The following is a 53,616-nucleotide window of genomic DNA, read 5'->3' on the forward strand; positions in this document are numbered from 1 at the left end:
CGGCCGTACGTCTCCAGCAGCCGTAGCCACACCTCGCTGACCGTGGGGTACGGCGGGACCGCGTGCCACAGCCGGTCCAGCGGGACCTCGCCGACGATCGCGATCGTCGCGGCGTGCAGCAGCTCCGCGACGTCCGGGCCGGCGAGGGTGAAGCCGACGATCACTTTCCGGTCCTCGTCGACGACCATGCGGGCGTGGCCCTGGTAGCCGTCGGCGTGCAGGGCGGCTCCGGCGACGGCGGCCAGGTCGTAGTCGATCACGCGGGTGCGTATCCCGGCGGCTTCGGCGGCGGCCGCGGTCAGGCCCACCGAGGCGATCTCCGGGTCGGTGAAGATCACCTGAGGGACCGCGCGTTCGTCGGCCGTCGCCACGTGGCGGCCCCAGCGGCCGTCCTCGACCGGTTCGTCCTTCGCTCGTGCCACGATGACGTCGCCGACCGCGCGGGCCTGGTATTTGCCCTGGTGGGTGAGCAGCACGCGCCGGTTGACGTCGCCCGCGGCGTACAGCCGTCCGTCGCCGATCGGCGTCCCGTCCTCCCCCACTACGCGCAGCGTGTCGTCCACCGTGAGCCAGGTGCCCGGCGTCAGGCCGAGGGCGTCGAGGCCGAGGTCGTGGGTGTTCGGTGTCCGGCCGATCGCGACCAGCACCTCGTCGGCCTCGATCCGGTCGCCGTCGGTCGTCGTGATGTGCACCGTTCCGGACTGGTCGCGGTGGGCCGATGCGGCGGTCGCGCCGGAGCGTACCGAGACTCCGGACTCCCGCAGCGACTCGGTGACCCGCTCGCCGGCGAACGGTTCGGCCTGCGGCAGGACACCGTCGCGGGCCAGCAGCGTCACCGAGGAGCCGAGGGCGGCGAAGGCGGTGGCCATCTCCGACGCCACCACGCCGCCGCCGATGATCGCGAGGCGGCGGGGGGCCGCGCTCGCGGCGGCCGCCTCCCGGCTCGTCCACGGGGCGGCGTCGCGCAAGCCGGGAATGTCGGGCAGCAGCGCGCTGCTGCCGGTCGCGACGACCACCGCGTGCCGGGCCGTCAACGTCACCCGAGCGCCGTCGTCGCCGGTCACCTCGACCTCGTTCGCGGACACGATCCGGCCCTGGCCACGATGCAGGGCGATCCCGGCCGAGTCGAGCCAGGCGACCTGGCCGTCGTCCTTCCAGTGCGAGGCGAACGAATCGCGGCGGCCCAGCACCGCGGCCACGTCGAGATCACCCGTCACCGCCTCCCGTGCGCCGGGCACCTGGCGCACCGCCCGCAACGCCGCCGCGCTGCGCAGCAACGCCTTGGTCGGCATGCACGCCCAGTAGGAGCACTCCCCGCCGACGAGCTCACGCTCGACGATCGCGGCACTCAATCCGCCTCGCACCACCCGGTCGGCGACGTTCTCCCCGACCGGGCCGGCGCCGATGACCACGACGTCGTAGATGGTGCCGTCCATGTCAGTTGCCCTTCGCGGCGCGGCCGAGGCGGATGGCCGAGATGAGGAAGAAGATGCCGCCGGGGATGGCGTAGCCGGCCGCGTTCATCAGGGTCGGGTTCGGGGCGGCGGCGCCGAGGATGAAGGACGCCCCGGCGAGCACGGAGATGGCGCCGCTGATGATCATCGGCCACTGGCCGCCCATCTTGCGTCGGGTGACGGCCACGATCAGCTGGACCGCCCCGGCCACGATCGCCCACGCACCCCACACGCGCAGCACCGCCGGGATCCCGGACGTGCAGGCGATGGCCACGCCGATGGCCGTGATCAGGCTGACCGCGACGTTCACGTACAGGAGGGCAGGTGAGCCGGTGGTGCGCGAGGCGCGGGCGTCGATGACGGCGGCGGCCACGTCGAACAGCGGGTAGAGCACGAGCAGGGTGATCGCGAGCGGGCCCAGGTTCGCGGCCGTCGTGAACATCACGAGGGCCCAGACGATGGCGAACGCGAACCGGACGAAGTACAGCCGCCGCAGCGTGAGTGCGGTTCCGGAGATGCCGGAGGAAGCAGCGATGGAGCTCATGACGATCCTTTCAGAGGGTGGGTGGCGCGCGCCGGTCACGTCCCACGTCGGCGCTTTTAGACGGTTCTGGTCGCCGGCGGTTTCCGGACGAGACCGAACGTTCTACCTCTCGAAGCTTGTTGCCTGAGGCGCGGATTGTCAAGACCGAACGTTCTACCTACTAGGGTGGTCGCATGCGCAACGCATCCGCAGGGCGGCCGTCGGAAGCGCGGTCCCGGCTGCTCGACACGGCCACCCGGCTCTTCTACGGGGAGGGCATCCGTGCCGTCGGCATCGATCGCATCGTCGCCGAGGCGCAGGTGACGCGCGCCACCCTGTACCGGCACTTCGCCGGCAAGGAAGACCTCGTCCTCGCCTACCTGAGCGGCGTCGACCGCGCCATGCGGAGCCCAGCCGAGGAGGCCATCGCCGCCGGGCTACCGGCCGCCGACACCGTCCTCGCCCTCAGCAAGGGCATCGCCCAGGCCATCCAGTCCCCCGGCTTCCGGGGGTGCGCCTTCCTCAACGCCGCCGCAGAATATCCCGATCCTGAATCGCCGGCACGTAAGGCCGTGCTCGCCCACCGGGAATGGTTCCTGGAAACCATCACGGGGCTGCTGGCCGAAATCCGGGAGAGCGGCGCCGAGCCCGCCGCTCGTCACTTCGTGATGCTGCGCGACGGGGCCATGGCCGCCGGGTGCCTGTTCGATCCGGCGCTGATCAGCGAGACCTTCCTGCACGGAGTCGAGAGACTCTTGCAGCTTCATGCCACTAGCGACCACTCAGGGCGACCAGGCCCGAGGGCCGACGTATAGCACGCACGCATACGAGGTGTACGCCATAGGAGGGCTTAGGTAGTGTCCGGGGCGTGCGCCAGGGTGCCCGCAAGTTGTCGACCTCCGCGATGCTCGTCTCACTCATGGTGCTGACGGGCTGCTCAGGGGACGCCGACATACCCTCGCTGGACGAGGTGTCCAAGCAGCTGATCACGGACGGCGACAAACTGATCGCTTCAAGGGAGCTGGCCGCGACCGGATCCGCCACCGCGACCGAAAGAGCGGACCGGGAAAGCGACGCGGGGTGCTTGAAGGGCCAGGTCCAGCGCTTCTTCCGGGCGCAGGGCGATCTCAACGGGCCGCCGTACAAGCACTCACCAGGGAACGCGGCCGGATTGATGGCCAGTTGGCTGCAAGTGCGCGGCTACAGCAGGGTGGTGGATGATCTCGATCTGCACGACGAGAATCTCGGCGTGGCCGTCCTGCGGAACCCGCAGACCGGCATCACTTTCATGATTGCCGTACGTAACGGGCAGAAGCCGCACATCAGGATCGTCGGCAAGACCAGCTGCTACGAACGCGCCGGCTGACCGCTGGTCTAGGCAGGCATCTGAGCCGCTTCGGCACTTGCGGCCTGGGCCTGCTTGCGGAGATGGTCAGCGGTCGAGATGCAGTTCTCTCGCAGGAGGTCGATCTCCCGTGCCAGTTGCACGGTTTGCGAGCTGAAACGGCCCGCGGCCGGTCCTTTCCAGAACGCGTCGACTCCTTGCGGCCTGGTGAGCGCGCCGGCATACACCTCTGCCAACTGCCCGGCGTACCGGATGAGGGTGGTGGCGAGCTGCTCCTTCTCAGCAGCCTGCCGGAGCAGTTGGCCTTGACTGGGAATGGTCATGCTCAGCCTCCTCTCCTCTCCAGGGCATTTTTCATGGCGTCGTAGAGTCGGCCACGGATCGCCTTCTCCACCTCGTCGCGCTGGTCTTCGGTCAGCGGTTTCTGTCCGTGTTCGTCCAGGGAGCTGTTCACCCACTCGGCCAGTTGCCTCACGAGTGTGTCCGCGATGTCTGCGGCCATGGCGGGGGTCTTCTTGTCGAAATAGTCCGTGATCATTTCTTTGAGGCCGTCCTTGGCCTCATCCAGCGCGACGTCCCGTCCGGTGGCCGCCGTCGCGTCTTCGATGGGCCAGTACTTGTTGGACAGCCAGGAGACGGGGATCAGCGCGACTCCAGCGAGCCAGTCCGCGTATTCGTCATCGGTCCATTCCGCATAGGTCGAGCCCGCCAGCAGCAAATTGGCCGCACCTGCGGCGAGTGCCATACGGGAGGTGTACTCGTGCTGTGTGGCGTCGTCCCCGAACGGCCTGAACCGGCCGATGTCCATGCCCAGCCGGTAATCCTGCGCCGCCTTCATCAAGGTCTGCGCCGCATCTTTGTCCTGCATGAGCCCGCCGATGAAACGGGACGCGGCCTCAGGCTCGAGGCCGTCCCAGGGCGACCAGGGGTACAACCCTTTCAGACTCGGCGAGTCACGCTTCGACTGTCCACGGGCGAGTTGGTCGAGGTAGGGCGTGACGTTCTTGGCGAGGATCTCGCTGATCGGCGAGTCCTTGAGTGTGCCCCACGAGCCTCCGATCCACGGGCTGTCCTCGGCCCCCATGCCGCGAATGATGTTGAACCACGCCCGCTCGCGCACGCTGTCCACTCCCGCGCCGGGCCGCAATGCCTTGTCCAGAACGCCGGCCATCTTCTTCTCGAAGTTGGGAATGCCGCTCTGCCGGGCACGCTGGGGATGCAACAGCCAGCCCGCGGCGTCCTTGTTCTCGGCCAGCAGTGTCTGCAACGCCTGCGGATCAGCGTCGTACGCGTCCATCAGCGCGTTCAGATTCCAGTTCTGGCTCGTCGGAAGATCCGCGGCCAGTGGCCGGCCGAGTACGCGAAGCGCCACCTGATTGAGGAGCCTGGCCGATGGCTTGGACATCGCGACCAGCGCCGTCAGCACGCCGGGCTGAGTCGTCCTGATGAACTCCTCGCCCCACTCCTTACCGAGTCTGCCCGCGCGTTCAGCGTTGGCGTACACCTCGGCCAGCGGACCAAGAGCCTCTTTCCCCTCCTTCAGGGCGCCGGGTGGCACTCCCTTGTCCATCGCCGGGCCTTTATTCTTCATCCACTGCATGAACAACGCGCGGAACCTGTCCGGCCCGAGAGCCGACAGCAATGCGGCAGCGTAGGCAGGGTCGGTCAATTTCTGTTTGGTCGCCGCCACGGCGGCGGCCACCTTGCGCCAGTTTTCCGGCGAGTCCTCGATCTCGTACTGCTTGAGTGCCTCAGTGATCGGCGCCGCGTCGGCTTTCCCCTGGCGGGCGGCCGCCGCTTCGTTGTCGAACGTGAACACCCCGCTGAGCAAGCCGTCTCCAGCAGCGGGAACCATTTGTTTGAGGGTGTCGATTCGCCATTTGAGGTCCCGCTGGGTGTCGTTGAAGAACGCCCAGGACCGGTGCATGGCACTGACCCCCTGCGTGCCGGTCCACGAGACGCCGGCCTCCGCGATGGCCGTTTCGAGGCCGTGCCGGGTACGCCCAAGGATGTCCTTGCCCATTTCCATCTGGCGGATCAGCTGATCCGCCCCACGGGGATCGATGCCGACGAACTCCCCCATGCCCCCTCCCCGGAGGATGCGGCCACAACGCAGGCGTCAAGCACACCGATCGGTCGCCGACCCATCCCTATAAAGAATCGGACTGCAACAAGCAGGGGAAATGCCCCGAAGCCAGATGCCGGGGTGGTTCAGGGCGGTGTCGGTGGCCTGCCCCTTGCGGCCCTCCCAAGCTTCGGTCGCTCACGGTTCGTAGTCATGGACCAGCGTGGGGATCTTCATGCGTCCAACCCCTTGCGCAATGGTCAAGAATCGTTGACCATTGCAGGCATGTCTTCCGACGATCTCCCCGAGACGTTTCACGTCACCACCGACGAGCAGCTGCGCGCCGTCTCCAACCTCACCCGTCACCGGATCATGGCCATGCTGCGCTTCGAGCCGGCGACGATCACGCAGATCGCGCAGCGGATGGGCCTGGCGAAGGGGAGCTCCAGCTATCACGTGCGGCTGCTCGAGCGGGCCGGTCTGGTGAAGGTGGTGGCGACGCGGAAGGTGAGAGGGGTCACCGAGCGGTACTACGCGATGGCCGCGCGGTCGATCGAGCTGCCGGATCCGGGGCCGGGGCAGCCGGACATACTCCTGCGCAATGCGGTGGCGGACCTGGAGGCGGCGCCGGCGGACGGCGAACGGCACGTGCGGATGGCGCATCTGCGACTCACCGAGGAGCAGTTCGCGGAGCTGGGGGCGCGGCTGCACGCGCTCGTGGACGAGTACCGGGCGTTGTCGGATTCGTCGCTTCCGGACGTGTCGCTGGTCTTCGCGTTGTTCCGGCCGGATTCGAGCCCCCAAAGCGAGGATCCCGGCCCCCAAAGCGAGGATCCCGGCCCCCGCGGCGAGGATCCCGGCCCGCGAAGCGAGGAGTCGGGCGCGCAGGTCGAGGAGCCGGGTGCGCAGGTCGAGGAGCCGGGTGCGCAGGTCGAGGAGGGCGGCGAATGACCTCGGTGAAGTTGCCGGTCGGGTTCGGGCGGCTTTGGACGGCGCAGACGGTGTCCTCGCTCGGTGACGGCGTGACGCATGCCGCGCTGCCGCTCCTGGCGGTGGCGTTGACCAGGGATCCGATGGCGCTGGCCGTCGTCACGGCCGCCGGCACGCTGCCCTGGCTGTTGTTCGGGGTGCTCGGCGGTGCGCTGGTGGACCGCTGGGATCGTCGGCGCACGATGTGGGTCACGGATGCCGCGCGGGCGGTGCTGCTCATCGTCCCGGCCGCGGCGGCGGCGTTCGACGTGCTGAGCATCCCGCTGCTGGCGGGCACCGCGTTCCTGCTCGCCCTCGGCGGGCTGTTCTTCGACACGGCGGCCACGGCGTACCTGCCGGATCTGCTCCGGCGCGACCCCGCGCTGCTCGAACGCGCCAACGCGCGCCTGCGCGGCGCCCAGACCGCGACGTCCGGGTTCGCCGGGCCGCCCGCGGGCAGTGCGTTGCTCGCGCTCGGACGGTCGGTGCCGCTGCTGGCCGACGCGGTGTCGTTCGCGTTGTCCGCGCTGCTCGTACGGTCGCTGCCCGCCGTGCCGCGCCCGGCCGCCCAAGCCCGCGAGTCGCTGCTGCGGCAGGCGCGGGCCGGGGCCTCCTACGTCTTCAAGGACCGGCTGCTGCTCGGGCTCGCACTCCGTCCGGCCGTCGGGAACATCGCCTTTCTCGCCGTGGAGACCGTTCTGGCCCTGTTCGCCCACGAACGTCTCGGCGTCGGCGCCCTGGGCTTCGGCCTGCTCCTCACCGCCGAGGCCACCGGCGGCCTGCTCGGCGCGGGCATCGCGTCCTTCCTCGGCCGGCGTCTGGGCACGGGCACGGCGCTGACCTGCACCGCGACCATCGAGGGCCTGGCCATCCTCGGGCTCGCCGCCGCCCCGAACGCGTACGTGGCCGGGCTCGCGCTCGCCGTCTGCGGGGCGGGCATGGGCGCCACGATGGTGCTCGGGCCCTCGCTCCGGCAGGCCATCGTCCCTGCTCACCTGATGGGCCGGGTCGCGTCCACGTCCCGCATGCTCGCGATGTGCGCGGCCCCGTTCGGCGCGTTCCTCGGCGGCTGGCTGGCCACCGCCTACGACCTGCGCACTCCGCTGTACGCCGCCGCCGGCCTCCTGCTCGCCATGACGGCCGTCACCGCGACCATGACCAGCAACCGCCGCGTCGAGGCCGCGCTGCTCGACGCGCGCCCGCAAGCCGTGCAGACCGCTGCCACGTGACGGCCGTCTCCCCCAACGCGGCCTCCACGTGACGACCGTCTCCCCAACGCGGCCTCCACGTGACGACCGTCTCCCCAACGCGGCCTCCACGTGACGACCGTCTCCCCAACATGGTTTCCGCGTGACGACCGTCTCCCCTACGCGTCGCCGACCTGGCCGGACGGGGGCGGGACGTCGAGGCCGGCGAGCAGGTCGCGCAGCAGGTCGGCGAGCTGGTCGCGGCGCTCGGGGGTGAGGTGGCCGATGAGCCGGTCCTCGGCGGTGAGCAGGCCGGCGACGACGCGGTCGAGCAGCGCGTGGCCCGCGCCGGTGAGGGTGACGGCGCGGGCGTGGTAGCCCGTTCCGGAGGTGGCGCGCTCGACGAGGCCGGCGTTGGCCGCGCGTTCCACGCGCTGGGTGATGGCGCCGCGCGTGACCATGCACGCCTCGGCCAGCTCGCCCGGGCTCATCCGGTACGGCGGGCCGCTCCGCCGCAGCGTGGACAGCAGGTCGAGGGTCGCGACGTCCACACCGAGGCGGTTCAGCAGGCGGCGGCGTTCGTCGCCGAAGGCCTTGGCGGCCCACCAGATGCGGGTGATGACGCCGATCGACTCGACGGGGACGCCCGGCAGTTCGCGCCGCCAGGCGTCCTGGATGGCGTCGGCGCCGTCGCGGGGAAGGTCGTCAGCGGCCACGTTCTGCGCCGCCGTTGACCTGGATGATCTGGGCGGTGACGTGGGCGCCGCCGGGTGAGGCGAGCCAGTGGACGGTTTCGGCGATGTCCTGCGGCGTGCCCGCGCGGCCGGTGTGCGTCTGGGCGAGGAGCGCGGCGCGGCGCTCGCCGGTCAGGGTGTCGCCGAAGAACTCGGTGTCCTCGATGTAGCCGGGGGCGACGACGTTCACGGTGATGCCGCGAGGGCCGAGGGCGGCCGCCAGGTCGAACGCGTAAGGGTGCAAAGCGGCTTTCATCGGCCCGTACGAGCTGCCGCCGGAGCCGCGCAGGGCCGCGATCGAGCTGATGAACACGACTCGGCCTTGGGGGTTGAGCAGGTCGCGCAGCGCCTCGGTCGGCAGGACCGAGGTCAGGACGTTCGCGCGGAAGTTGGCCGTCCACTGCTCGGCGACGTCGCCCTGGCCCGCGACGTTGCCGCCGGCGTTGTTGACCAGGACGTCGATGGTGCCGAACCGCTCGGCCAGCTCCGCGCGTACCCGCTCGACCTGGCCCGGATCGCTCAGGTCGGCGGCGAGCGCGGCGGCGCCGATCTCCTTGGCCGCCTGGTCGAGGACGTCGGCGCGGCGGCCGATGATGACGGTGCGGTCGCCGTCGGCGGCGAAGCGGGCGGCGACGGCCTTGCCGATGCCGGTGCCGCCGCCGGTGACCACGATGGTGCGCGTCATGCGGATCCTCCTCCTTTGAGTTTAGGTCTAAAGTCAGCTTACCCGGTCTTCGCAGCGGGCCGCGTGTCAGCGGCGGTGTCAGGACGGCGACGGCCCGGTATCAGGGCGACCGGCGATCGTGAGGCACATGAACGGTCCAGCCACCGCGCTGGACCAGCCCACATCACGAAAAAGGACCTCATCATGCCCACCTTCACCACCCCCGCCCCGATCACCGCCGTCCTGCACATCCCCGCCGGGCGCGTCGAGTTCGTCGCCACCGACCGGACCGGCACCACCGTCCAGATCCAGCCCGCCAACCCCGCGAAGGCCCGCGACGTCAAGGCCGCCGAGCAGACCTCGGTCGAGTACGCCGACGGCGTCCTGCGCGTCGAGACCGCGATCAGGAACCAGTACCTCGGCTCCACCGGATCCGTCGCGGTGACGGTCGAGCTGCCCGCCGGCTCCCACGTCGAGGCCAGGACGGCCGGCTCCGAGCTGCGCACCGTGGGTCGCCTCGGCAACGTCGCCTTCGAGGGCGCCTACCGCCGGATCGAGCTCGACGAGCTCGCCGGCCTGCGCCTCACCGCGACTGACGGTGACGTCGAGGTCGGCCGCCTGACCGGCCCCGCCCACATCACCACCGCACGGGGCGACATCCAGATCGCCGAGGCCGTACGCGGCACGCTCGTGCTCGCCACGCAGTCCGGCGACATCTCCGTCACCGCCGCCGCGGGCGTCTCGGCCTCCCTCGACGCCGGCACCACCCACGGCCGCGTCACCAACGCGCTGAAGAACAGCGGCACCGTCGAGCTGGACATCCACGCCACCACGTCCAACGGCGACATCACCGCCCGCAGCCTCTGACCTCTCAGTGGCTCCTGTCCGACGAGGTGCCGGGCGCCCCGCGCGCCGGCCTCGAAGGTGTATGCACTTGCATGTGGTCTCCTCATCGGGCATAGTTGGTTTTGTCCAACCAACCTTTTCGGGAACGGTGTGAGGATGGAGCACGTGTCGGCCGGCAGGGACGGCCCGGCTCAGGAGGCCGTCGACGGAGTGGCGGCGGCGCTGGCCACGGTGGGGAACTGGATGTTCTCCCCGGCCACGCGGCGCAAGATCATGGCGTCCTCCGGGCTGGAGCTGTCCTTGGGCGACTACACGTTGCTGGCCCCGGTGTCGCTGCACGCGCCGGTGCGGCTGTCGGTCCTGGCGGAGCTGATGGAGGTGGACAAATCCACCCTGTCACCCTCCGCCAAACGCCTGGAGGCACGCGGCTTCATCGCACGCCGGCCCGATCCCGACGATGCCCGGGCACAGCTGGTGAGCGTCACCCGGGCCGGCAAGCTCGCCATCAGCAAGCTCTGGAAGGCGCGCGCGGCCGCCGTCGCCGCTCTGCTGTCCGGCTGGGAGGCGGCCGACGTCGAGCAACTGGCCGTGAGCCTGGCCGCACTCAGCGACGCGATCAAAAAGGCGCGCTGACAGAGGTTCTGGAGCTGGCCCGCACCGGCGATCGACCGGCGTTTCCCGCCGGAGCGGGCGCCTGACGCGCATGCCGCTGTCGAGGAGCGCCGCACCGTCGGCATACACGTGACACGCACACCGCACCGTCGGCATGCGCCTGACGCGCACGCCGCACCGTCGGCAAGACCATGCTCGCCGGCATCTCGACGTGCCCCTCACGGGCGCTTCAGTGCACATACCTATTGATTTCTGGCAAGGAGTCCACTTCGCCATGTCCGCTTTCCCCAAGATCTTTGTAGCCGGTGCCACCGGACTGCTCGGCGGCCAGATCGTGCAGGCCCTTCTCGACCGGGGCGCCCCCGTTCGGGCCCTGGTGCGCCCTGGAGCCGGCGAGGAGAAGAGGCGTTCCCTGACCGCTCTGGGATCCGACCGCTTGGAGCTGGTCGAGGGTGACATCACCGACCCGGCCGAACGGCTGGCGGAGGCCATCGGTGACGCCACGACCGTGATCTCGGCCGTCCAGGGCGGCCCCGACGTCATCGTGGACGGCCAGGCCAACCTCCTGCGCGCCGCGGAGAAGGCCGGCGCCCAGCGGTTCATCCCCTCCGACTTCGCCTTCGACCTGACCAAACTGGACGACGGCGACAACTTCATGATCGACTGGCGCCGCCAGGCCGCCGCCGCCCGCGCCGGCAGCCCTCTTGACGTGATCTCCGTGCTCAACGGGGCCTTCTACGAGGTGATGACCGGCTTCATGGGGCTCATCGACTGGGAGCGGGGCACCCTGTCCCACTGGGGAGACCCCGACCAGCCGCTCGACCTCACCTCGGTGGCCGACACCGCCGCCTACACCGCCTCCGTCGCCCTCGACCCGGCCGCCACCGGCACGCTGCGGTTCGCCGGCGAGGTCATGTCGATGCGCCAGTTCCACGACGCGGTCCAGCGCGGCTCCGGCCGTACCCTGGAGCTGCGGCACCTCGGCACCGCCGACGACCTGCGCGCGGAGATCAGCCGTCAGGCGGCGGTGGCGCAGAACCCGTTCGACTATGTGGCGCTGCAGTACCAGTGGTGCATGGTGACTGGCAAGGCCAAGTTCGATCGCCTGGACAACGACAGGTACCCGGACGTCACGCCCGTGTCGATGACCGACTTCGTCCGCGCCACCGCACCCGCGCACTAGTCCGCCCTCTGGGGCCTGATCCTTGATCAGCCGGTCCGGCGGCGACCCGAGCTCCGTGACGGGGAGGCTGCCCGGATGGCCAGGCTTCGCTGGGGCGAGGCCGTGGCCTCCCTCAGGATCGGCGCGCACGCGGCGGCCTCGGGCCCGATCGCCGCGAACGCCGCCAGCAAACCCTCGGTGACCGGCTGGCCGAGCAGGTCGGGCAGTGCCTCGGCCGCCGCCGGCCCGATCCCGGACAGCGCCCAGGAGATGCTCTCGTGACGGTGATCGTGGGGCTCATCGGCCGGCAAGTCGTGCAGGCGGCGGCGCAGCAGAGGCAGCAGGGGCGCGGCCCGTGGCCCGAAACTGGCCACGGGCTGGGCAACGTTCCTGGGCATGCGCTCGCGTTCCAGCGCCCAGGCCAGCATCGGCAGCGCTCGGTCGTCCCCCGTGCCGCTCAGCGCCTGCAACGCAGGGCTCACCGTCGGCTGGTCGCCAGGCCATTCGATCACCCACGGCAGCTCCGCGTCCTCCAGCCGCTTCTGGTCGGCCACGCGCCGGTCCGTGGCGGCCAGAGCCTCCGCCAGGGCGTCCGCGGCGGGCGCCGCCAGCTCACCCAGATCCTCCAGGACGCCGACCGCTCCCGACATCACGACGGCGCCCGGCCGCCCTCTTCCTCGCCTGTCGAGTCCAGCAGCAGGATCCCGCCGAGGCCGGCAACTTCCGCCGCACCATCACCGTCGCCCTCGACGCCGCCACCCGCAACCAGCCCAGCCCCACCATGACCGACATGGCCGGCAAGATCATCGAAGCCCTCGACGCCGCTCGCTGACATGCCACCGCAGCCCCTCACGGGGTCCTGTCCTCTCCAGGGACCCCGTAACACCGGCTCATCAGTGATGCTGACGCTTCGCCGCCGATCCTGGACCCGGTTGCCGTTTCGGCGTGGAACCGCGCCCATACGGCGATGTCCGCCGTGCTCGCCCAGGTGAGCCTGCTGGATAAGGAAACGGCAGGTGCGAACCACTGCGGCCGGACTCCGTGAGCACGGTGATCGCCTCATCGATGCGCCCCGCCTTCTCCCTCAGCCGGTCTCGGCGTACGGCGCCAAGATCTCCCAGTCCCGTCTGGCGGCCGGTTCCTTCACCGCGCCTGCGGCGCAGAACCACTCACCCGAGCGGGCGGTCGCCACACCCGTGTCGAGGTGCCCGTGCTCGGTCAAGAGGTCCACGATGCTCGGCGTCACCCCTTCGTACAGGCTCCGCCGCCGATCGAGATCATCAGCGTTCATGACCCTGAACTCGTACGGGCTGCTCGCGGCCTGGCCCGCCCGCAGGCGTCAGAGCAGCTTGTCCTGGGTGAAGGGGACGTCCCGGAGGCGGCGGCCGATGGCGTGGTGGATCGCGTTGCCGATGGCCGCGGGCACGCCGGTGCCCGGTGTCTCGCCGAAGCCCCGCGCTCCGAGCGCCTGGCTGTCCGGGTCCGGCTCGTCCACGAACAAGGCCGTCACCGACGGCGTGTCGGCGCACACCGGCACCAGGTAGGTGGACAGGTTGGGGTTGACGACGCGCGCCGTGACCGGGTCCACCATCGTGTGCTCCATCAGCGCGAAGCCGACGCCCCAGGTCACGCCGCCGATGACCTGCCCGCGCGCGGTGCGGCGGTTGAGCACGCGGCCCAGGTCGTGCGCGGTCACCACGCGGGTCACGCGGAGCCTGCCCAGCCTCGGCTGGATGCGTACCTCCACGAACACCGCGCCGAACGAGTGACCTCGCGTGTTGGGCTTGCGTCCGGTGACCGTGACCTCCTGGCCGTGGCGGGCCATGACGTCGCGATAGGTGTCGCCGCGGTCGCCGGAGGCGAGCAGGCGGCCGTCCTCGGCCGCGACCTCCGCGGCGGGCACGCCGTGCAGCGGGGAGCGCGGGTCGGCGACGGCCAGCGCGATCACGGCGGCCCGCGCGCTCTTCGCCGCCTCCGACACCGGGCCCACCACGCTGGGCATCGTGGACGACCCCGCCGAGATGGACGCGGCGGGGTAGGTGGTGTCGCCGAGCAGCGTCGTGACGTGGCCGAGCGGCATGCCCAGCGCGTCGGCCGCGACCTGGCTGAGCACGGTGTAGGTGCCGGTGCCGATCTCCTGGCTGGCCGTCCGTACGGTCGCCCGCCCGTCGGGGCCGATCGTGAGGCGGACCTCGGAGTCGATGTGGCCGTAGGTGTGGGTCTCGGTGGCCATGCCCCAGCCGACGTACTCGTCGCCGTCCCTGGTCGTGCCCGGCCTGGGGTTGCGCCGCGCCCAGCCGAACTCCTCGGCGGCGGCCCGGTAGCACTCCAGCAGGTGCTTGCCGCCGTAGGGCCGCTCGGGCTCCCCGCCGGCCCAGGTCTGCTGGACGACGTCGGTGTGGTTGCGGATCCGCAGCTCCACCGGGTCGATGCCGAGCTCGTGGCTCAGCTCGTCCATGGCGGTCTCGAGGCCGAAGTGCGCGGTCGTCTCCGGCGAGCGCATGTAGCTCGACGTGGGCAGGTCCAGCCGCACGCCGAGCTGCCGCACGTGCACGTTCGGGCAGGCGTACAGCTGGAGCGTGGAGTCGCTGCTGTTGTAGATGCGGCCGTCCAGGCGGGTCACCTGCGCCGTGGAGGTGTCGGCGATCGCGGTCAGGCGACCCTCGCGGGTGGCGCCGAGCCGGAGGTGGTGGCGGTACTCGGCGCGGTGGCCGTTGGAGGTGAACATCTGCGCGCGCGACAGCACCAGCTTCACCGGACGGCCGGCCAGGCGGGCCACCGCCGCGGTGAGCAGCGTGTGCGGGTAGGTGGGGCCCTTGGCGCCGAAACCGCCGCCCAGGTAGGGCGAGATGACGCGGACGTCCTTGGGAGGATCGTCGGCGAACGCCTGCGTCACCATGTTGCGGGTGAAGACCACGCCCTGGGTGCTCTCGTACAGGGTCAGCGTGCCGTCGCCCGCCCACACGGCGGTGGTGGTGTGCGGCTCGATCGGGTTGTGGTGCTGCATCGGGCTGCTGTACGTCGCCTCGACGCGCACCTCGGCCTGTGCGAGCGCGGCGGCGGCGTCGCCGCGGCCGTCCTCGTTGGCCCTGCCGCGGAACCTGTCCGGCAGGAACGCCTCGTCGAGCACGTCCGCCATCCGCGCGACCGGAGCCTGCGCCCGGTAGCGCACCTTCACCAGGTTCGCCGCCTCCTGCGCCTGCTCCAGGGTCTGGGCCACGACGTAGGCGACCGGCTGCCCGCTGTGGTGCACCCGCGCGTCCTGCATGGGGATGTACGGCCGGTTGTACGGAAAGTCCGGCACCCTCAGCCGCGGCATGTCGGCGTGGGTGTAGACCGCGACCACGCCGGGATGCGCCAGCGCCGCCCTGGTGTCGATCTCCACGACCTCGCCACGCGCGATCGTGCTCATCACCAGGAACCCGTGCAGCGCGCCGGGCACCTCCTGGTCCGCGGCGTACCGGGCGGCGCCGGTGACCTTCGCCCGGCCGTCCACCCGTGCCACGCCCTGCCCCACCAGCCCGCTCATCGAAGCCCTCCCAGCTCGCTGAGGATGCTCGTCAGCGCCCGCTGAACGAGTTCGACCTTGAACGTGTTGCCTTCGCGCGGTTCGGCGTCCCGGACGAGGAGCCGGCCCGCCTCGGCGATCGCCTGTACGGTCAGCGGCCGGCCCCGCAGCGCGGCCTCGACGCGGGTGTCCCGCCACGGGAGGGTGCCGACGCCGCCGAACGCCAGCCGTACGTCCCGCACCACGCGCCCGCTGGTGCGCAGCGCCGCCGCCACCGACACCACCGCGAACTCGAAGGTGGCCCGGTCGCGCAGCTTCAGGTAGCGCGACTGCCCGGCCAGGGCGGTACGCGGCACGTCCACCCGCGTGATCAGCTCGCCCGGGCGCAGCACGGTCTCCTTGTCCGGGGTGGCCCCGGGAAGCAGGTAGAAGCCGGCGATGGGGACGGCGCGCTCGCCGCCGGGGCCGAGCAGGTGCACGGTGGCGTCCAGCGCGGTCAGCGCCACCGCCAGGTCCGAGGGGTGCGTGGCGATGCAGTGGTCGCCGCCGCCCAGGATCGCGTGTGCACGGTTGTGCCCGGCGATCGCGGGGCAGCCGCTGCCCGGCGTGCGCTTGTTGCACGGTGCGGCCGGGTCGCGGAAGTACCCGCACCTCGTACGCTGCAACAGGTTGCCGCCGATCGAGGCCATGTTGCGGACCTGCGGGGACGCCGAGGCCAGCAGGGCCTCCGACAGCATGGGGAACTCCCGCCGCACCCTGGGGTGCTCGGCGACCTGCCGCATCCTGGCCCCCGCGCCGACGCGCAGCCTCCTGGAATCGAAGGCGACCTCGTCGAGGCCGAGGTGGTTGACGTCCACGAGATGGTCGTGGGCCTGCGCGCCGTCGCGCATCAGGTTGAGCAGGTCGGTGCCGCCCGCCACGTAGGCCGGCGCGGACGTGCTCGCGGCGATCCGTACCGCCTCGGCCGGGCTGCCCGCGACCGTGTAGCCGAAGGTTCTCATCGCCGTACCTCCTTCGCGGCGTCGGCGACGGCGGCGACGATGTTCTGGTACGCCGCGCACCGGCACAGGTTCCCGCTCATCCACTCGCGGATCTCCGCCTCGGAGCCCGTGTGCCCCTCGTTGATGCAGGCCACGGCGGACATGATCTGCCCGGGAGTGCACGCTCCGCACTGGAAGGCGTCGTGCCGGATGAACGCCTCCTGCACCGGGTGCAACTCTTCGCCCCGCGCCAGCCCCTCCACCGTGGTGACCTCGGCCCCCTGCCGCATCACCGCCAGCGTCAGGCACGACTTGACCCGCTCGCCGTCGACCAGCACCGTGCACGCCCCGCACTCACCCCGGTCGCAGCCCTTCTTGGTGCCGGTCAGGCCCAGCCGCTCGCGTAACGCGTCCAGCAGCGTCACCCTCGGCTCCAGGACGACCTTGCGCGCCTGCCCGTTGACGGTCAGGGCGACCTCCACCGACGCCCCCGGGGCGACGGCGTACGCCTGGGCGGCGCCGGCGGGCCGGGAGGCCGCGGCCGCGGGAGCGGCGACGCCCGTGCCGGCGGCGGCGGCCGTTCCCGCCGCTGTCACCGCGATGGCCTTGAGCACCGTACGCCGGGTGTGCACCGGCCTGTCAGCCGGCGGATCGTGCTCCACCGGGGCCTGCGCGAGTCGTCGCCGCAGTTCGGTGATCCTCGCGCCCGTCTCCGGGTCGGGGTCGTCGGTCAGGTCGAACGAGACGATGTCCTCGACCAGCGGCAGTGCGGTCTCGTCGGCGAGGCGGTGCGCGGGGTGTGTCAGGAACTCGCGGTAGCCGTCCAGGTCTTCGACCACGAAGATGGCGCCCCACTCGTACTCGCCGCCGTGGTCACGGGCGACGGCGAAGGATCTCACCGACGGGATGGCCTCGCCCTGCTCACGCAGGCTCTCGAGAGCCTCCCTCCGCTGTCGCGGTGTCGTGTCCGGTTGGAAGGCGAACCGGATGCCGTGATAGATCATCGCGCCCTCTCCCTTCGTCAGGGGAACTTCAGGTGTCAGCTCTCGTTCACCTCGGCCCGGAGGATCCGGTCGTCCCCTCGGTGTCCGGCCAGCCGTAGCCGGCGCCCGCACGCAGGACGTTGATCTCGTCCCACGCGCTCGCGGGCACCGTCCGTGACGTCGCCGCAGGCGGCTCCCCTGCGGGACCGGGCGCCACGGCGTTGTTCGCCATGTCAGAGCCGCCGATAGGATATGAACAACTCGTCCACATATGACGGTATCATTGAAATGAACAAATCGTCCATAAAAAGAGGTGCGGATGTCCGAGGAGACTGCGGTCCGGCGCGGCCGGGGCCGCCGGCCGGCCGCGGAGGTGCGCGCCGCGGTGCTCGCCGCGGCCGGGCGCATCCTGCTGCAGGACGGCATGCAGGCGGTCACGTTCGACCGGGTCGCGATGGAGGCGGGATCGAGCAAGACCACCCTCTACAAGTGGTGGCCCTCGCCCGGCGTGCTCGCGGCGGAGGCGTACTTCGCCCACAGCCTGCGGGTGCTGGAGTTCCCCGACACCGGTGACGTGCGTGCCGACCTGATCACCCAGCTCACGGCGTTCGTGCGCTGGCTGAAGGAGGAGGGCGCGGAAAGGCCCGTCAGCGAACTCCTCGGCGCCGCGCAGATGGACGCGGACCTCGCCCGGGCCTGGTCGGAGAGTTACGCCCTCCCCCGGCGCGAACTCGCCCGGCAACGCCTGCGCCTCGCCGTCCAGCAGGGGCAGCTGCGGAAGGACGCCGACCTCGACATCATCGTGGATCAGCTGTGGGGAGCCTGCTACCACCGGCTGCTCGTGCTGAGAGTCCCCTTCGACGAATCGCTCGCCGAGCGCCTGGTCGACCAGGCGCTCCACGGCTCGGCGCCCCAGAGGGCGGCGGACCGCCCCTGAAGCGGATGGATCCCCATGAGATCCGAGCCGCGCTGGCGATCATGAAGAACGGCAAGATCGTGCTGGCCCGCGGCTACACCTACGACGACCGTTCCAGGCTGCCAGTAGTCCCGACGTCGACGTCCCTGTTCCGGGTAGCGAGCCTGAGCAAGAGCATCACCACGGCCGCCGTCATGCGCCTCGCGTAGGACGGCGAGCTGAGCCTGTCGGCCAAGGTCACGCAGTTGCTCGGCCTCACCCCGGCCGACGCGCGGATGGAGCAGGTGACGGTGCTCCGTCTCATGCAGCATCTCGGGCGGCTGGTGGTGCCGGTAGGCCACCGGGCACCTCAACACCTGGCACAGCGGCTCGATGTCCGGCACGTTCACCTACCTCGCGCGGCTGCGGAACGGGTTCGGCTACGCCCTGCTGTTCAACCAGCGCAAGGAGAGCGGTGCGCTCGACTTCGACGGGATCGACGCCGACATGAACAAGGTGACCGTGTCGTCTTGGCCGACCACCGACCTGACCTCGCAGTACTTCTGATTAGGTCGCGGCGCGGTCGCCGAGGGGGCGGCGGCGCAGGGCCGGGTCGGTCAGCGGGGCGGGGCTCCACAGGCCGACGGGGTGGTAGACGTTGGTGCCGGGCGGGACGAGCTCGTCGATCCGGTCGAGCACGGCGTCGTCGAGCACCAGCGACGCCCCCTTCAGCAGGCCCTCCAGCTGCTCCATCGTGCGCGGGCCGAGGATGACCGAGGTGACCGCCGGGTGTGACGCGGCGAAGGCGATGGCCAGCTCCGGCAGGGTGCGGCCGAGCTCGTCCGCCAGTTTCACCAGCTCCTCGACGACGTCGAGCTTGGCGGCGTTGACGGGGATGGACGGGTCGAAGCGCTCGGGGGCCCGCGCGGCGCGGGCGTGGGACAGGTCGATCTGCTGTCCCTTGCGGTAGCGTCCGGTCAGGAAGCCCCAGCCCAGCGGGCTGTAGGTGAGCACGCCCATGCCGAGCCGCTGCGCGGTGGGGAGCACGTCGCCCTCGATGCCGCGGGCCAGGATGTTGTACGGCGGCTGCTCGGTGCGGAAGCGGTACAGGCCGCGCTGCCGCGCCACGTGGTACGCCTCGACCGTCTCGTGCGCGGGGAAGGCCGAGCTGCCGAACGCGCGGATCTTGCCCTGCCGCACCAGATCGGTCAGCGTGGCGAGGGTCTCCTCGATGTCGGTCCGGTGGTCGGGGCGGTGGATCTGGTAGAGGTCGATCCAGTCGGTGCCCAGCCGCTTCAGGCTCGACTCCACCTCCCGGACGATCCAGCGCCGCGAGTTGCCGCCCCGGTTGGGCCCCTCCCCCATCGGGAAGTGCACCTTGGTCGCGAGCACCACGTCGTCCCGCCGGCCGCGCAGCGCCTTGCCGACGATCTCCTCGGACTCGCCCGCCGAGTACATGTCGGCGGTGTCGACGAAGTTGATGCCCTGGTCGAGGGCGGCGTGGATGATCCGGATGCTGTCGTCGTGGTCGGGGTTGCCGGCCGCGCCGAACATCATCGTGCCGAGGCAGTACGCGCTGACCTCGATACCGGTGCCACCCAGGATGCGATATCTCATACTTCGGAACCGTAGATTCTAGAGTCGGCTCTAAGTCAAACTGGGCGGCATGTCGGGGATGAGCATCGGCCAGGTCGCCGAGCGCACCGGGCTCAGCGTCCACACGCTCCGCTTCTACGAGCGGGAGGGGCTGCTGGCCCAGCCGGTACGGCGGGGAAGCGCAGGTCATCGGGTCTACACCGAGGACGACGTCGACTGGCTGGGTGTGTGCATGCGGCTGCGGGCCTCCGGCATGCCGCTGACCGACATCCGGCGCTACACCGAGCTGGTGCGGGCCGGGCAGGGCAATGAGGCGGAGCGGCTGGCGGTGTTGCGCGAGCATCGGGAACGGGTGCTCGCCCAGATGCACGAGCTCGACGAATGCCTCAAGCTGATCACCCACAAGGTGGCCCTTTACGAGGGGCGGCTGGGCCTGCGGGACGACGTCACGGAGTGCGCGCGGCCTGCGTTCACCGGGGCATCGCCCGGGCGTGCCGCGCCGTGAGCTCCCCCCCATCGCCCGTCCTTTGGAGTCTGCACATCCCGCACCTCCTCGCCGCGCTGGACGAGCACCAGCGCCGTGGCGATGAAGCCCTCCATGAGGGCGTGCAGGATCGGATGGTTCGCACGTTCGTAGCGATCGACCAGCGCGCCCACGAACGCGGTGAAAGCCGGCAGGTCGATCTGGCATTCGTCGCTCTCCATCGGCCCGAGCCCCGTCGGCAGGCCCGTCTCCGGCGCGAGTGCCTGGGCGGTGCGCAGGAACAGCGCGGAGACCCCGTTCGAAGGGTTCCACAGGACGTGCTCACCTACCTGGTAGTACTGGCTCACCGTGTCATCCTTCCGCGACGGCATCCCGGCCTTCCACCGCGGCCGGGTCCGTGACGTGCGGCGTGGAGGCCACGATGCGCACACGGTGGCGGCAACGCCGCGCGAACCCATCCGAGTGCGCCGGCTCCCTTCCGACCATGGCGTCGATGGGGAGAGTAGGGTGAGGTGGTGGACCGACGCATCTTCGGCCTGGAGAACGAGTACGGCGTCACATGCACCTTCCGGGGTCAACGCAGGCTGTCCCCTGACGAGGTCGCGCGCTACCTGTTCCGGCGGGTCGTGTCGTGGGGTCGATCGAGCAACGTGTTCCTACCTAACGGCGCCCGCCTCTATCTGGACGTGGGCAGCCATCCCGAGTACGCCACCCCCGAGTGTGACAACGTCGTGGAGCTGGTCACCCACGACAAGGCCGGCGAGCGGATCGTGGAGGGGCTGCTCGTCGACGCCGAGAAGCGGCTGCGCGAAGAGGGCATCGCGGGTGACATCTACCTGTTCAAGAACAACACCGACTCGGCCGGCAACTCCTACGGCTGCCACGAGAACTACTGCGTCGGGCGACATGGGGAGTTCGGGCAGCTGGCCGATGTGCTGATCCCGTTCCTGGTCACCCGGCAGATCATCTGCGGCGCCGGGAAGGTGCTGCAGACCCCGCGCGGAGCGGTCTACTGCGTGTCGCAGCGGGCCGAGCACATCTGGGAGGGCGTCTCCAGCGCGACCACGCGGTCGCGTCCGATCATCAACACCCGTGACGAGCCGCACGGTGACGCCGAGCGGTTCCGGCGCCTGCACGTCATCGTCGGCGACTCGAACATGAGCGAGACCACCATGTTGCTCAAGGTCGGCGCCACCGACCTGGTGCTGCGCATGGTGGAGGCCGGGATCGTGCTGCGCGACCTGAGCCTGGAGAACCCGATCCGGGCGATCCGCGAGGTCTCGCACGACATGACCGGGCGGCGGCGGGTGCGGCTGGCGAACGGGCGGGAGGCGTCCGCGCTCGACATCCAGCAGGAGTACCTGGGCAAGGCGAAGGACTTCGTGGACCGGCGGGGTGGCGACGCCGTCGCGCACAGGGTGCTGGAGCTGTGGGAGCGCACGCTGCGGGCCGTGGAGACCGGCAATCTGGACCTGGTGTCCCGGGAGATTGACTGGGTCACGAAATATCAGCTCATCGAGCGGTATCGGAAGAAGTACGACCTGCCGCTGTCCTCGCCCCGGGTGGCGCAGCTCGACCTCGCCTACCACGACGTGCACCGCAAGCGCGGGCTGTACTACCTGCTGCAGAAGCGCGGCTCGGTGGAGCGGGTGGCGTCCGACGTGAAGATCTTCGAGGCGAAGTCGGTGCCGCCGCAGACCACGCGGGCGCGGCTGCGCGGCGAGTTCATCCGCAAGGCGCAGGAGAAGCGGCGCGACTTCACCGTCGACTGGGTGCACCTCAAGCTCAACGACCAGGCGCAGCGGACCGTGCTGTGCAAGGACCCGTTCCGCAGCGTGGACGAGCGGGTGGACAAACTCATCGCGAGCATGTGACCGGGCAGAGGCGGTCCTCCAGCGCCCGGGGCAGCGGGTAAGGGCGCTCCGTGGGGATCAGCCGCTGGGCCCGTGCGGCCTGGCCGGTCTGGATCAGGGTGGCGGCCTTGCGGACCTGCGGGGTGAGGTCCGTGAGGCCGACGATCCAGTCGTCGGCGAACGTGCGGATCAGCCGGCGGCCGATGCCGACCTGGATGCTGTAGTGGTTGAGCGCCGCCCCGCGCGGCGAGCGTTCGGGATCCCACTGGACGTGCACGGCCGCTCCCGCCACCGCCGCCGGGTCCGCCGTCGTGAGGACGGCCTGCGACAGCGCCTCCTCCCAGCCCTCGCGCGTCATCCGCACCGCGAGAACGCGTTCCTGGCCCGGCTTGCGGGCCCAGTTGCTGCGGTGCATCAGCCACAGGAACGACGGCTTGATCCACGTCATCCGGTGGAACGAGAACGGCGCGACGAAGCGGCCCGCTCGCAGCGCCGCGTCGGCGATGGCCGGCGAGTACGCCTGGTAGACCACGATCGTGCCGACGTCGTGGTCGGCGCGGATCTGGTAGCGGGGTGCCATGGGTCGCACCCTGCCATCCGTCCCCTCGGCCGCGCGAGCCGTTTTCCCGCGCGGTCAGCCCGCACTGGCGGCGGGCTGGGGCGGCGGAGCAGGCGGGCGGCGCCGTCCAGCAGGGCCGCGATGGGCGCGACGACGGCCCGCGGGATGCCGCGGGCGGCGCTGACGTCGGCGCCCTGGGTGGCCAGCAGGGCGGTGAAGAAGGCGCGGACCGGCATGGGGGTGCCGTCGGTGACGTAGTACGGCACGCCGTGGCGGCCGTGCGTGAGGGACAGCGCGACGGCGTCGGCGAGGTTGCCGACGTGCACGAAGTCCATGATGTGCCGGCCGCCGTCGATCCACACCCACCGCCCCTTGCCGGCGGTCTCGGCCGTCTCGGCGAGGGTGGTCATCCCGGCGCCCCAGATGAACGGCGGGCGCAGGATCACCAGCGTCATCCCCGGCGACGGGGCGGCGCGCAACGCGTTCTCGGTGGCCAGCTTGACCCGGCAGTAGGCGATGAGCGGGGTGCCGTCGTCGGTGCTCTCGTCGACCACGGCGGCGCGCTGGGTGCCGGTGGACACGCCGGCGGCGCTGATGAGCACGAACCTGGACACTCCGGCCTTCAGCGCGGCCTCGTGCAGGGCGACGGTGGGGACGTGGTTGTCGGCCACGAAGCCCGCGTCGTCGCCCCAGAACTCCATGCGGGCCGCGGCGTGCACGACGGCGTCGACGTCGTTCAGGCGGTCCAGCCAGATCGGGGTGCCGGGCCCGGCCAGCTCGGCCAGGTCGCCGCGCAGCGGCTGCGCTCCGGCGTCGGTCACCTTTCGCGCGCTGGCGACGGAGCGGGCCAGGGCGAGCACGGTGTGCCCCTCGGCTCGCAGTTTGCGGATCAGGTGCTGACCGACGAAACCGCTTCCGCCAGTGAGGAAGACACGCATGAGAAGACTCCTAGTGACGCATCCGTGGGGTGATCCCCCGCTTCGGCCCACTCTGCTGCGATTCCGGACCGGGCGGTGGAAGAGCGCTCATCCTCGGAGCGCCACTCCCTGGTTGGCAGACAGGAATGGATCACGACAGAATGCGAAGCCGTCATGCATTTACCGCGACTGGAGGAATTTCCCTTGCGTCGTCCCCTTGGGTTATTAGCCGCGGCCACTCTCCTCGCCACGGTCGGCGCGCCCATGAGCGCTGCGCAGGCCGTCACGTCGGCCGCGGCCAAGGTCGGGACGGCGCAGGAGAACATGGTGGTGCGGCTCGTCAACGCACGGCGGGCGACGAAGAAGGGATGCCGGCCGGTCAAGCACCACCCGCAGCTCCACAAGGCCGCCCGCGGGCACTCGGCCGACATGGCGGAGCACAACTACTTCTCCAGCACCTCCCCCGACGGCCGATCGTTCAGGGACCGCATCGAGGAGGCCGGATTCACCGGCGGCACCGGCTTCGCGGAGAACATCGCCAGGGGCCACCCCACCCCGGCCAAGGTCGTGCGGTCGTGGATGGACACCCCCGGGACCAAGGTCAACATCATGAACTGCAGGCTGACCTTCATCGGGGTGGGCGCGGTCGAGGACGCCAATGGCGTGATCCACTGGACTCAGTACTTCGCGGGCAAGTGAGCTGAAGAAGGCCCATGTGGTGGCGCTCAAGGCGCCCGTTGAGTGATCCGGCCGAAGAAGTGCTCGCAGGCAATGTTCTCGTTATTCTGAAGCGTCCTGGTTTCGACGGAAAGGTCTGTCTGGAAATTCGGAAGATCTTTTAGGCTTTTCCTGACCGGTCGTTTGGCGACGCTCCACACTGAGGGCCGTGACAAACGATCTCCTCGACGCTTGGAACCGCCTGGTCCCTCCCTGTCGGCTCCATCAGGTGGCGGCGCTGCTCAACATGCCGCCGATGGACGAGACCGCAGCCCACGACGACAACGCTCCCCGGGCCCGGCAGTTGCTGTCGCTCTACACCGAGCTCGCCGAGTGGGCGAAGCTGTCGGCGCGGGCGGTCGAGCAGCTCGATGTGCCGGACGCTCACGCAAGCACGGAGCGGTTCGCTTATCTCATCGAGTACACCGATCAGTACGCCAAAGGCTGGCACCGGGCGCCGAGTGACCAGTGCGAGGGTGTCACCGTGGCGGACTCGGCCGAGGCGGTCGCTCAGACCGTGCTGCCTCGCTACATCACCCATCTGGCCGGGGATCTTGACAACTATGAGTTGTGGCTGACCGAGTCGTTCTCGCTGCGGGTGAGCGTGTGGCACATGGACAGCGCGGCGGCGCACCGTTATGGCCGGCGCTCTGCCTGGCCGCCTTCCGCGCAGGTGTTGCAGGACCTGCGGATTCCGCCACAGGCTGTTGAGATCCGTACGCCCAGCCAGATCAACCGGATCGTGGATCTGCACAACGCTCCGGGATGAGGGCGGCCGGGCGATGGGCTACAGTCGTCCGCCATGGCTGACTCCTCCTCCACCTACCTGACCGCGACGGCGGACGCCTACGACGCCGTCGCCGACCTCTACGCCGACCTTGCCCGCGACTCCCTCGGCCGCCTGCCGCTGGACCGGGCGATGGTCGCCGCGTTCGCGGAGCTCGTGCGGGAGAGCGGGCGCCGGCGGGTCGTCGAGGCCGGGTGCGGGCCGGGGTACATGACGGCGCACCTGCGTGACCTCGGGCTGGACGCGTACGGCGTCGACCTGTCTCCCGCGCTGCTCGACATCGCCCGCAGGGACTACCCTGACCTGCGGTTCGAGCTCGGCTCGATGGGGGCTCTCGACGTGGCGGACGGGGAGCTGGGCGGGCTGATCTCCTGGTACTCGATCATTCACCTTCCGCCGGCGGAGCTGCCCGCGTACTTCGCCGAGTTCCGCCGGGTGCTGGCTCCGGGGGGTCACCTGCTGCTGGGGTTCTTCGAGGCCGAGGGCGGGCCGGTGGTGGCGTTCGACCACAAGGTGACGACGGCGTACCGGTGGCCGATCGACGAGCTGGCGGAGCTGGCGGGCAAGGAGGAGTTCGTCGAGGTGGGGCGGATGTTGCGGGAGCCGCTGGAGGATGAGCGGTTCCGCCGTGGGCATTTGCTGATGCGCCGGCTCTAGGTACGAGGTGGTGATCAGCGGGTGGTCCGCTGATCACCGCTACGTCAGGCGCGTTTCCACAGGGCGGGGACGTTCGGGGGCTCCCAGCCGGCGAGTGCCGTGTGGGCCTGGGTGCACTCGTAGGTGAGGCCGTTGTACGTCACCCTGTCCCCCGCCCGGTAGGCCGTGCCGGCGCTCCACGTGCCGCCGGGCTGGGTGGCGGTCGGGTTCGGGGTGGGAGTGGGGGTGGTGGTCGGGGTCGGCGTCGGGGTGGGGGTCGAGGGGGTGCCGCCGCCGAAGTCCACGTCCGAGCAGGTGTAGAACGCCTCGTTGCTGCCGACCACCCGCTGCCAGATCGAGTAGAGGATGTGGCGGCCGGTGCGCTGCGGCAGGTTGATGGTCCAGTTGGTGAACGTCGTCGGGTTCTGGCCGTTGAAGGTCTTGATGGGCACCAGGTCGGACCACTTGAGGGGCATGGTGGGGTTCCAGCCCTCGCGGGTGATGTAGAACTCGAAGTTGCTGTTGGCGTGCGGCGCGGTGGCGTGGTAGGTGAGCGTGAACGCGCCGGGGCTCACCTTGGTCGCGGGCCAGTCGGCGCGTTGCAGGTCGAGGCCGCGGTACTTCTCGCGTCCCGCACTGCAGAGCTTGCCGTCAGGGATGAGCTCGCGGTGCCGGCCGCCCGCTTCGAGGAGGGAGACCTCGTTCCAGTCGTAGAACGCCTGGGTGCCGCCGGCGGCGACGGCGGCCTTGCAGGCGGCGGACTGCGGCGTCTCCGGGCCCTCGTTCTTGCAGACGTAGACGCGGCTGGGCGGGTTGGACATGGTGCCGTGGGCGTTGGCCGCGGAGGCGGGCAGCAGGGCCAGCAGTCCGGACGCCGCCACCGTCGCGGCGATCGTGCTCTTGCGCATGGGCGTACTCCTGGGGGTGGAAGGAGCTGGTGCGGAGGAGAAGGCGGTCGGCAGGGGAGACAGCAGTGCGGCGGCCGGTGGGATCAGGCTTCGTCGCACTCGACACTCCCTTTCGCAAGAGAATCCGTTAGGAAAGTTTCCTATGAGTTGAAGCGATGGTGACACGATCGGCGCCGCATCACAAGGCTCAATGTCAGGGTCTGCTGTCAGATGAATGGTTACAGCGGGTGATGGTGCGGATACGCTAAGGCCTATGGGGAGAGAGCTGTGCGTCGGCGCCGTCGTCCCGTGCACCGGGCGGTTGTCCCTGCTCGGCGACCCGCTGTCCTTCGTGCTGGCGCTCCTCGCGCCCGCCGTGCCGCACGTCGTCAACGGCGGCCGGCGGTACCCGCTCCGCCTGGCCTCCCGCGACAGCCGCTCCGACCCGGGCACGGCCCGCCGGGCGGTGCGCGAGCTCGTGGAGCAGGAGGGGGCCCAGGTCGTGCTCACCCTGGGCGGCACCCAGGTACTGCCCGCGGTCGCCGACGCCTGCGAAGAGCTCGGCGTGCCCTGCGTGTCCACGACGTTCCCCTGGCAGGCGTACGTGTACGGCCGCGGCGCCGACCCGTCCCGCCCGTTCACCTGGACCTACCACTTCGCCTGGGGCCTGGACGACATCGCCGGCGTCTTCGCCGAGATGTGGCAGCTGTGCGCGCCGCGCCCCGCCCCGGTCGGCTGCCTGTGGAACGACCAGCTGCCGGGCCGCCTGCTCCGGCACCCCGGGCGCGGCTTCCTGCCCCGAGCCGGCGGCCGGGGCCACCGGCTGGTGGACCCCGGCAGCTACCCGGAGCCCGCCACCACCTTCGCCCCGCACATCGGCTCCTTCCTGCGCGCCGGCACCGAGATCGTCACGACCGCCGCGACCGAGCGCGACCTCGCCCTCTTCCACCGCGAGGCCGCCGAGCACGGGCTGAGGCCCCGCCTCATCACCTCCTCGCGCTGGCTGACCTATCCGTGCACGGCGAGCGACCTGAGCGGCGCCGGCATCGCCACCCTCGTCTACTGGTCGCCCCGCCACCCGTACCGCTCCAGCCTCGACGGCACCACGCCCGCGCTGCTGGCCGAGACCTACGAGCAACGCACCGGCAACCAGTGGCTCCAGCCCCTGGGCCTGGCCTACGCCCTGGTGGAGGTGGCCGTGCACGCCCTGTCCACCGCCGGCGACCCCGCCGACCGGCGTTCGGTGGCGGAGGCGATCGGCCGTACCCGGCTGGAGACCATCGCGGGCCCGCTCGACTGGACCGGCGGGCCGACCCCGAACGTGGCCCCGATCCCGCTGGTGGGCGGGCAGTGGCAGCCGGGCGGCCGGCACCCGGCCGAGCTGGCGATCGTCACGAACACCCGCCTGCCGCAGCTGCGCACCGACGCCGACCTGACCTTCGCCCGCTGAGCACCCGCTGAGCAAAGGGCTATCCCTGGCCGCACGGGTCGGTGAACGGCTCGGCGCCGTCCTGCGGCGACAGGCTGCCCGACGTGCGCGCGCACACCTTCGCCAGCGCCCGCTCCGCCGTGAGCGGCAGGTCGTCGAACGTGCCGTCGTGCCCGACCACCCGCAGGTCGCCCGAGGGCAGGAACGCCAGGCGCGGCGCCGGGTCGGCGAGCGCCGGGTCGTACTGGACCGCCGCGGCCGGCCGGGGCTCGCCGCGCTGCCGGCCGGTGGTGAGGTCCACGACGGTGACGCGGCTGTCGTGCGCGATCGCCAGCGTCCGGCCGTCGGGTGAGAAGCGGGCGGTCAGGACGTCCCCCTCCACCCGGAAGAACTGACCGGTCGGCTTCCACGTCGCGGTGTCCCAGAGGGCGACGCCCCTGCTCCCGTACGGTGCGACGGCGCGGCGGCCGGTCGGGTCGAAGACCATCCAGGAGGTGGCCATGGTGCCCGGCCCCTGCGCGCCGGTCAGCGGTTTGCGCGTCTTCAGGTCGATGACGTCCACGCCCCAGGCGTCGCCGGTGGTCAGGTACCTGCCGTCGGGGCTGAAGGACAGCGGGCCCGCGTGGATGTTGGACAACATCGTCACCTTGCGCGGCTCGCCCGCCTCGGCGATGAACAGGCTGCCCTGCCCGTAGTAGTCGTTCGGGGCGGTGGAGGACAGCGCGAGCAGCCGGCCGTCCGGGCTGAAGGACAGCGTGTGGCCGAAGTCGTAGCCGATGGCGTCGGCGATCGAGCCGAGCTTGCGGCCGGTCGTCGCGTCGAGCAGGGTGAGCGGGACGCCGCGGTCGGTGTTGTTGGCCACGGCGACGGTCCGGCCGTCGGGGCTGAGCGCCGTCATCAGCTCCTCCTTGTCCTCGCCGCCGAGCAGGTGGAGGGCGCTCAGGCTGAGCACCTTGCCCTTCTGGGCGAAGCCGGCTCCCGACCAGGTCGTGATCCGGCGGCCGTCGAGGCCGAGCACCGTGCGGCCGTCGGCGCTGAGCTGCGGGCCGGAGTACTTCTCCGGCACCGCCCGCGCGGGCGCCGTGTAGCGGCCGAGGTCGTAGACGGTGGCCTGGCCGGCGTCGTCGAGCAGCGTGAGGCGCCGGTCGTCGGCGCTGAAACGGGGCCGCTCGGCGATGGCGGCGGTGGTGGTGAAGCTCATCAGGCGGGCGCCGTCCGCGACGCGCAGCAGCACCACCTCGGACGGGCGGCGCACCGTGCCGTACTCGGGCAGCCCCTCGTAGAGGAGCACGAACCGGCCGTCGGCCGAGAACTCCACCCCGCCGGCCAGCGGGAACTCAGGGCCCACCGGCTTGGCGCTCGCCAGGTCCCACAGCCGGATCCGGCCGTCCTCGATGCGCGCGACGCGCTTGCCGTCGGGGGTGAATGCCGCGTACTGCCCGCCGTACCCGTCCGGCAGCCCGGCGGGGCGGGCGGTGCCGCCGGAGGGAGGCGTGCGCAGCTCGGTCCGTCCCCCTGTGGACACCAGGGCCATCTTGTCCCCCGGCCCCACCTCCACGTCGGCCCCCGACGGCTCGCCGATCGGCACGAGCGCCCTGGTGCGGGTGCTCCAGAAGCCGAGCCACGGCCCGCCCAGGTTGGCGGTGGCCTCCAGGTAGCCGCCGCCGGGGCTGAAGCGCAGGCTCTGCGGGTACCTGCCGGTCGCGTCCATGGCCTTGCCCTCGCCGATCAGCTTGCCGCGCTTCAGGCTCCACAGCCGGATCCGGCCGTCGGAGCCGAGGGCCAGCGTGTCGCCGTCCGGGCTCAGGGCCGCCGTGAACGGCCCCTTGCCGACGCCGCCGAACGTGCGCGTCTGCCGGCCCGTGGCGACGTCATAGACGTGCACCTTGTCGCCGCCCGCGCTGACCAGCAGGGACCCGTCCTGGCTGAGGGCGCGGCCGGTGTTGTTCAGGTTCGGGTCCTTGAAGACGAGCCGCTGCGGCTGGGCGAGCGAGCTCAGCACCGCCGCCTCCGACTCGGGGACCCGCGCGATCCGGTACGCGGCCACGCTGAGCAGCATCGCCCTGGCCGGGTCGTCGCCGCGGATGGCGTCGGCCTGGAGCGCGAGGAGCCTGGCCCGCTCCTGGGTCTGCTTGTCGGCGAGCTGGCTGGTGCTGGCCTGGCTGGCTCTGGTCTGCTGCCAGGCGATCACCCCCGCCACCAGGGCGGCGACCAGCAGGACGGCGACGCCGGTCGTCAGGAGCCCGCCCCGCCTGCGCCGCGCGTCCGCCTCGGCCTTGGCCGCCGCCAGGAACTCCGTCTCCGAGGAGTTCAGCGCGAGGTGCGACGGGAGCGTGGGCGTCCAGGACAGCGCCTCGCGCAGCGCCGTGCCGCGCAGCAGGTCATCGGGGTTGCGGCCGTGCTCGGCCCAGTGCCGGGCGGCCTCCCCCAGCCGGCGGTGCCGGGCCAGCGCCTCGCGGTCGGCGCCGACCCACTCCTGGAGACGGGGCCAGGCCCGCAGCAGCGCGGGCTTGGCCAGGGACACCGTGTCCACGCCGTCCTCGGCGGCGCCCTCGTCGAGTGGCACATCGCCGGTGGTGCGCTCCCGGACGACGAGCCGGGCGTTCTCCAGCTCGCCCAGCACGTACGCCGAGCCGGCCGCCCCGTCGGTCAGCTCCTCCAGCCGCGCCCGCCGGGCACCCTCCTGCCCGTCCCGGACGTCCACCAGCCGCAGCAGCAACCGCTTGGCCTGCTCGCGGGCCGGCGCCTGCAGCGCCGCGTAGGTCTGCTCGGCCAGCATGCCGAGCGCCGGCTCGCCGGCGAGGGCGTTCGGCGGCCGGACGGACGCCGCCGCCTGCGCGCCCTCGGCCATCAGCGACTCCTGGGAGGCGCCCCCGAGCAGCCCGGTCAGCAGCCCGTGCGCCGACGGCCGGCCCGCCGGGTCCTTCGACAGCGCCGCCGCCACCAGCCCTCGCAGGCCGGGCGGGAGCACCGCCAGGTCGGGGTCGTGGTTGAGGAGCCGGTGGATCACCGCCACCGTGGTCGGCGCCTCGAACGCGTTGCGCCCCGTGGCCGCGAAGTACACCAGCGCACCCCAGGCGAACACGTCGGCCGAGGCGTCCGCCCGGCCGCCGGCGAACACCTCGGGCGCCATGTACATGGGCGTGCCCGTCAGCTCGCCCGTCGAGGTCATGGACAGCCCGGCCGCCCGCGCGATCCCGAAGTCGATCACGCGGGGGCCGTCCTGGCCCAGCAGCACGTTCTCCGGCTTGAGGTCCCTGTGCACGACCCCGGCCTGGTGGATGGCCGCCAGCGCCGTCGCCACCCCGACCGCCAGCCGGTGCAGCTCGTCGCCGACGAACGGCGCCGCCCTGCGCAGGCTCGGCCCCGCCACGAACTCGGTGACCAGGTAGGGCCGCTCCCCCTGAAGATCGTGATCGACGATCCGCGCCGTACAGAACGACGCCACCCGTTGCGCCGCCGCCACCTCCCGCATGAACCGGCGCCGCAGCGCCGAGTCACCGGAGAGGTAGGCGTGCAGCACCTTCACCGCGACCCGGTTGGCCGCCTCGTCATAGGCCTCGTAGACGACGCCCTGACCCCCCGCACCCAACTGCCCCGCCAGCCAGTACCGGCCCAGCCGTTCCCCGTCCATGCGCCGTTAGACGCATGCGGCACGCCCTTGGTTGAGGTCGTCTCTCGGGTGGACGGGAGGAGGACCTTAAGGGTTCCGTAAGCGGGCTTCGCGAAGCTGAAGGCACATCGAGCAGCCGCAAGGCTTCCAGCAGGAGGAACATCATGAGGACGATCGCCGCAAGCCTGTTCATCTCCCTCGACGGCGTCGTCGAGAACCCCGGCGACTGGCACTTCCCGTACTTCAACGACGAGATGGGCGCGGCCGTGAGCGGGCAGATGGCCGACACCCTGCTCCTCGGGCGCAAGACGTACGACAGCTTCGCGGGGGCGTGGCCGGGGATCGAGGCCGCGGGCGGCGAGGACGCCGGCTACGCCAAGTCGCTGGGCGACGCGCGCAAGATCGTGGTGTCGCGTCAGGAGCTGGAGTTCACCTGGCGCAACTCCGAGCTGCTGCGGGGCGACCTGGCCGAGGCCGTGACCGCGCTGAAGAACGAGCCCGGGGGCCGGATCGCGGTGAGCGGCTCGGTCTCGGTGATCCGGCAGCTCCTGCGGGCGGGGCTGCTCGACGAGCTGCACCTGCTGGTGCACCCGATCGCGGTGCGCAAGGGCGAGCGGCTGTTCGACCAGGGGGACGAGACGATCCCGCTGGAGCTGGTGAAGTCCGAGACGTTCTCGACGGGGGTGCTGTACCTGGTCTACCGGCCCGCCAAGGACTCCTGATGTCAGCCATGGTGTCAGGGCGGCGACGGCCCGGTATCAGCGCGGCCGGTGATCGTAGGGCCCATGAACAACAGCGCAGAGCTTGAGAAGATCATGCAGGAGATGGTCGAGGCCGGGATCGTCGGCGTGACCGTCCGGGTCCGCGACGAACGCGGCGAATGGACCGGCAGCGCCGGCGCGGCCGAGCTGGGCGGGGTGGAGGCGCCGCCGGTGGACGGGCATGTGCGGATCGGCAGCAACACCAAGACCTTCACCGCCACGCTGGTGCTGCAGCTGGTGGCCGAGGGCCGCATCGAGCTGGACGCGCCGGTGGCCGGCTACCTGCCCGAGCTCGATCTGGACGGGCGGATCACGGTACGGATGCTGCTGCAGCACACCAGCGGCGTGTTCAACTTCACCGGCGAGTACTTCGAGGACGGCACCTTCGTGCCGGGCATCCCGGCCACCCAGGCCGGCCGGGAATGGGTCGAGCGCCGCTTCCACACCTACACCCCGCACGATTTGGTGCGGGTGGCGCTGGCCCAGCCGGCCCGGTTCGAGCCGGGCACCGACTGGAGCTACAGCAACACCAACTACGTGCTGGCCCGCCTGCTCATCGAGCGGGTCACCGGCCGCACCGTCGCCGAGGAGATGCACCGGCTGATCCTCGCCCCGCTCGGCCTGACCGGCACCGTGCAGCCCACCACCCAAACCGCCATCCCGGCCCCGTACGCGCACGCCTACTACCGGCTGGAAGACCAGACGGTGGACGTCAGCGAGCACAACCCGTCATGGATCTCCAGCGGCGGCGACATGATCTCCACCACGGCGGATTTGCAGACGTTCCTGCACGCGCTGGTCACCGGCCGGCTGCTGCCCGCCGAGTTGCTGGCGGAGATGTTCACGCCGGAGGGCAAGGCGAGCTACGGGCTGGGCGTGTTCGTGCAGCCGGCGCCCGGCGGCGGCACGCTGATCACGCACAACGGCGGCATGGCCGGCCACGCCGCCCTCATGTACGCCACCCCCGACGGCGGCACGGTGCTGACCGCGGCACTCAACTACGTCGATGACAGCGACCTGTCCATGGCGGCGGCCTTCCAGCAGGCCAACCAGCGCCTCGTCCAGGAGGTCTTCGGCCAGGGCTGAGCCGCGTCAGTTCCCCACGCCGAGGTCGGCCATGAACCTGGAGGGGTACCGGTCCCCGCGCGCCGCCCCCGCCGGCACGGCCTTCTCGATCTCGGCGAGGTCGTCGGCCGTGAGGACCAGGTCCATCGCGGGCAGCGCCTCGGCCAGCCGCTCGCGGGTGCGGGCGCCGGCCAGCGGCACGATGTCGGTGCCCTGCGCGGCCACCCAGGCGATGGCGAGCTGGGCGACGGTGCAGCCCTTCGCGTCGGCGACCTGGCGCAGCGCGTCCACGAGGGCGAGGTTGTGCTCCAGGTTGTCGCCGGAGAAGCGGGGGCTGAAGGCGCGCGCGTCGCCGGGGGCGGGCTTCCAGCGGCCGGACAGCAGGCCGCGGCCGAGCACCCCGTACGCGGTCAGGCCGATGCCGAGCTCCCGCAGCGTCGGCAGGACGTCGGTCTCGGCCGCCCGCGTCAGCAGGGAGTACTCCATCTGTAGGTCGGCGATGGGGTGCACGGCGTGGGCCCGGCGGATCGTCTCCGCGTCGACCTCGGAGAGCCCGATGTGCCGCACGTACCCGGCCTCGACCATCTCCTTGATGGCGCCGACCGTCTCCTCGATCGGCACGGTGCGGTCCAGCCGGGCCGGGCGGTAGATGTCGATGTGGTCGGTGCCGAGCCGGGTCAGCGAGTAGGCCAGGAAGTTCTTGACGGCCTGGGGGCGGCCGTCCTGGCCGCCGAACTCGGAGCCGGGCCCGCGCAGCTGGCCGAACTTGACGCTGAGCCGGTAGTCGTCCCGGTTGCGGCCGCGCAGCGCCTCGGCGAGCAGCAGCTCGTTGTGGCCCATGGCGTAGAAGTCGGCGGTGTCGATGAGCGTGACGCCGGCGTCGAGGGCGGCGTGCACGGTGGCGATGCTCTCGGCGCGGTCGGAGGCGCCGTACCCGCCGGACATGCCCATCGCGCCCAGGCCCAGCGCGGAGACGGACGGCCCGGTACGGCCCAGGGTTCTGGTCTGCATGATGTCTGCCTCTCAGGTGGTTTTCCCCCAGCTTGGGGTGGGGGCGAGGCGGGCGGGAGCGGAGCGTTCATCATGGGAGAGCCGCTCCCTGGCTCCGCTCGCCGGCCGCAAGGCAGGATGGAGGCATGGAACGTGAGCAGCTCGCCGACTTCCTGCGCCGCCGCCGCGAGGCGATCCGCCCGGCGGAGGTGGGCCTGGCCGACAGCCCCCGCCGCCGCACGAGCGGTCTGCGCCGGGAAGAGGTGGCGATGCTCGCCGGCATGTCGGTCGACTATGTCGTACGCCTGGAGCAGGGCCGCAGCAGCCAGCCGTCCACGCAGTTGCTGGGGGCGCTGGCGCGGGCGCTGCGGTTGTCCGACGACGAGCGCGACCACCTGTTCCACCTGGCCGGGCACCATCCGCCGCCCGCCGACGAGGTGGCCCGCCTGGCCCGGGCCGGCATGGTGCGCATGCTCGACCTGCTCGGCGACACCCCGGCCGTGGTGCTGTCGGACCTGGGCGAGGTGCTGGCCCAGAACCGGGTGTCGCTCCTGATGATGGGCGACCACACCCGTCACACCGGCGACCGGCGCTACATGGTGTACCGGTGGTTCACCGATCCCGCCGCGCGCGGCGTCCACCCGCCGGAGGAGCAGGAGCACCAGGCCCGCCAGATGGTGGCCGACCTGCGCGCGGTCGCCGGCCGCCGGTCCAGCGATCCGGTGGTCACCGGGCTGGTCGAGCGGTTGCGGGAGGCGAGCGCGCACTTCCGGCGGCTCTGGGCGGAGCACGAGGTGGCGGTGCGGCGCGCCAACCGCAAGACCCTGCTGCACCCTCGGGTGGGGCGCCTGGTGATGGACTGCGAGACGCTGCTCACGCCCGACCAGGGGCAGCAGCTTCTGGTGTTCACCCCGGCCGACGCCGAGACGCGCGAGCGGCTGGAGCTGCTGCGGGTGCTCGGCACGGAGGAGTTCCCCTCCGAGGTCTCGGGCCGGCTCGAACGCTGAGGTCGGGGGCGGCTCCCGAAAATCGTTTGCCCCGAAAGGTGACCTCAGGGGACCGTGGTGTCGCCCGCCACACCCTTTGATCAAGAGAGCATCTTTGTCCCAGCACCAGGCCACCGTCGCCGTGTTCGCCTCCCCCACGAGCTGGATCGAGTCCGACGCCGTCGCTCAGTGCCACCAGGTGGCCGCCCTCGACGGCATGATCCACGTGGCCGGCATGCCGGACCTGCATCCCGGCAAGGGCGCCCCCATCGGCGCCGCGATGACGTCGACCGTCCTCTACCCGTTCCTGGTGGGCTCCGACATCGGCTGCGGCATCGCCGTCTTCCCGGTCAGGCTGAAGCGGGCCGATCCCGAGAAGCTCGCCGCCCGCTTCCCCGACCTCGACCGCGTGCCGGAGGACGACGACCCGGCGCTGGACGTGGTGAAGGGCGACGTTCCCGCAGGTCACCTGGATGGTCTCGGCACGGTCGGGCGGGGCAACCACTTCGTCGAGCTGGCCCGCGTCGGCAGCGTCCTCGACCAGGGGCACGCGAGCCGGCTCGGGCTCGCCGCGGGCGATCTGGTGCTGGTCGTCCACAGCGGGTCGCGCGGGCTGGGTGAGCGGATCCTGCGGGAGCACACCGAGGTCCACGGCGCGGGCCCCGCCGCCGATCCCGCCGGCTACCTCGCCCGGCACGACGAGGCCGTGCGGTGGGGGTCGCTCAACCGGCGGCTGCTGGCCGCGCGGGTCGCGCACGCCCTGGGGTTCGAGCCGGCCGAGCCGATCGTCGACCAGTGCCACAACCTGGTCGAGGTCCGTGACGGGAGCTACCTGCACCGCAAGGGGGCGGCGCCGGGCGACGGGCGGGACGTGCTCGTCGCCGGTACGCGCGGCACCCCGTCGTACCTGGTGGCCGCGCACGCCGGGCCGGACGCCGGCCATTCGGTCGCGCACGGCGCGGGCCGCAAGATGTCGCGGGCGGACGCGCTGCGCCGGGGGAAGGCCAAGCACACGGTCGAGGAGCTGCGGCGAACCCCGTTGGGGTCGGTGGTGGTGTGCGGCGACCGGCAGCTGCTCTTCGAGGAGGCGCCGACGGCGTACAAGCGGATCGAGCAGGTGATCGCCGACCTGGTGGCGCACGAGCTGGCCACGCCGGTGGCCACCACGATCCCGCTGGTCACGTACAAGACGCCAGAACTGCCGAAGGAGCACCGCCGCAGGCGGGGGCGTTCCTAGGTGAGGCCGACGGTCTGGTGCTCGGCCTCGACGACGAGGACGACGCGGTCCTGCTCCCGGGAGTAGGGCTGCCCGATGTACTTCGTCGAGATCTCGTCGATGATCTCCCAGGCGGCGTCGCCCTCGATCCACTCGACGACCCGGCCGCGCACGATGACCGGCTGGTACGGGTTGTCGGCGGGCGCCACGGAGAGCGCCACGCGGGGGTCGCGGCGCAGGTTGCGGGCCTTGCGCGACTGCGGCCCCGTGAGGAAGACGATGTGGTCGCCGCGGGTGCCGACCCAGAGCGGGATGCTGTGCGGGGAGCCGTCGGGCAGGACGGTGGCGAGGTGGGCCAGGGCGGTGCTGTCGAAGGCGCGGCGGACTTCGGGGTCGAGCGTCATCTTCTTCTCCTTGCCGAATGAGGGGGTGATCAGTGCTGGACCTGGTAGTGGAGGTGGGTGACGCCGGGGGCCGGGACGGCCTCCAGCAGGCGCAGGCGTACGTGCGCGGGCAGCTCCTGGAAGAAGGGCCGGCCGCCGCCGAGCAGGATCGGCACCTGGTGCAGGATCACCTCGTCGACGAGGCCCGCCTTGAGTGCCGCGGTGGTGACGCCGCCGCCCATCAGGCCGACGTCCTTGCCGCCGGCGGCCTGGCGGGCGGCGGCGATGGCGTCCTCGATGCCGGTGGTGACGAGGATCTGCCGGTCGGTGATCTCGGGGGCGGGCCGGTGGCTGAGGACGACCAGCCGGGCGTGCGGGTGCGGGCTGCCGCCGCCGAAGTGGTCGGAGTCCTCGTACGTGTTGCGCCCCGCCACGACCGCGCCGACACGGGCGGCGAGGGCGTCGAAGACCCGGGCGCTGGGCGCGCTCAGCGTGAACCCGTCGAAGACCTGGCTGGGCGTGTCGCCGTCGAAGTACCAGTCGAACAGCGTCGCGGCGTCGCCGAGCCCGCGGCCGGGGCCTGGCTCGCGGCCGGTGATGTATCCGTCGACCGATACGGCCAGGGCGGTGATGACCTTGCTCATCTGCGCGATCCTTCCGGGGTTCCTTGAGGAGACTCCACGACCGTAGCACGCCGAAGTTCCCTTAGGGAACCCCAATGGGTAGACTGATGTCATGCAACGCACGAACTTCGGGGACATGGCCTGCTCCATCGCCCGCACCCTCGACGTGATCGGCGAGCCGTGGTCGCCCCTGATCCTGCGTGACATCTGGGTGGGCATGAGCCGCTTCGACCAGCTCCAGGCCGATCTCGGCATCTCCCGCAAGGTGCTCACCGAACGCCTCAACCACCTCGTCGAGCAGGGCGTCATCGACCGCCACCCCTACGACAACCGCCCGCGCTACGAATACCGGCTGACCCCCAAGGGCACCGAGCTGGTCGACCTGCTCATGGTCATGACCGCCTGGGGCGACAAATGGCTGTCCGGCCAGGCCGGGCCGCCGGTGCTCTACCGCCACCACGCCTGCGGCGAGATCAGCCACGTCGACCTGCGCTGCGCCCACTGCGGCGAGCCGATGCACGCCGGCGACATCGACCCGCTGCCCGGCCCCGGCTCGGCGGTGGCCTGACGACCGATTCCTTTCGCCGGGCCTCCGAGTCGATCCGCGTAGGAGCCTTACACCAGGAGGAGGAGCAGTGCTGCTCGAAGAGAAGAACGCGGTCGTCTACGGAGCCGGCGGCGCGATCGGGGGCGCGGTCGCGCGCGCCTTCGCCGCCGAGGGGGCCAGGGTCGCCCTCGCGGGGCGCACCGAAGCCGCGCTGGAGGCGGTCGCGAAGGAGATCCGGGCCGCGGGCGGCCGGGCCGATGTCGCCACCGTGGACGTCCTCGACGAGGCCGCCGTCGAGGCGCACGCCGACGCGGTGGTCAGGAACACCGGGTCGCTCGACATCTCCTTCAACGCCGTCAGCCTCCCGCAGACGGGCATCCAGGGCATCCGCCTCACCGACCTGACGCCCGACGGCTTCTCGCTGCCGCTGGCCACCTATCCCAGGGCCACCTTCCTGACCGCGCGAGCCGCCGCCCGCCGCATGAGGGGATCCGGCGTGATCCTGACGATCACCGCGAGCCCGTCACGGACCGCCGTCCCGCTCATGGGCGGCATGGCGCCGGCCTGGGCGGCCGTCGAAGCGCTGTCGCGCGGGCTGGCCGCCGAGCTCGGGCCGCAGGGCGTCCGGGTCGTCTGCCTCAACGCGGCCGGGATGCCGGAGACGGCACAACTGTCCGAGGTGTACGGCCTGCACGCCGCCGCCTACGGCATCACCCGCGACGCGTTCGAGGCCCGCATGGCCGACCGGACGCTGCGCAAGGCCCTGCCCACGGTCGCCGAGATCGCCGACGCGGCCGTCTTCGCCGCCTCGGGGCGGGCCGCCGCGATGACCGGGGCGATCGTCAACCTCACCGGCGGCCTGATCCCCGACTGACGATCCCAGATGGAAGGCACGAAGCACGACCGAGAGGCGACGATCATGGCAGAGACGACGGAGGTCCGGCCGGGCGGCGACGCCTTCGCCCGGCTGACCTCCCCGTACCGGACCGAGCTCCTGGCCTACTGCTACCGCATGCTGGGCTCGGTGCACGACGCCGAGGATCTCGTCCAGGAGACCTACCTGCGGGCGTGGCGCTCGTACGAGGGGTTCGAGGGGCGGGCGTCGATGCGTACCTGGCTCTACCGGATCGCGACCAACGCCTGCCTCACCGCGCTGGAGCGGCGCAGGCGCCGGCCGCTGCCGTCGGGGCTCGGCGGCCCCGCCGACGACCCCGACGGGCCGCTGGCGCCGCCGGCCGAGGTGCCGTGGCTGCAGCCGTTCCCCGACCGGCTGCTCACCACCGCGGCCGACGATCCGGCCGCCACGGTGGTGGCGCGGGCGAGCCTGCGGCTGGCGCTGGTCGCCGCGCTGCAGTACCTGCCGCCACGCCAGCGCGCCGTGCTCATCCTGCGGGACGTGCTGGCGATGCGGGCGGCGGAGGTGGCCGAGCTGCTCGGCATCTCCGTGCCCGCGGTCAAGAGCGTCCTGCAACGCGCGCGGGCGCAGCTCGGCCAGGTGGCGCCGGCCGAGGACGACCTGCCCGAGGCCGCCGCCGAGCACCAGCGGGAGCTGCTGGAGCGTTACGTCACCGCGTTCGAGCACGCCGACGTCGCCGCACTGATGGAGCTGCTGACGGCGGACGCCGTCCTGGAGATGCCGCCCACCCCGACCTGGTTCGCCGGCCGCGAGCGCGTCGGCCGCTTCTTCCGGGCGCGCGTGCTCACCCGGCCGGGCTGGTTCCGGCTGGTGGCCACCGCGGCGAACGGGCAGCCCGCGGCCGGCCTGTACCAGCGCGGCCCCGGCGGGGCGCACCACGCGTACGCCGTGATGGTCCTGTCGGTCTCCGGCGCGGGCATCGACCGGATCGTGGCCTTCCGCGACAAGGGCCTGTTCGAGCGCTTCGGCCTCCCCCTGACGCTCGACCCCGCCGATGCCGATGCCGACGCCGGTGCCGGTGCGGCGGGCGGGGGTGCGCTGTACTACCGGTCATGACGATCATTCGCTCGCTGGTGTTGTTCGCCCTGGCCGCCCTCGCCGAGATCGGCGGCGCCTGGCTCGTCTGGCAAGGCGTGCGGGAGCAGCGCGGGCCGCTGTGGATCGGCGCCGGCGTCGTCGCGCTCGGCCTGTACGGGCTCGTCGCCACGCTGCAGCCCGACGCGAGCTTCGGCCGCATCCTGGCGGCCTACGGCGGCGTGTTCGTGGCCGGGTCGCTGGTGTGGGGGATGGTCGTGGACGGCTTCCGCCCCGACCGCTGGGACGTCGCCGGCGCGTCGGTGTGCCTGATCGGCGTCCTGGTGATCATGTACGCGCCGCGCGGCTGACGCCGGCGTCGTCGTGGTAGGAACGACCAGAGGCCCGGTGGCGCCGATCGGCGGGAAGGGAGCGCGATGCCCGAGTGGTTGCAGGCGGGCGGGTGGGGGCTGCTGGCCGGGCTCGCGCTCGTGCTCGGCGCGCTCGCCGGCTACCTGGTGCGGATGCCGCAGCGGCTGATCGCGTCGGTGATGGCGTTCGGCGCCGGCGTGCTGATCTCGGCGGTGTCGTTCGAGCTGATCGAGGAGGCGCACCAGCGCGCCGGGCTGGTGCCCACGGTGGTGGGCGCGGTGGCCGGCGCGGTGCTCTACACCGGCTGCAACATCCTGCTGGCCCGCCGGGGCGCCCGGCATCGCAAGCGCTCAGGCGACCGGCAGCCGTCGCAGCAGGAGCAGGCGGGGTCCGGCACGGCGATCGCGCTCGGCGCGGTGCTCGACGGGGTGCCGGAGTCGCTGGTGATCGGGGCGAGCCTGCTCGGCGGGGGCGCGGTGAGCGTGGTGACGGTGGCGGCGGTGTTCATCAGCAACGTGCCCGAGGGGTTGTCCAGCGCGGCCGGCATGCGCCGGGCCGGCCGGTCCAAGGCGTACGTGTTCGGCCTGTGGAGCGGGATCGCCGTGGTCAGCGGGCTGTCGTCGCTGGCCGGGTACGCGCTCCTCGGGCAGGCGCCGGCGGCCGTGCTGGCGGGCATCATCGCGCTGGCCGGCGGGGCGATCCTCACCATGATCGCCGACACCATGATCCCCGAGGCGTTCGAGGACTCCCATCTGATGACGGGGCTCATCACGCTGGCCGGGTTCCTGCTCGCGTTCGCCGTGTCGAAGTCCGGCGGCTGACCGTCCCCGAGCGACGGCGGCACCTGGCGGAGCCCGGCCCCCCACCTGACGCCGCGCGAAGTGACACGTCTCACGCTCGCCGGGGCCCCGATCGCTGTCACACCCGGCGCCCCGCCCGCGTCTTCTGTATAGGCAAGGTCAGGGGGTTCGAAGATGCGTTCGTTGCCGGTCAAGAGCCGCTCGTTCCAGTTCTCGCACTGGACGTTCATGTTCGCCGAGATCGCCGTCTGGTCGTTCGTCGTGCTGCTGGTCAGCGGCGCGGCGCTGATGTTCTTCTACGACCCGGGCATGGCGCAGGTGACCTACGACGGTCCCTACGCGCCGCTGCGCGGGCTCCTCGTCAGCCAGGCGTTCGACTCGACCATGCACCTCAGCCTGGAGGTGCGCGGCGGCCTGCTCATCCGCCAGGTCCACCACTGGGCGGCCCTCGTCTTCGTGGCGGCGGTCGTGCTGCAGCTCCTGCGCATGTTCCTCACCGGCGCGTTCCGCCGGCCGCGCACCCGGCAGTGGCTGATCTGGGTGGCGCTGCTGGCGCTCGGCATGTTCGCCGGCGAGACCGGCAACGCCCTGCCCGACGACCTGCTGTCGGGCGGCAGCCTGTGGTTGATGCTGTCGGTCGTGCAGTCGATCCCGGTGGTGGGCAGCTGGGTGGCCGGGCTGATGTTCGGCGACGCCTTCCCCGGCGAGCAGGTCATTCCCGTCATGTACGGCGGGCACCTGCTGCTCTCGGCCCTCGTGGCCGCGCTCCTGGTCGCCCGCGAGCTGCTGGTGCGGCGCAACGGCCACTCGCGCTTCGTCGCCTCGCTGCCGGCGCGACGCGGTGCCCGCCCGCTGATGGCCGCCGCGACGACCGGCATGCTGATCATCCTCGGGTTCGGCTTCCAGATCGCCCCGATCTGGCTGTACGGCCCCGCCAGCCCGACCCAGATCTCGGCCGGCTCGGTGCCCGACTGGTACATGGGCTTCCTCGACGGCGCCCTGCGGATCATGCCCGGCTGGGAGCTCACCCTGGGCGGCTACACGCTGAGCCTCGCGGTCCTCGTCCCCACGGTCGTGGTGCCCGGGGTGTTCTTCACGGCGCTGGCCGCGTACCCGATGGCCGAGCGCTTCCTCCTGGCGCGGCGCGGCCGGCGCGACGCGCTGGGCCGGCCCAGGAGCGCGCGCCGCGCCGCCCGCGAGACGCCCGCGCGGGACGTGCTCGACCGGCCGCGCGACACGCCCGTGAAGACGGCGATCGCCGCCGCCGGCATCACGTTCTACGGCCTGCTGTGGGCGGCCGCCGCCAACGACCAGCTCGCCCACCAGTTCCAGCTCAACGTCAACACCGTGACGATCTTCTTCCGGTACGCGGTGCTCGTCGCGCCCGTCGTCGCCTTCGTCGTCACCCGCTGGATCTGCCTGGCCCTCCAGGAGTCGGAGCGCCACGTGGCCGAGCACGGCGTGGAGACCGGGATCATCACGCGGTCGGCGGACGGCGGCTTCCACGAGCGCCTGGAGCCCGCCGACCGGGAGCCCGCCATGCTTTCGGCGGGACAGCGGTAAGCAGGCGACACCCGCGGGCCGGGCCTGCCGGAGCGATGCGGCAGGCCCGGCCCTTCACGTGTCAGGCGGGCAGCACGTTCTCGGCGAAGGCGCCCTCCATGTTGCCGGGCGGCTCGAAGACGAACACGATGTACGTCTCGACGTACTCGCCGGTGTTCCCGGAGGCGCGCGCGATGCCGACCTTGGTGCTGCCCTTCCAGACGAGCTGCGTGAAGTGCCCCGACGCCGAGGAGAACTTGGCGGCGGCGAAGTCGTAGCCGGAGATCTCGTCGTACCACTTCTTGACCGCCGTGGAGCCGGGCAGGGCCTCCGAGTCGCCGGCCCAGAAGATGTTCTCGCCGGTCCCCTGGCGCAGGCCGGTGTGCCCGGCCCTGAGCCCTTCCTGCTCGGAGCGGGAGGCCGCCCGTTCCTTGGCGTACGCGTTGAGCTCGGGGTCCATGGCGAGCGGCGGCGCGTGGTGCTTGGCCCGGTAGGCGTTGGCCTCGGCCAGCGCTTCGGCCTGGAATTCCGGCGTGGTGCTGTCGGGCAGAGCGGAACGGGTTCCGGCCATGACACATCCTCGTGCAGCCTGGGTGGATCCCCGCCGGATGCGGTGCGCCCGGCCGGGAAGGCGGCGGGGTGCCGCCCACGCTCATCCTCCGTCGTCCCGGACAATGCGCCAGGCCCAGTCGCTGTCCGAGAGCGGACACTCCCGGCGCGGGCCGGCCGGGACCGGCCGGCCCGCGCGGGCGCCTCAGAGTCCGAAGGACCAGGCGAAGACGTGCGCGGTCGCCGCGCCCGTCGGCTTGGCCAGCGTCAGGCTCTTCACCTGCTTGGACGCGTCCAGCTCGATCGGGGTGACGGCGAAGACGTACACGTTGATGTCCTGCCGCCCGCCCCCGCCGTCCAGCCGGTATGGCGTGCGCAGCACGATCTCGTTGCCGAACCGCGGCGGGTAGGCGTCACGGGCCAGCGCCCAGTCGCTGAAGCCGACCTTGACCTGCTGCGTCGAGCCGTCCGTGTAGGTGATGGTGACGTCGGTCTGGATGTCACCGGACGCGCCCGCCCCCAGCAGGGCCAGCGTCTTGGCGCCCGCCGGGGCGGCCAGGTCCACGGTCTGGCCGCTGGCCTGCACGTTGTCCCACTCCCCCGGCTCGCGGTCCGGCCAGGTGAAGTCGTAGCCCTTCCACGTCACGGTGCCGCCGGGGCGGGCGCCCGCCGCGGCCAGGGCCTGCGCCGAGTAGCTCCAGCCGACGCCGTCGAAGTTCGCCAGGCCCGCCTCGTCGTCGTCGCCGATGCCGGCGTTGTTCTGGTGCCACTCGATGGTGCCGCGCCGGGCGACGTTCAGCTTGACGGCCGCGCTCGTGCCCGCGACCTCGACGGGCACGGTGGTGAAGCCGGTCGCCAGGTCGGCCGCGGCCGTGACGGTCAGCTCGGCGGTGGCCTGGCCGTTGGCCGGGACGTGCACCGTGCCGCTCGCCGGGGTGACCGTGACGCCGGCCGGCGGGTCGGCGGTCCACGTGAGCGTGCCGCCCGCGCCGACGGCCTGGACGGTGAGCGTGGTGCCGACCGTGCCGCCCGGCTCGACCGGGGCGGCGCCGGGGGCGAGGCTGACCAGGTAGGGCTGCATGCCGGCCTGGAAGCTCGGCGGCGGGTCCGTCGCGCCGAACGCGGTGTCGGGCTCGGCGCCGAGCGTGTAGTCGAGCCGGCCTGTGAAGCCCTCGGGCAGCCACGCCCTGTCCGACGCGGTGCCGTTGACCTTGAGCCCCTGAACGTAGCGGTTGGTATCGGAGGCGCCGGGGGCGTTGATGGTGATGGTCCTGCCGTTCGAGCGGGTGACGGTGATCTGCTCGAAACCCGGGCTGTTGAGCACCAGCTCGGCGCGGCCGGGAATCGCGGGATACATCCCCATCGACGCCCAGACGTACCAGGCGCCCATCGTGCCCAGGTCGTCGTTGCCGGTCAGGCCGTCCGGCGTCGGCTTGAACAGCTCCTTGCGCGCCCGCGCCACCAGGTCCTGCGTCTTGTACGGCCGCCCCGCCCACGCGTACAGCCACGGCGTGAGCAGCGACGGCTCGTTGCCCAGGTAGGCGTACGGCTTGGCCGGTCCCGCGTTCAGCTCCGTGAAGAACGTGTCGAGCCGCGCCACCGCCTTCGCGTCGCCGCCCATGGCGTCGAACAGGCCGCGCGGGTTGTGCGGCACCATCCAGTGGTACTGGGCGCCGTTGCCCTCCACGTACATGGAAGGGCTGGCCGGGTCGAAGCCCGGCACGAACGAGCCGTCGCCGAAGCGCGGCTGGATCCAGCTGTTCGCCGGGTTGTAGACGCTCTGCCACGACTGGGCGCGCTTCATGAACGCGTCCCGGGTCGCGGTGTCGCCGAGCCGGCCGGCGAGCTGCGCGATGCCGAAGTCGGCCACCGCGTACTCCAGCGTCGTCGAGGGGTCCACCGGGACGTAACCGTTCTTCAGGTACGACGCGTTGCCGGGCCGCTCCACGTAGCCGGTGCCGGGGTCCTCGCCCACCCGCTGGGCGCCCTTGACCATCGCGGCCAGCGCCGCCTTGGCGTCGAAGTCGCGGGCGCCGAACGCGTACATGCTCGCGATGATCGAATGGTACGGGTCGCCGTTCATCACGCCCGTGATCGTGTTCTGGTGCGACCAGCGGTCCCAGACGTCGCCGACCGCGTGGGCGTCGTCGTACATCGACTGCGCGATGTCACTCGCCACGTCCGGTGCGAGCAGCGCGACGAGCTGCATCTGGCCACGGTAGACGTCCCAGCCGGAGAACGTGGCGTAGTGGTGGTGGCCGCGTCTCACCTGGTGGGTGCGGTAGTCGAAGCCCGTGTAGGTGCCGTCCACGTCGTCGAACACGTACGGCTGGAGCAGCGCGTGGTACAGGCTGCTGTAGAACGTGCGCTTCCTCGTCTCGTCGCCGCCGCTCACCTGGATCTGGCCCAGGCGGTCGTTCCAGGCCCGCCTGGCGCTCTGCGCGATCCGGTCGAAGCCCTGGGAGCCGACCTCGGCACGCAGGTTCTTCTTGGCGCCGTCGATGCTCACGTACGACAGGCCCACCCGCATCTGCACCGGGGTCTCCGGGTCGAACTGCAGGTAGGCGCCGATGCCCGGGCCCTTGACGATCACGTCCTGGGCCGTGGCGCGCGCCTGCGGCCCGGGCGGCGGGCTCGGCTGCGCGGCCGGCGCGCCCTTCTGCGGCGCGATGACGCCGGCCAGGCCGTGCGGCTTGGGCGTCGCCGCGATCTTCGCCTCCGAACTGCCCCTCACCTGGACGTCGCCCGGCACCACCGAGTCGTCGCGCCAGGTGCCGAACGCGCGGACCGGGCGGTCGAACGTGGCGTGGAAGTAGACGTAGTAGCGGCTATCGGTGCCGCAGAAGCCGCCCGTCTTCGCCCAGCCGCTCACCGTGTTCCCGCTGATCTTCGCCTCGGCGTCGTCCACGCCGTTGACCGAGCCGGTGACGTTGAGCAGCAGGGTGAGCGGCTTGCCGGCCAGGCCCGTGAAGCGGCCCACGCCCGCCCTCGTGGTGGCGGTCGTCTCCGCCTTCACGCCGGTGTCCAGGGTGACGCCGTAGTAGCCGGGGGACGCGCTCTCGTTCGCGTGCTTGAACGTCTGCACGTAGTCGTCGAAGTGGGTGGCCGGGGAGCGGCCCACCGTGCCCGAGATCGGGATCACCGGGAAGTCCTGCGCGCCGGTGCAGCCCGGGCCCGAGATGTGCGTGAGCGACAGGCCGCGCAGGCGGTTGTCCTCGTACTTGTAGCCGCCGCCCGACGCGCGGACGGTGTCGGGGCTCCACTGCATCATGCCGAACGGGAGCGCCGCGCCGGGGAAGTTCATCCCGGCGCCGCCTCCGTGGCCGAAGTCGGGGCCGCCGTCCTGCGTACCCATGAACGGGTTGACGTAGGAGGCGAGGTCGGCGACGTCGGGAGGTGGAGCGGCGTGGGCGGGGGTGCCGGGCAGTAGGACGGTGACGGCGGATAAGGCCGCCACCCATGCTGAACGGGACAAGGCTCCTCCAGGAGGCTCGCGGGCCCGCCATGCCGCGGTCGGCGGGTCCGCCCGTCAGACAGCGCTGTCAACCTAGAGCCCACTAAACGTTTCCGACCGCACCCTGTCAAGCCGTGTCATCCCGCGCGCGGGGACGCGTTCGCCTTCGGTTTAGCGCGTAGACGCGTGCGGGGCGGGTAGGCGCGTGCGGCAGGTAGCGCGGCGAAGGAGGGCGGATGCGCCGGTTGCTGGCGATCGTCAACGCGTCGGCGGGAAGCGTCGGCGAAGAGGTGGTTTCCGAGGTTCTGGCCGTCCTGGGCGAGCACGCCGACACAGAACGGGTGCGCATCGACGATCCGGCCGGCCTGCCCGAGGCGCTGGCCGCCCATCCGGACCGGGACCCCGTCGTCCTCGGCGGAGACGGGACGCTGCACGCCCTGGTCGCGGCCCTGGCGGAGCGGGGCGAGCTGGGCACCCGTACCGTCGGGCTGGTGCCGCTGGGCACCGGCAACGACCTGGCGCGCGCGCTGGGCGTGCCGCTCGACCCGATCGAGGCGGCCAGGGCCGCCGCCCTGGGCGAGCCCCGCCCGCTGGACCTGCTGCGCGACGACGGCGGCGGCATCGTGGTCAACGCCGTGCACATCGGCGTGGGCGTCGAGGCGGCGCGGGCCGCCCAGCCGTTGAAGCCGGTGCTGCACCGCTTCGCGTACGCGGCGGGCAGCGTCATCGCCGGCCTGCGCACCCGCGGGCTGCCGCTCAAGGTGGAGGTGGACGGCCGGGTCGTCGCGAACGGCCGGCACCGGGTCCTGATGGTCGGCATCGGCAACGGCAGCTCCATCGGCGGCGGCACCCCTCTCACCCCGGCCGCCGTCCCGTCCGACGGCCTGGCCGACGTGGTCATCTCGTTCTCCACCGGCCCGCTGCGCCGCCTCCTGTACGGCGTGCTGCTGCGCCTCGGCCGCCACACCAGCAGGCAGGACGTGGCCACGGTGCGCGGCGCGCGCGTGCGGATCTCCGGCCCGCCCATGCGGGTCAACGCCGACGGCGAGCTCCTCGGCCCCGTCGCCGACCGTACGTGGACCGTCGAGCCGGGAGCCTGGCGGCTGGCGCTCACCACCGCCCCCTGACCGGGATGCCACAATGCCCGGCATGCACAAATCCGACCTGCACTCCTATCTCAAGCTCGCCCGCGAGGGCCTCGTGTGGAAGCTCGACGGCCTGTCCGAGTACGACGCCCGCCGCCCGCTCACCCCGACGGGCACGAACCTGCTCGGCCTGGTCAAGCACCTGGCCGGCGTCGAGTTCGGCTACTTCGGCGACACCTTCGGCCGCCCCCACGGCGAGTCGCTGCCCTGGATCGAGGAGGGCGCCGAGCTCAACGCCGACATGTGGGCGACGCCCGACGAGTCCCGCGAGGAGATCGTCTCCCTCTACCGGCGCGCCTGGGCGCACGCGGACGCCACGATCGAGGAGCTGCCCCTCGACGCCACCGGCCACGTCGCCTGGTGGTCCGACGACCGCAACCCGGTCACCCTGCACCGGATCATCGTCCACGTGCTCACCGAGACCTACCGCCACGCCGGCCACGCCGACATCGTGCGCGAGCTGATCGACGGCTCCGTGGGCCGCCGGAAGGACGAGGCCATGCCGAGCGACGACGAGACCTGGTGGCGCGACTACCGCGACCGCGTCGAACAGGCCGCCCGCCAGGCCGGCTGACCACCCCGGCGCCCGTCCGGGCGGGCTCCCGCACGTTCCCGATGCCCGCTGTACTGTGTCGGAGTGGCAGATGAGCAGGTGAGCGCGCGCGTCGACAGCTGGATCTGGTCGGTGCGGCTCACCAGGACCCGTTCGGCCGCCTCCGACGCCTGCCGGGGCGGCCACGTCCGCGTCAACGGCGTGCGCGTCAAGCCCGCGCACGCGGTCCGGGTCGGCGACGAGATCCGGCTGCGGCACGAGGGGCGCGAGCGGATCGTGGTCGTCTCCCGGATCATCACCAAGCGGGTCGGCGCGCCCGTGGCCGCCGAGTGCTACGTCGACAAGAGCCCGCCGCCGCCTCCGCGTGAGGAGACGGTGACGGTGGCGGTGCGGGCCCGTGGCGCGGGCCGGCCCACCAAGCGCGAGCGCCGCGACCTCGAACGGCTGCTCGGCCGCCCGGGCGGTGAAGGGCGGGGCCGCCGGCCGGAGTGATCGGCCGGCCGCCCGAGGCCGGGGTCGGCAGCATCAGCGTGTGGTGACGCTGCCGGCCGGGTCGGCAGCGTCAGCGTGTGATGACGCGGGGGCGGTTCCACCAGAGCGACAGTGACAGGGCCGCGGCGATCAGGACGGCGCCGCCGGCGGCGAAAGCGGCGGCCGTGTCGACCTGCTGCCGGACGACGCTGAAGCGGCTCGGCAGGTCGCCGAGCGCGCTCTTGAGCTGGTCGGCGTTCTCGGCGCGGCGGTAGGAGCCGCCGGTGGTCTGGGCGATCCGCTTGAGCGCGGGCTCGTCGATGAGGCGGATGTTGCGGCCGCCCCGGTCGAACCCGCCGCCGCGCCCGCCGAAGCCGCCGCCCCACCCGCCGAACCCGCCGTCGAACTGCGTGCTCTGGCACACCATCGGGCTCGGCGTCGTGGTGCCGAAGCCGATGGTGAAGACGCGGACGCGGCGCAGGGCCGCCTCCTGCGCGGCGGTCTGGGGATCGACGCCCTGCGTGTTGGCGCCGTCGGTGAGCACGACGATCGCCGCACTGGCGTAGCCGCCGCCTCCCGCGGGCGGGGCGGCCCCGGTGGGGGCGACGGACTGGTCGACCTCGGCGATCGCGTCGATCGAGGTGAGCATGGCCTGCCCGATGGCGGTGCCGCGGCCCACGGTGAGGCTCTCCAGCGCCTCGATGAGCGCGTCGGTGTCGTCGGTGGGCGGCACGAGCAGGCCGGCGGTGCCGTTGAAGGTGACCAGGCCGACGCGGGGCCCGCCGCGCAGCGACTCGATGAAGTCGGCGGCGGCCTGCCTGGCGGCGGTGAGGCGGTTGGGGTCGACGTCCGTGGAGCACATGGAGCCGGAGGTGTCGAGCGCGAGCAGGATGGTCGAAGACGTCTGCGGCACGGGCACCGACGCCTGCGGCCGCGCGGCCCCGACGGCGAGCAGCGCGAGCCCGGCCACGAACAGCGCCGCCGGGATCCGGCGCGTCCAGCGCGTACGCCCGGGCAGTGCGGCGCGGACGAGCGCGATCGAGGTGACGCGCACGGCGGCCCGGCGGCGGCGGCGCAGCGCCCACCAGCGGACGGCGAAGATGAGCGGGATGACCAGGACGGACAGGAGAGCCCACGGCCAGGAGAGCGTCATCTCAGATCACCCGCCCGGTCCGCAGCACGGTGACCGCCGCGCCCGCCGCGAGCAGCGCGAGGGCGAGCCCGATCAGCGCGCCGGCGAGGGGCAGCGGCTCGTCGGAGACGGTGAGCCGCAGGTCGATCGAGTCGGCGACGCCGTCGAGCCGCGCGGCGTCGGAGGCGGGGTGGTAGGCGCCGCCGGTGGTCTCCGCGATCATGGTGAGGGGTTCCTCTTCCAGCGAGGTCTGCAGGTGGTAGCCGGCCACCTCGACGGTCGTGCCGGCCGTGGTGCCGACCCCGACGGTGTGGATGTGCACGCCCGCCCGCTGGGCCGCCTGGGCGGCGCGTTCGACGTCCGCGTCCTGGCCCTCGGCCCGGTTCTGGCCGTCGGTGAACATCACGATCGTCGCGGACGGCCAGTAGCCGATGTCGGGGGCGGCGCCGTCGCGGCCGAGCGCCACCTGCTTGCCGGTGATGGCGGTCAGTGAGGCCAGGATGGCCGTCCCCAGGGAGGTGCCGCCGGTGACCTTGAGCCGGTCGATGGCCTTGAGCGCCACGGTGTGGTCGGCGTCGGGCCGGGCGGTGGTGAGCGCGCCCCGTTCGAAGGCGACCACGCCGATGTCGACGCTGGCGGGCTGCGCGGCCACGAACGCGCGGGCCGCCCGCTGGGCCGCCGCCAGCCGGTTGGGCGTCACGTCGTCGGCGCCCATGCTGGTGGAGACGTCCATGGCGAGGATGACGGTGCCCGAGACGCGCGGCACCGGCACCATGGCGGCGGGTCCTGCCGTGGCGACCGCGAGCACCCCGACGCCGGCCACCGTCAGGCCGGCCCCCAGGTAGGTCCTCAGGTGGGCGGGGCTCGCGCCGGCCGCGGCGAGCGCCGCCGCCCGGCGGCGGGACGAGACGATGACCGCCCACGCCAGCGCCGCCGTGACGAGCAGCCCGGCCACCAGCAGCAGCGGGGAGGAGACGGTCATGGCGACCGGTCCCGGGTGCGGGCGACGACCTCGACGAGCGCCTCGGCCAGGTCGCGGTCGGTGTCGACGCGGTGCACAGGCACGCCCGCCCGGCGCATGCCCGCCGCGAGCCGGGCGTCGCGGGCGCCCACGGCCTCGCGGAAGCGGACCCGCAGCAGCGGGTCGGCGGAGTCGACGACGAGCTGCTCGCCGGTCTCGGCGTCCTCGACCACGATCAGCCCGGCCTCGGGCAGCACGTCGTCGGCGGTGTCCACGATCCGCAGGGCGACCACCTCGTGCCTGCGGGCCAGGCGCTGGAGCGCGCGTTCCCAGTCGCCGTCGCCGATGAAGTCCGACAGCACGACGACGAGCGCGCGGCGGCGCGCGAGCCGCCCGGCCGCGTCCAGCATCTCCGCCAGGTCGGTGGTGGCACCGCCGCGCGCCTCGGAGGTGCGCTCCAGCTCGGCGGCAATGCGCAACGCATGCCTCCGGGTGGTGCCGGGCGGCACGACGCGCACCATCCCCGCATCGTGGCTCGTATCGCGCCGCCGGGACGTGCCGGACGACAGGGCACGCGGCGTCCCGGTGTCGTACAGGAGGGCGCCGACCCGGTTGCCGCCCCGTCCGAACAGCCGGGCGAGGACGAGCGCCAGCTCGGCGAGCACGTCGTGCTTGCCGCGCCCCGGCCGCCCGGCGGCCATCGACGCCGACCGGTCGAGCACGAGCCACACCGTCAGCTCGCGGTCCTCGGTGAACACGCGCAGGTGCGGCTCGTCCAGGCGGGCGGTGACGTTCCAGTCGATGTGCCGGGCGTCGTCACCCTCCTGGTAGGCGCGCAGCCCGGTGAAGTCGATCCCGGCGCCTCGGTACGTGGTGCGGTGCGCGCCCTGGAGCCGGCCGTCGAGCCGGCGCACGACCTTCCACTCCAGGCGGAGCAGCAGTTTCTCGGGGGCGGTGGCCATGGCGCGGCTCAGCGGCTCTGCAGGACGACGTCGGGCGCCCGGACGGCTCCGAGCACCCTGGTGATGATCGTGTCGGCGTCGACGTCGTCGGCCAGGGCCTCGTACGACAGCACGAGGCGGTGCCGCAGCACGTCGAGGGCCAGCTCGGACAGGTCGTGCGGCAGCACGTAGTCGCGCCCGCGCAGGAAGGCCAGCGCCCTGGCGCCGGTGACGAGCGCGATGGACGCCCGGGGGCTGGCCCCGTAGGTGACGTACCGCTCCAGCTCGCCGAGCCCGGCCGTCGCCGGGGAGCGGGTCACGGACACCAGCCGGACGGCGTAGTCGACGATCGCCGGATCGACGTACACGGCCTGGGCGCGGGCCCGCATGGCCATGAGGTCGTCGGCGGTGACCATGGCCTGCGGCGGCTCCGGCGGGCGCAGCGCGCGGGCGACGATGGCCTGCTCCTCGGCCTGCGTGGGGTAGTCGACGACGACCTTCATCATGAACCGGTCGACCTGCGCCTCGGGCAGCGGGTACGTGCCTTCGGACTCGATCGGGTTCTCGGTCGCCATGACGAGGAACGGCTCGGGCACGCGGAACGTCTCGCGGCCGATCGTCACCTGGTGCTCCTGCATCACCTCCAGCAGGGCGCTCTGCACCTTGGCGGGGGCGCGGTTGATCTCGTCGGCCAGCAGCAGGTTCGCGAACACGGGGCCCAGCTCCGTCCTGAACTCGCCGGAGTGCTGGTGGTAGACGCGGGTGCCCACGAGGTCGGCGGGCACGAGGTCGGGGGTGAACTGGACGCGCTGGAACGTCCCGTCGATCGCGGCGGCCAGCGACCGTACGGCGAGCGTCTTGGCCAGGCCGGGCACGCCCTCGACGAGCAGGTGCCCGTCGGCGACGAGCGCGACCGCCATGCGCTCCAGCAGCACGTCCTGCCCGACGATCGTGCGTTTGACCTCGAACAGGACCTGTTCGAGTGGATGGGCGGGGTCGCGGGGGTCGGTCGAGGTCATGGAGCCCTTCTCGTCATATCAGGAGCCCCTCGCCGGGCGGGCCGTCGCCTTCGCCGCCGCCGAGGGCCAGGCCGATCGGCACCGCGAACGCGATGCCGGCGAACGCCTCGTCGCCTCCCGGGTCGGCGATCGAGACGACGATGCCGACGAGCAGCCCGCGAGCGTCGAGGAGCGGGCCGCCGGAGCTGCCGGGGTTGACGGAGGCGTCGAACTGGATGAGCCCGCTCAGGTCGCCCTTCTCGGCGGACCTGTTCAGGCCGGACACGACGCCGGTGGAGACGCTGTAGGTCAGGCCGAGCGGGTTGCCGATGGCCACGACCGGCGCGCCGACGGCGACGGCGCCGCCGATGGTCGCGGGGACGACGATCTCCGGCAGCTTCGCGGGTTTGAGCGTGGCGATGTCGCGCTTGGCGTCGGAGGAGGTGACCTCGGCCTTCGCCTTGGTGCCGTCGGCGAAGGTCAGGTCGACGTCCTTGGCGCTCTTGACCACGTGGTACGCGGTGAGGATCGTCCCGTCCTCGGCCGCGATCACCCCGGTGCCGAGCGACTTGCCGGCCTGGATGACCACCACCGACGGCCCGACCCGCTTGTAGACGTCGGGCACGGTGAGCGTCGTGCTGGGCGATGGGCTCGGGCTCGGCCGGGGCGCGGCCTCCCGTCCGTCGCCGCCTCCTAGACCGCCCAGCCAGTACGCGAGCGCCGCCACGACGACGAGCGCGGCACCGGCGGCGGCGAACCGCCGAGCCTTCCTCCCGGCCGAGGCCCCCTGCG

Annotated in this window: 58 protein-coding genes and 1 pseudogene (1 of these 59 only partly in view); 29 read left to right on the forward strand and 30 right to left on the reverse strand. The window is 72.0% G+C overall.

Annotated elements, in window-relative coordinates; genetic code table 11:
* Positions 1–1,436 (reverse strand): dihydrolipoyl dehydrogenase family protein (locus HCN51_RS46455; protein WP_168018325.1); only part of this gene is annotated, 1,436 nt, incomplete at its 3' end.
* A 1-nt stretch (position 1,437) separates the two neighbouring features.
* On the reverse strand, positions 1,438–1,998 hold the full coding sequence (locus HCN51_RS46460; RefSeq protein WP_168018326.1) for a DUF308 domain-containing protein: 561 nt from the start codon (positions 1,996–1,998) through the stop codon (positions 1,438–1,440).
* A 173-nt stretch (positions 1,999–2,171) separates the two neighbouring features.
* On the opposite strand from HCN51_RS46460, the gene HCN51_RS46465 reads away from it, so the two are divergent.
* Together HCN51_RS46465 and HCN51_RS46470 are read left to right on the forward strand one after the other, a co-directional pair.
* Positions 2,172–2,792 (forward strand): TetR/AcrR family transcriptional regulator, encoded by a 621-nt coding sequence (locus HCN51_RS46465; protein WP_168018327.1) that lies wholly within the window; start codon positions 2,172–2,174, stop codon positions 2,790–2,792.
* Between the two features lie 53 nt (positions 2,793–2,845).
* Positions 2,846–3,343 carry a hypothetical protein gene (locus HCN51_RS46470; protein ID WP_168018328.1) on the forward strand — a complete coding sequence of 166 codons (498 nt, stop codon included), beginning with the start codon at positions 2,846–2,848 and terminating at the stop codon, positions 3,341–3,343.
* Positions 3,344–3,351: 8 nt separating this feature from the next.
* Here the strand turns inward: HCN51_RS46470 and HCN51_RS46475 are convergent, their stop codons facing one another.
* Both HCN51_RS46475 and HCN51_RS46480 read right to left on the reverse strand, forming a co-directional pair.
* On the reverse strand, positions 3,352–3,645 hold the full coding sequence (locus HCN51_RS46475) for a hypothetical protein (protein ID WP_168018329.1): 294 nt from the start codon (positions 3,643–3,645) through the stop codon (positions 3,352–3,354).
* A 2-nt stretch (positions 3,646–3,647) separates the two neighbouring features.
* The gene (locus HCN51_RS46480; protein WP_168018330.1) at positions 3,648–5,405 is read right to left on the reverse strand and encodes a hypothetical protein; all 1,758 of its coding nucleotides are present in this window, start codon (positions 5,403–5,405) and stop codon (positions 3,648–3,650) included.
* A 195-nt stretch (positions 5,406–5,600) separates the two neighbouring features.
* On the opposite strand from HCN51_RS46480, the gene HCN51_RS46485 reads away from it, so the two are divergent.
* Positions 5,601–6,338, forward strand: a complete 738-nt coding sequence (locus HCN51_RS46485; protein ID WP_206068680.1) for an ArsR/SmtB family transcription factor — start codon at positions 5,601–5,603, stop codon at positions 6,336–6,338.
* Positions 6,335–7,585: an MFS transporter gene (locus HCN51_RS46490; protein ID WP_168018331.1), complete on the forward strand. Its 1,251-nt coding sequence runs from the start codon at positions 6,335–6,337 to the stop codon at positions 7,583–7,585. The genes HCN51_RS46485 and HCN51_RS46490 overlap by 4 nt, the downstream gene beginning before the upstream one ends.
* A 137-nt stretch (positions 7,586–7,722) precedes the next feature.
* On the opposite strand, the gene HCN51_RS46495 is transcribed toward HCN51_RS46490, so the two are convergent.
* Positions 7,723–8,259 carry a MarR family transcriptional regulator gene (locus HCN51_RS46495; RefSeq protein WP_168018332.1) on the reverse strand — a complete coding sequence of 179 codons (537 nt, stop codon included), beginning with the start codon at positions 8,257–8,259 and terminating at the stop codon, positions 7,723–7,725.
* Positions 8,249–8,962: an SDR family NAD(P)-dependent oxidoreductase gene (locus HCN51_RS46500; protein WP_168018333.1), complete on the reverse strand. Its 714-nt coding sequence runs from the start codon at positions 8,960–8,962 to the stop codon at positions 8,249–8,251. The genes HCN51_RS46495 and HCN51_RS46500 overlap by 11 nt, the downstream gene beginning before the upstream one ends.
* 183 nt (positions 8,963–9,145) lie before the next feature.
* Here HCN51_RS46500 and HCN51_RS46505 point away from each other — a divergent pair, with 183 nt between their 5' ends.
* The 3 genes from HCN51_RS46505 (at position 9,146) to HCN51_RS46515 (ending at position 11,582) form a co-directional block, all read left to right on the forward strand.
* On the forward strand, positions 9,146–9,808 hold the full coding sequence (locus HCN51_RS46505) for a DUF4097 family beta strand repeat-containing protein (RefSeq protein ID WP_168018334.1): 663 nt from the start codon (positions 9,146–9,148) through the stop codon (positions 9,806–9,808).
* A 135-nt stretch (positions 9,809–9,943) separates the two neighbouring features.
* Positions 9,944–10,420 (forward strand): MarR family winged helix-turn-helix transcriptional regulator, encoded by a 477-nt coding sequence (locus HCN51_RS46510; RefSeq protein ID WP_168018335.1) that lies wholly within the window; start codon positions 9,944–9,946, stop codon positions 10,418–10,420.
* A gap of 253 nt (positions 10,421–10,673) precedes the next feature.
* Positions 10,674–11,582, forward strand: a complete 909-nt coding sequence (locus HCN51_RS46515) for an NmrA family NAD(P)-binding protein (protein ID WP_168018336.1) — start codon at positions 10,674–10,676, stop codon at positions 11,580–11,582.
* A 26-nt stretch (positions 11,583–11,608) separates the two neighbouring features.
* On the opposite strand, the gene HCN51_RS46520 is transcribed toward HCN51_RS46515, so the two are convergent.
* From HCN51_RS46520 to HCN51_RS58565, 8 genes and pseudogenes are all read right to left on the reverse strand, one after another.
* Complete coding sequence (locus HCN51_RS46520) at positions 11,609–12,211, reverse strand: hypothetical protein (RefSeq protein WP_168018337.1); 603 nt, start codon at positions 12,209–12,211, stop codon at positions 11,609–11,611.
* Positions 12,211–12,396, reverse strand: coding sequence for a hypothetical protein (locus HCN51_RS46525; protein ID WP_168018338.1), 186 nt, complete (start codon positions 12,394–12,396; stop codon positions 12,211–12,213). The genes HCN51_RS46520 and HCN51_RS46525 overlap by 1 nt, the downstream gene beginning before the upstream one ends.
* A 249-nt stretch (positions 12,397–12,645) precedes the next feature.
* The gene (locus HCN51_RS46530) at positions 12,646–12,852 is read right to left on the reverse strand and encodes a hypothetical protein (protein WP_168018339.1); all 207 of its coding nucleotides are present in this window, start codon (positions 12,850–12,852) and stop codon (positions 12,646–12,648) included.
* Positions 12,853–12,900: 48 nt separating this feature from the next.
* The gene (locus HCN51_RS46535; protein WP_168018340.1) at positions 12,901–15,090 is read right to left on the reverse strand and encodes a xanthine dehydrogenase family protein molybdopterin-binding subunit; all 2,190 of its coding nucleotides are present in this window, start codon (positions 15,088–15,090) and stop codon (positions 12,901–12,903) included.
* Positions 15,087–16,070 carry an FAD binding domain-containing protein gene (locus tag HCN51_RS46540; RefSeq protein ID WP_168018341.1) on the reverse strand — a complete coding sequence of 328 codons (984 nt, stop codon included), beginning with the start codon at positions 16,068–16,070 and terminating at the stop codon, positions 15,087–15,089. Before HCN51_RS46540 ends, HCN51_RS46535 begins: the two co-directional genes overlap by 4 nt.
* On the reverse strand, positions 16,067–16,531 hold the full coding sequence (locus HCN51_RS46545; RefSeq protein WP_346434040.1) for a (2Fe-2S)-binding protein: 465 nt from the start codon (positions 16,529–16,531) through the stop codon (positions 16,067–16,069). Before HCN51_RS46545 ends, HCN51_RS46540 begins: the two co-directional genes overlap by 4 nt.
* 258 nt (positions 16,532–16,789) lie before the next feature.
* A pseudogene (locus tag HCN51_RS46550) lies at positions 16,790–17,053 on the reverse strand (Dabb family protein); the annotation flags it as partial.
* 46 nt (positions 17,054–17,099) lie between these two features.
* A complete protein-coding gene (locus tag HCN51_RS58565; protein ID WP_206068681.1) occupies positions 17,100–17,264 on the reverse strand; it encodes a hypothetical protein in 165 nt (54 codons plus the stop codon).
* An 87-nt stretch (positions 17,265–17,351) separates the two neighbouring features.
* Between HCN51_RS58565 and HCN51_RS46560 the strand changes: the two genes are divergently transcribed.
* From HCN51_RS46560 to HCN51_RS60560, 3 genes are all read left to right on the forward strand, one after another.
* A complete protein-coding gene (locus tag HCN51_RS46560; RefSeq protein WP_168018342.1) occupies positions 17,352–17,969 on the forward strand; it encodes a TetR/AcrR family transcriptional regulator in 618 nt (205 codons plus the stop codon).
* Between the two features lie 5 nt (positions 17,970–17,974).
* Positions 17,975–18,157 (forward strand): beta-lactamase family protein, encoded by a 183-nt coding sequence (locus tag HCN51_RS60555; protein WP_240973969.1) that lies wholly within the window; start codon positions 17,975–17,977, stop codon positions 18,155–18,157.
* Between the two features lie 163 nt (positions 18,158–18,320).
* Positions 18,321–18,494, forward strand: coding sequence for a hypothetical protein (locus tag HCN51_RS60560; protein WP_240973970.1), 174 nt, complete (start codon positions 18,321–18,323; stop codon positions 18,492–18,494).
* On the opposite strand, the gene HCN51_RS46570 is transcribed toward HCN51_RS60560, so the two are convergent.
* Positions 18,495–19,544, reverse strand: a complete 1,050-nt coding sequence (locus HCN51_RS46570; protein ID WP_168018343.1) for an aldo/keto reductase — start codon at positions 19,542–19,544, stop codon at positions 18,495–18,497.
* A 58-nt stretch (positions 19,545–19,602) separates the two neighbouring features.
* On the opposite strand from HCN51_RS46570, the gene HCN51_RS46575 reads away from it, so the two are divergent.
* Positions 19,603–20,028 carry a MerR family transcriptional regulator gene (locus tag HCN51_RS46575; protein WP_168018392.1) on the forward strand — a complete coding sequence of 142 codons (426 nt, stop codon included), beginning with the start codon at positions 19,603–19,605 and terminating at the stop codon, positions 20,026–20,028.
* Here the strand turns inward: HCN51_RS46575 and HCN51_RS46580 are convergent.
* Complete coding sequence (locus tag HCN51_RS46580) at positions 19,938–20,354, reverse strand: DUF6086 family protein (protein WP_168018344.1); 417 nt, start codon at positions 20,352–20,354, stop codon at positions 19,938–19,940. The two genes, HCN51_RS46575 and HCN51_RS46580, sit on opposite strands and share 91 nt — an antisense overlap.
* Positions 20,355–20,522: 168 nt before the next feature.
* Here HCN51_RS46580 and pafA point away from each other — a divergent pair, with 168 nt between their 5' ends.
* Positions 20,523–21,881 (forward strand): Pup--protein ligase, encoded by a 1,359-nt coding sequence (gene pafA / locus HCN51_RS46585; protein ID WP_168018345.1) that lies wholly within the window; start codon positions 20,523–20,525, stop codon positions 21,879–21,881.
* Here pafA and HCN51_RS46590 read toward each other — a convergent pair.
* Both HCN51_RS46590 and HCN51_RS46595 read right to left on the reverse strand, forming a co-directional pair.
* Positions 21,865–22,392, reverse strand: a complete 528-nt coding sequence (locus HCN51_RS46590) for a DUF4291 domain-containing protein (protein WP_346434041.1) — start codon at positions 22,390–22,392, stop codon at positions 21,865–21,867. The two genes, pafA and HCN51_RS46590, sit on opposite strands and share 17 nt — an antisense overlap.
* Positions 22,305–23,357 (reverse strand): NAD-dependent epimerase/dehydratase family protein, encoded by a 1,053-nt coding sequence (locus tag HCN51_RS46595; RefSeq protein WP_346434036.1) that lies wholly within the window; start codon positions 23,355–23,357, stop codon positions 22,305–22,307. Before HCN51_RS46595 ends, HCN51_RS46590 begins: the two co-directional genes overlap by 88 nt.
* Before the next feature lie 243 nt (positions 23,358–23,600).
* On the opposite strand from HCN51_RS46595, the gene HCN51_RS46600 reads away from it, so the two are divergent.
* The 3 genes from HCN51_RS46600 to HCN51_RS46610 all read left to right on the forward strand — a co-directional run bounded on the left by HCN51_RS46600 (position 23,601) and on the right by HCN51_RS46610 (position 25,497).
* Positions 23,601–24,035 (forward strand): CAP domain-containing protein, encoded by a 435-nt coding sequence (locus HCN51_RS46600; protein ID WP_168018347.1) that lies wholly within the window; start codon positions 23,601–23,603, stop codon positions 24,033–24,035.
* Between the two features lie 187 nt (positions 24,036–24,222).
* Positions 24,223–24,822 carry a hypothetical protein gene (locus HCN51_RS46605; RefSeq protein ID WP_168018348.1) on the forward strand — a complete coding sequence of 200 codons (600 nt, stop codon included), beginning with the start codon at positions 24,223–24,225 and terminating at the stop codon, positions 24,820–24,822.
* Between the two features lie 33 nt (positions 24,823–24,855).
* Positions 24,856–25,497 (forward strand): class I SAM-dependent methyltransferase, encoded by a 642-nt coding sequence (locus HCN51_RS46610; protein ID WP_168018349.1) that lies wholly within the window; start codon positions 24,856–24,858, stop codon positions 25,495–25,497.
* A 44-nt stretch (positions 25,498–25,541) separates the two neighbouring features.
* Here the strand turns inward: HCN51_RS46610 and HCN51_RS46615 are convergent, their stop codons facing one another.
* Positions 25,542–26,384, reverse strand: a complete 843-nt coding sequence (locus HCN51_RS46615; RefSeq protein ID WP_168018350.1) for a lytic polysaccharide monooxygenase — start codon at positions 26,382–26,384, stop codon at positions 25,542–25,544.
* A 253-nt stretch (positions 26,385–26,637) separates the two neighbouring features.
* Here HCN51_RS46615 and HCN51_RS46620 point away from each other — a divergent pair, with 253 nt between their 5' ends.
* Complete coding sequence (locus tag HCN51_RS46620) at positions 26,638–27,813, forward strand: ABC transporter substrate-binding protein (RefSeq protein ID WP_168018351.1); 1,176 nt, start codon at positions 26,638–26,640, stop codon at positions 27,811–27,813.
* 19 nt (positions 27,814–27,832) lie between these two features.
* Here the strand turns inward: HCN51_RS46620 and HCN51_RS46625 are convergent, their stop codons facing one another.
* Positions 27,833–31,426, reverse strand: coding sequence for a WD40 repeat domain-containing serine/threonine protein kinase (locus HCN51_RS46625; RefSeq protein ID WP_168018352.1), 3,594 nt, complete (start codon positions 31,424–31,426; stop codon positions 27,833–27,835).
* Between the two features lie 143 nt (positions 31,427–31,569).
* Between HCN51_RS46625 and HCN51_RS46630 the strand changes: the two genes are divergently transcribed.
* Entirely contained in the window at positions 31,570–32,127 is a 558-nt protein-coding gene (locus HCN51_RS46630; RefSeq protein WP_206068682.1) for a dihydrofolate reductase family protein, read from the forward strand.
* 63 nt (positions 32,128–32,190) lie between these two features.
* Positions 32,191–33,252: a serine hydrolase domain-containing protein gene (locus HCN51_RS46635; RefSeq protein WP_168018353.1), complete on the forward strand. Its 1,062-nt coding sequence runs from the start codon at positions 32,191–32,193 to the stop codon at positions 33,250–33,252.
* A 6-nt stretch (positions 33,253–33,258) separates the two neighbouring features.
* Here the strand turns inward: HCN51_RS46635 and HCN51_RS46640 are convergent, their stop codons facing one another.
* Complete coding sequence (locus tag HCN51_RS46640) at positions 33,259–34,242, reverse strand: aldo/keto reductase (protein ID WP_168018354.1); 984 nt, start codon at positions 34,240–34,242, stop codon at positions 33,259–33,261.
* 125 nt (positions 34,243–34,367) lie between these two features.
* Here HCN51_RS46640 and HCN51_RS46645 point away from each other — a divergent pair, with 125 nt between their 5' ends.
* Together HCN51_RS46645 and HCN51_RS46650 are read left to right on the forward strand one after the other, a co-directional pair.
* On the forward strand, positions 34,368–35,228 hold the full coding sequence (locus HCN51_RS46645; RefSeq protein ID WP_168018355.1) for a helix-turn-helix transcriptional regulator: 861 nt from the start codon (positions 34,368–34,370) through the stop codon (positions 35,226–35,228).
* Positions 35,229–35,322: 94 nt separating this feature from the next.
* The gene (locus HCN51_RS46650) at positions 35,323–36,444 is read left to right on the forward strand and encodes an RNA ligase RtcB family protein (protein ID WP_206068683.1); all 1,122 of its coding nucleotides are present in this window, start codon (positions 35,323–35,325) and stop codon (positions 36,442–36,444) included.
* Here HCN51_RS46650 and HCN51_RS46655 read toward each other — a convergent pair.
* Positions 36,441–36,827: a PPOX class F420-dependent oxidoreductase gene (locus tag HCN51_RS46655; protein WP_168018357.1), complete on the reverse strand. Its 387-nt coding sequence runs from the start codon at positions 36,825–36,827 to the stop codon at positions 36,441–36,443. The two genes, HCN51_RS46650 and HCN51_RS46655, sit on opposite strands and share 4 nt — an antisense overlap.
* 29 nt (positions 36,828–36,856) lie before the next feature.
* Positions 36,857–37,450 carry a dihydrofolate reductase family protein gene (locus tag HCN51_RS46660; RefSeq protein WP_168018358.1) on the reverse strand — a complete coding sequence of 198 codons (594 nt, stop codon included), beginning with the start codon at positions 37,448–37,450 and terminating at the stop codon, positions 36,857–36,859.
* A 91-nt stretch (positions 37,451–37,541) separates the two neighbouring features.
* Between HCN51_RS46660 and HCN51_RS46665 the strand changes: the two genes are divergently transcribed.
* From HCN51_RS46665 to HCN51_RS46690, 6 genes are all read left to right on the forward strand, one after another.
* A complete protein-coding gene (locus tag HCN51_RS46665) occupies positions 37,542–37,997 on the forward strand; it encodes a winged helix-turn-helix transcriptional regulator (protein ID WP_080044905.1) in 456 nt (151 codons plus the stop codon).
* Between the two features lie 67 nt (positions 37,998–38,064).
* On the forward strand, positions 38,065–38,850 hold the full coding sequence (locus HCN51_RS46670; RefSeq protein WP_168018359.1) for an SDR family oxidoreductase: 786 nt from the start codon (positions 38,065–38,067) through the stop codon (positions 38,848–38,850).
* A 45-nt stretch (positions 38,851–38,895) separates the two neighbouring features.
* Positions 38,896–39,948, forward strand: a complete 1,053-nt coding sequence (locus tag HCN51_RS46675; protein WP_168018360.1) for a sigma-70 family RNA polymerase sigma factor — start codon at positions 38,896–38,898, stop codon at positions 39,946–39,948.
* The gene (locus HCN51_RS46680; protein ID WP_168018361.1) at positions 39,945–40,277 is read left to right on the forward strand and encodes a YnfA family protein; all 333 of its coding nucleotides are present in this window, start codon (positions 39,945–39,947) and stop codon (positions 40,275–40,277) included. Before HCN51_RS46675 ends, HCN51_RS46680 begins: the two co-directional genes overlap by 4 nt.
* Positions 40,278–40,343: 66 nt before the next feature.
* Positions 40,344–41,099 carry a ZIP family metal transporter gene (locus HCN51_RS46685; RefSeq protein ID WP_168018362.1) on the forward strand — a complete coding sequence of 252 codons (756 nt, stop codon included), beginning with the start codon at positions 40,344–40,346 and terminating at the stop codon, positions 41,097–41,099.
* A gap of 153 nt (positions 41,100–41,252) precedes the next feature.
* Positions 41,253–42,641, forward strand: coding sequence for a cytochrome b (locus tag HCN51_RS46690; RefSeq protein ID WP_168018363.1), 1,389 nt, complete (start codon positions 41,253–41,255; stop codon positions 42,639–42,641).
* A 61-nt stretch (positions 42,642–42,702) separates the two neighbouring features.
* Here the strand turns inward: HCN51_RS46690 and HCN51_RS46695 are convergent, their stop codons facing one another.
* Together HCN51_RS46695 and HCN51_RS46700 are read right to left on the reverse strand one after the other, a co-directional pair.
* Entirely contained in the window at positions 42,703–43,191 is a 489-nt protein-coding gene (locus tag HCN51_RS46695) for a CAP family protein (protein ID WP_168018364.1), read from the reverse strand.
* Between the two features lie 183 nt (positions 43,192–43,374).
* Positions 43,375–46,644 (reverse strand): GH92 family glycosyl hydrolase, encoded by a 3,270-nt coding sequence (locus HCN51_RS46700; protein ID WP_168018365.1) that lies wholly within the window; start codon positions 46,642–46,644, stop codon positions 43,375–43,377.
* 215 nt (positions 46,645–46,859) lie between these two features.
* On the opposite strand from HCN51_RS46700, the gene HCN51_RS46705 reads away from it, so the two are divergent.
* The 3 genes from HCN51_RS46705 (at position 46,860) to HCN51_RS46715 (ending at position 48,813) form a co-directional block, all read left to right on the forward strand.
* Positions 46,860–47,750, forward strand: coding sequence for a diacylglycerol/lipid kinase family protein (locus tag HCN51_RS46705; RefSeq protein ID WP_168018366.1), 891 nt, complete (start codon positions 46,860–46,862; stop codon positions 47,748–47,750).
* A gap of 22 nt (positions 47,751–47,772) precedes the next feature.
* A complete protein-coding gene (locus tag HCN51_RS46710; protein ID WP_240973972.1) occupies positions 47,773–48,342 on the forward strand; it encodes a DinB family protein in 570 nt (189 codons plus the stop codon).
* Between the two features lie 63 nt (positions 48,343–48,405).
* Positions 48,406–48,813, forward strand: coding sequence for a S4 domain-containing protein (locus HCN51_RS46715; RefSeq protein WP_168018368.1), 408 nt, complete (start codon positions 48,406–48,408; stop codon positions 48,811–48,813).
* A gap of 70 nt (positions 48,814–48,883) precedes the next feature.
* Here HCN51_RS46715 and HCN51_RS46720 read toward each other — a convergent pair whose 3' ends face one another.
* The 5 genes in view from HCN51_RS46720 to HCN51_RS46740 are tightly spaced (at most 13 nt apart) and all read right to left on the reverse strand, a layout consistent with a single transcriptional unit that may run on beyond the window.
* Positions 48,884–49,945 (reverse strand): vWA domain-containing protein, encoded by a 1,062-nt coding sequence (locus HCN51_RS46720; RefSeq protein WP_168018369.1) that lies wholly within the window; start codon positions 49,943–49,945, stop codon positions 48,884–48,886.
* A 1-nt stretch (position 49,946) separates the two neighbouring features.
* Positions 49,947–50,906, reverse strand: coding sequence for a VWA domain-containing protein (locus HCN51_RS46725; RefSeq protein ID WP_168018370.1), 960 nt, complete (start codon positions 50,904–50,906; stop codon positions 49,947–49,949).
* Complete coding sequence (locus HCN51_RS46730; RefSeq protein ID WP_168018371.1) at positions 50,903–51,847, reverse strand: DUF58 domain-containing protein; 945 nt, start codon at positions 51,845–51,847, stop codon at positions 50,903–50,905. Before HCN51_RS46730 ends, HCN51_RS46725 begins: the two co-directional genes overlap by 4 nt.
* Positions 51,848–51,855: 8 nt before the next feature.
* On the reverse strand, positions 51,856–52,845 hold the full coding sequence (locus tag HCN51_RS46735; RefSeq protein ID WP_168018372.1) for an AAA family ATPase: 990 nt from the start codon (positions 52,843–52,845) through the stop codon (positions 51,856–51,858).
* A gap of 13 nt (positions 52,846–52,858) precedes the next feature.
* Positions 52,859–53,616, reverse strand: the 3' portion of a protein-coding gene (locus tag HCN51_RS46740; protein ID WP_168018373.1) for a S1C family serine protease. 46 nt of this gene lie beyond the right edge of the window; only the last 758 of its 804 coding nucleotides appear in the window; its start codon lies beyond the right edge, outside the window — the gene reads right to left on this strand; the stop codon is at positions 52,859–52,861.

The sequence above is a fragment of the Nonomuraea composti genome (genome assembly GCF_012034275.1).
GTDB classification, from domain to species: Bacteria; Actinomycetota; Actinomycetes; order Streptosporangiales; family Streptosporangiaceae; genus Nonomuraea; species Nonomuraea composti.

What these genes read in the sequence shown, in the direction of transcription:
- HCN51_RS46460 (WP_168018326.1), bottom strand. Translation starts at nt 1,998, where the DNA reads ATGAGCTCCATCGCTGCTTCCTCCGGCATCTCCGGAACCGCACTCACG.
- HCN51_RS46465 (WP_168018327.1), top strand. Translation starts at nt 2,172, where the DNA reads ATGCGCAACGCATCCGCAGGGCGGCCGTCGGAAGCGCGGTCCCGGCTG.
- HCN51_RS46475 (WP_168018329.1), bottom strand. Translation starts at nt 3,645, where the DNA reads ATGACCATTCCCAGTCAAGGCCAACTGCTCCGGCAGGCTGCTGAGAAG.
- HCN51_RS46480 (WP_168018330.1), bottom strand. Translation starts at nt 5,405, where the DNA reads ATGGGGGAGTTCGTCGGCATCGATCCCCGTGGGGCGGATCAGCTGATC.
- HCN51_RS46485 (WP_206068680.1), top strand. Translation starts at nt 5,601, where the DNA reads ATGGACCAGCGTGGGGATCTTCATGCGTCCAACCCCTTGCGCAATGGT.
- HCN51_RS46490 (WP_168018331.1), top strand. Translation starts at nt 6,335, where the DNA reads ATGACCTCGGTGAAGTTGCCGGTCGGGTTCGGGCGGCTTTGGACGGCG.
- HCN51_RS46500 (WP_168018333.1), bottom strand. Translation starts at nt 8,962, where the DNA reads ATGACGCGCACCATCGTGGTCACCGGCGGCGGCACCGGCATCGGCAAG.
- HCN51_RS46505 (WP_168018334.1), top strand. Translation starts at nt 9,146, where the DNA reads ATGCCCACCTTCACCACCCCCGCCCCGATCACCGCCGTCCTGCACATC.
- HCN51_RS46510 (WP_168018335.1), top strand. Translation starts at nt 9,944, where the DNA reads ATGGAGCACGTGTCGGCCGGCAGGGACGGCCCGGCTCAGGAGGCCGTC.
- HCN51_RS46515 (WP_168018336.1), top strand. Translation starts at nt 10,674, where the DNA reads ATGTCCGCTTTCCCCAAGATCTTTGTAGCCGGTGCCACCGGACTGCTC.
- HCN51_RS46520 (WP_168018337.1), bottom strand. Translation starts at nt 12,211, where the DNA reads ATGTCGGGAGCGGTCGGCGTCCTGGAGGATCTGGGTGAGCTGGCGGCG.
- HCN51_RS46525 (WP_168018338.1), bottom strand. Translation starts at nt 12,396, where the DNA reads ATGTCAGCGAGCGGCGTCGAGGGCTTCGATGATCTTGCCGGCCATGTC.
- HCN51_RS46530 (WP_168018339.1), bottom strand. Translation starts at nt 12,852, where the DNA reads ATGAACGCTGATGATCTCGATCGGCGGCGGAGCCTGTACGAAGGGGTG.
- HCN51_RS46535 (WP_168018340.1), bottom strand. Translation starts at nt 15,090, where the DNA reads ATGAGCGGGCTGGTGGGGCAGGGCGTGGCACGGGTGGACGGCCGGGCG.
- HCN51_RS46540 (WP_168018341.1), bottom strand. Translation starts at nt 16,070, where the DNA reads ATGAGAACCTTCGGCTACACGGTCGCGGGCAGCCCGGCCGAGGCGGTA.
- HCN51_RS58565 (WP_206068681.1), bottom strand. Translation starts at nt 17,264, where the DNA reads ATGGCGAACAACGCCGTGGCGCCCGGTCCCGCAGGGGAGCCGCCTGCG.
- HCN51_RS46560 (WP_168018342.1), top strand. Translation starts at nt 17,352, where the DNA reads ATGTCCGAGGAGACTGCGGTCCGGCGCGGCCGGGGCCGCCGGCCGGCC.
- HCN51_RS60555 (WP_240973969.1), top strand. Translation starts at nt 17,975, where the DNA reads ATGGATCCCCATGAGATCCGAGCCGCGCTGGCGATCATGAAGAACGGC.
- HCN51_RS60560 (WP_240973970.1), top strand. Translation starts at nt 18,321, where the DNA reads ATGTCCGGCACGTTCACCTACCTCGCGCGGCTGCGGAACGGGTTCGGC.
- HCN51_RS46570 (WP_168018343.1), bottom strand. Translation starts at nt 19,544, where the DNA reads ATGAGATATCGCATCCTGGGTGGCACCGGTATCGAGGTCAGCGCGTAC.
- HCN51_RS46575 (WP_168018392.1), top strand. Translation starts at nt 19,603, where the DNA reads ATGAGCATCGGCCAGGTCGCCGAGCGCACCGGGCTCAGCGTCCACACG.
- HCN51_RS46595 (WP_346434036.1), bottom strand. Translation starts at nt 23,357, where the DNA reads ATGCGTGTCTTCCTCACTGGCGGAAGCGGTTTCGTCGGTCAGCACCTG.
- HCN51_RS46600 (WP_168018347.1), top strand. Translation starts at nt 23,601, where the DNA reads ATGAGCGCTGCGCAGGCCGTCACGTCGGCCGCGGCCAAGGTCGGGACG.
- HCN51_RS46610 (WP_168018349.1), top strand. Translation starts at nt 24,856, where the DNA reads ATGGCTGACTCCTCCTCCACCTACCTGACCGCGACGGCGGACGCCTAC.
- HCN51_RS46615 (WP_168018350.1), bottom strand. Translation starts at nt 26,384, where the DNA reads ATGCGCAAGAGCACGATCGCCGCGACGGTGGCGGCGTCCGGACTGCTG.
- HCN51_RS46620 (WP_168018351.1), top strand. Translation starts at nt 26,638, where the DNA reads ATGGGGAGAGAGCTGTGCGTCGGCGCCGTCGTCCCGTGCACCGGGCGG.
- HCN51_RS46625 (WP_168018352.1), bottom strand. Translation starts at nt 31,426, where the DNA reads ATGGACGGGGAACGGCTGGGCCGGTACTGGCTGGCGGGGCAGTTGGGT.
- HCN51_RS46630 (WP_206068682.1), top strand. Translation starts at nt 31,570, where the DNA reads ATGAGGACGATCGCCGCAAGCCTGTTCATCTCCCTCGACGGCGTCGTC.
- HCN51_RS46635 (WP_168018353.1), top strand. Translation starts at nt 32,191, where the DNA reads ATGAACAACAGCGCAGAGCTTGAGAAGATCATGCAGGAGATGGTCGAG.
- HCN51_RS46640 (WP_168018354.1), bottom strand. Translation starts at nt 34,242, where the DNA reads ATGCAGACCAGAACCCTGGGCCGTACCGGGCCGTCCGTCTCCGCGCTG.
- HCN51_RS46645 (WP_168018355.1), top strand. Translation starts at nt 34,368, where the DNA reads ATGGAACGTGAGCAGCTCGCCGACTTCCTGCGCCGCCGCCGCGAGGCG.
- HCN51_RS46655 (WP_168018357.1), bottom strand. Translation starts at nt 36,827, where the DNA reads ATGACGCTCGACCCCGAAGTCCGCCGCGCCTTCGACAGCACCGCCCTG.
- HCN51_RS46660 (WP_168018358.1), bottom strand. Translation starts at nt 37,450, where the DNA reads ATGAGCAAGGTCATCACCGCCCTGGCCGTATCGGTCGACGGATACATC.
- HCN51_RS46665 (WP_080044905.1), top strand. Translation starts at nt 37,542, where the DNA reads ATGCAACGCACGAACTTCGGGGACATGGCCTGCTCCATCGCCCGCACC.
- HCN51_RS46675 (WP_168018360.1), top strand. Translation starts at nt 38,896, where the DNA reads ATGGCAGAGACGACGGAGGTCCGGCCGGGCGGCGACGCCTTCGCCCGG.
- HCN51_RS46680 (WP_168018361.1), top strand. Translation starts at nt 39,945, where the DNA reads ATGACGATCATTCGCTCGCTGGTGTTGTTCGCCCTGGCCGCCCTCGCC.
- HCN51_RS46685 (WP_168018362.1), top strand. Translation starts at nt 40,344, where the DNA reads ATGCCCGAGTGGTTGCAGGCGGGCGGGTGGGGGCTGCTGGCCGGGCTC.
- HCN51_RS46690 (WP_168018363.1), top strand. Translation starts at nt 41,253, where the DNA reads ATGCGTTCGTTGCCGGTCAAGAGCCGCTCGTTCCAGTTCTCGCACTGG.
- HCN51_RS46695 (WP_168018364.1), bottom strand. Translation starts at nt 43,191, where the DNA reads ATGGCCGGAACCCGTTCCGCTCTGCCCGACAGCACCACGCCGGAATTC.
- HCN51_RS46705 (WP_168018366.1), top strand. Translation starts at nt 46,860, where the DNA reads ATGCGCCGGTTGCTGGCGATCGTCAACGCGTCGGCGGGAAGCGTCGGC.
- HCN51_RS46710 (WP_240973972.1), top strand. Translation starts at nt 47,773, where the DNA reads ATGCACAAATCCGACCTGCACTCCTATCTCAAGCTCGCCCGCGAGGGC.
- HCN51_RS46720 (WP_168018369.1), bottom strand. Translation starts at nt 49,945, where the DNA reads ATGACGCTCTCCTGGCCGTGGGCTCTCCTGTCCGTCCTGGTCATCCCG.
- HCN51_RS46725 (WP_168018370.1), bottom strand. Translation starts at nt 50,906, where the DNA reads ATGACCGTCTCCTCCCCGCTGCTGCTGGTGGCCGGGCTGCTCGTCACG.
- HCN51_RS46730 (WP_168018371.1), bottom strand. Translation starts at nt 51,847, where the DNA reads ATGGCCACCGCCCCCGAGAAACTGCTGCTCCGCCTGGAGTGGAAGGTC.
- HCN51_RS46735 (WP_168018372.1), bottom strand. Translation starts at nt 52,845, where the DNA reads ATGACCTCGACCGACCCCCGCGACCCCGCCCATCCACTCGAACAGGTC.